Source organism: Neobacillus niacini, from assembly GCF_031456445.1.
In the GTDB taxonomy this organism is placed as follows: domain Bacteria; phylum Bacillota; class Bacilli; order Bacillales; family Cytobacillaceae; genus Neobacillus; species Neobacillus niacini_I.
In genome coordinates this window covers 115,344-173,014 of the sequence record NZ_JAVDUQ010000001.1, presented here as the reverse complement: position 1 = coordinate 173,014, position 57,671 = coordinate 115,344, and the positions used below count along the sequence as shown (strand labels likewise).

General features: G+C 37.2%; 51 protein-coding genes, 1 tRNA gene, 3 pseudogenes and 1 riboswitch (1 of these 56 only partly in view). Of the genes and pseudogenes, 39 read left to right on the top strand and 16 right to left on the bottom strand.

Going from position 1 to position 57,671, the window contains the following annotated elements; translation table 11 throughout:
- The first annotated feature begins 43 nt into the window (after positions 1-43).
- The gene (locus J2Y67_RS00865; protein ID WP_310169620.1) at positions 44-403 is read left to right on the top strand and encodes a response regulator; all 360 of its coding nucleotides are present in this window, start codon (positions 44-46) and stop codon (positions 401-403) included.
- Positions 404-583: 180 nt separating this feature from the next.
- Entirely contained in the window at positions 584-1,060 is a 477-nt protein-coding gene (locus J2Y67_RS00860; protein WP_310169619.1) for a CcdC family protein, read from the top strand.
- 152 nt (positions 1,061-1,212) lie between these two features.
- Here the strand turns inward: J2Y67_RS00860 and J2Y67_RS00855 are convergent, their stop codons facing one another.
- Positions 1,213-1,638, bottom strand: coding sequence for a DUF2621 domain-containing protein (locus J2Y67_RS00855; protein ID WP_310169618.1), 426 nt, complete (start codon positions 1,636-1,638; stop codon positions 1,213-1,215).
- A 147-nt stretch (positions 1,639-1,785) separates the two neighbouring features.
- Here J2Y67_RS00855 and J2Y67_RS00850 point away from each other — a divergent pair.
- Positions 1,786-1,882 (top strand) — tRNA-Sec (locus J2Y67_RS00850).
- A 130-nt stretch (positions 1,883-2,012) separates the two neighbouring features.
- Here the strand turns inward: J2Y67_RS00850 and J2Y67_RS00845 are convergent.
- From J2Y67_RS00845 to J2Y67_RS00830, 4 genes and pseudogenes are all read right to left on the bottom strand, one after another.
- The gene (locus J2Y67_RS00845; RefSeq protein WP_310170236.1) at positions 2,013-2,342 is read right to left on the bottom strand and encodes a tyrosine-type recombinase/integrase; all 330 of its coding nucleotides are present in this window, start codon (positions 2,340-2,342) and stop codon (positions 2,013-2,015) included.
- 22 nt (positions 2,343-2,364) lie between these two features.
- Positions 2,365-3,911: pseudogene (locus J2Y67_RS00840) on the bottom strand (stage V sporulation protein D); the annotation flags it as partial.
- Between the two features lie 132 nt (positions 3,912-4,043).
- Entirely contained in the window at positions 4,044-4,967 is a 924-nt protein-coding gene (locus J2Y67_RS00835; RefSeq protein WP_310169617.1) for a TIGR03943 family putative permease subunit, read from the bottom strand.
- 9 nt (positions 4,968-4,976) lie between these two features.
- Positions 4,977-5,984, bottom strand: a complete 1,008-nt coding sequence (locus tag J2Y67_RS00830) for a permease (protein WP_310169616.1) — start codon at positions 5,982-5,984, stop codon at positions 4,977-4,979.
- A gap of 233 nt (positions 5,985-6,217) precedes the next feature.
- Here J2Y67_RS00830 and J2Y67_RS00825 point away from each other — a divergent pair, with 233 nt between their 5' ends.
- On the top strand, positions 6,218-7,156 hold the full coding sequence (locus J2Y67_RS00825) for a metal ABC transporter substrate-binding protein (RefSeq protein WP_310169615.1): 939 nt from the start codon (positions 6,218-6,220) through the stop codon (positions 7,154-7,156).
- Between the two features lie 418 nt (positions 7,157-7,574).
- Positions 7,575-8,204 (top strand): L,D-transpeptidase, encoded by a 630-nt coding sequence (locus J2Y67_RS00820; protein ID WP_310169614.1) that lies wholly within the window; start codon positions 7,575-7,577, stop codon positions 8,202-8,204.
- 306 nt (positions 8,205-8,510) lie between these two features.
- Here J2Y67_RS00820 and J2Y67_RS00815 read toward each other — a convergent pair whose 3' ends face one another.
- The 4 genes from J2Y67_RS00815 to J2Y67_RS00800 are packed head-to-tail and all read right to left on the bottom strand — an operon-like array spanning position 8,511 to position 11,583.
- Complete coding sequence (locus J2Y67_RS00815) at positions 8,511-8,921, bottom strand: Fur family transcriptional regulator (protein WP_310169612.1); 411 nt, start codon at positions 8,919-8,921, stop codon at positions 8,511-8,513.
- Positions 8,922-8,939: 18 nt separating this feature from the next.
- The gene (locus J2Y67_RS00810; protein WP_310169610.1) at positions 8,940-9,872 is read right to left on the bottom strand and encodes a metal ABC transporter solute-binding protein, Zn/Mn family; all 933 of its coding nucleotides are present in this window, start codon (positions 9,870-9,872) and stop codon (positions 8,940-8,942) included.
- 48 nt (positions 9,873-9,920) lie between these two features.
- Positions 9,921-10,766: a metal ABC transporter permease gene (locus J2Y67_RS00805; RefSeq protein ID WP_310169609.1), complete on the bottom strand. Its 846-nt coding sequence runs from the start codon at positions 10,764-10,766 to the stop codon at positions 9,921-9,923.
- A 10-nt stretch (positions 10,767-10,776) separates the two neighbouring features.
- Complete coding sequence (locus tag J2Y67_RS00800) at positions 10,777-11,583, bottom strand: metal ABC transporter ATP-binding protein (protein ID WP_310169607.1); 807 nt, start codon at positions 11,581-11,583, stop codon at positions 10,777-10,779.
- A 232-nt stretch (positions 11,584-11,815) separates the two neighbouring features.
- On the opposite strand from J2Y67_RS00800, the gene J2Y67_RS00795 reads away from it, so the two are divergent.
- The 5 genes from J2Y67_RS00795 (at position 11,816) to J2Y67_RS00775 (ending at position 15,355) form a co-directional block, all read left to right on the top strand.
- On the top strand, positions 11,816-12,832 hold the full coding sequence (locus tag J2Y67_RS00795) for a permease (RefSeq protein WP_310169605.1): 1,017 nt from the start codon (positions 11,816-11,818) through the stop codon (positions 12,830-12,832).
- Positions 12,833-12,835: 3 nt separating this feature from the next.
- The gene (locus tag J2Y67_RS00790; protein ID WP_310169603.1) at positions 12,836-13,189 is read left to right on the top strand and encodes a DUF1980 domain-containing protein; all 354 of its coding nucleotides are present in this window, start codon (positions 12,836-12,838) and stop codon (positions 13,187-13,189) included.
- A 270-nt stretch (positions 13,190-13,459) separates the two neighbouring features.
- Positions 13,460-13,729 (top strand): 30S ribosomal protein S14, encoded by a 270-nt coding sequence (gene rpsN, locus J2Y67_RS00785; RefSeq protein WP_308914553.1) that lies wholly within the window; start codon positions 13,460-13,462, stop codon positions 13,727-13,729.
- 74 nt (positions 13,730-13,803) lie between these two features.
- Positions 13,804-14,157 (top strand): hypothetical protein, encoded by a 354-nt coding sequence (locus J2Y67_RS00780; protein ID WP_310169601.1) that lies wholly within the window; start codon positions 13,804-13,806, stop codon positions 14,155-14,157.
- Positions 14,158-14,179: 22 nt separating this feature from the next.
- Complete coding sequence (locus tag J2Y67_RS00775) at positions 14,180-15,355, top strand: FAD-dependent oxidoreductase (protein ID WP_310169599.1); 1,176 nt, start codon at positions 14,180-14,182, stop codon at positions 15,353-15,355.
- Positions 15,356-15,542: 187 nt separating this feature from the next.
- Here the strand turns inward: J2Y67_RS00775 and sufU are convergent, their stop codons facing one another.
- From sufU to J2Y67_RS00760, 3 genes are all read right to left on the bottom strand, one after another.
- Complete coding sequence (gene sufU, locus J2Y67_RS00770) at positions 15,543-15,917, bottom strand: Fe-S cluster assembly sulfur transfer protein SufU (RefSeq protein WP_310170233.1); 375 nt, start codon at positions 15,915-15,917, stop codon at positions 15,543-15,545.
- 129 nt (positions 15,918-16,046) lie between these two features.
- Entirely contained in the window at positions 16,047-17,033 is a 987-nt protein-coding gene (locus tag J2Y67_RS00765) for a CobW family GTP-binding protein (RefSeq protein ID WP_310169598.1), read from the bottom strand.
- 15 nt (positions 17,034-17,048) lie between these two features.
- A complete protein-coding gene (locus J2Y67_RS00760; protein WP_308914558.1) occupies positions 17,049-17,441 on the bottom strand; it encodes a (2Fe-2S) ferredoxin domain-containing protein in 393 nt (130 codons plus the stop codon).
- Between the two features lie 516 nt (positions 17,442-17,957).
- On the opposite strand from J2Y67_RS00760, the gene J2Y67_RS00755 reads away from it, so the two are divergent.
- The 7 genes and pseudogenes from J2Y67_RS00755 (at position 17,958) to J2Y67_RS00725 (ending at position 23,855) form a co-directional block, all read left to right on the top strand.
- Complete coding sequence (locus tag J2Y67_RS00755; protein WP_310169596.1) at positions 17,958-18,959, top strand: CobW family GTP-binding protein; 1,002 nt, start codon at positions 17,958-17,960, stop codon at positions 18,957-18,959.
- Between the two features lie 89 nt (positions 18,960-19,048).
- Positions 19,049-20,230, top strand: coding sequence for a GTP-binding protein (locus J2Y67_RS00750; protein WP_310169595.1), 1,182 nt, complete (start codon positions 19,049-19,051; stop codon positions 20,228-20,230).
- 23 nt (positions 20,231-20,253) lie between these two features.
- Positions 20,254-20,403 (top strand): 50S ribosomal protein L33, encoded by a 150-nt coding sequence (gene rpmG / locus J2Y67_RS00745; protein ID WP_144548409.1) that lies wholly within the window; start codon positions 20,254-20,256, stop codon positions 20,401-20,403.
- A gap of 167 nt (positions 20,404-20,570) precedes the next feature.
- Positions 20,571-21,146: a dCTP deaminase gene (gene dcd / locus J2Y67_RS00740; RefSeq protein ID WP_310169593.1), complete on the top strand. Its 576-nt coding sequence runs from the start codon at positions 20,571-20,573 to the stop codon at positions 21,144-21,146.
- Positions 21,147-21,229: 83 nt separating this feature from the next.
- Positions 21,230-21,759, top strand: a pseudogene (locus J2Y67_RS00735) (MogA/MoaB family molybdenum cofactor biosynthesis protein).
- 54 nt (positions 21,760-21,813) lie between these two features.
- On the top strand, positions 21,814-22,719 hold the full coding sequence (gene folE2, locus J2Y67_RS00730; RefSeq protein ID WP_310169592.1) for a GTP cyclohydrolase FolE2: 906 nt from the start codon (positions 21,814-21,816) through the stop codon (positions 22,717-22,719).
- Between the two features lie 170 nt (positions 22,720-22,889).
- The gene (locus J2Y67_RS00725) at positions 22,890-23,855 is read left to right on the top strand and encodes a CobW family GTP-binding protein (RefSeq protein WP_310169591.1); all 966 of its coding nucleotides are present in this window, start codon (positions 22,890-22,892) and stop codon (positions 23,853-23,855) included.
- Between the two features lie 150 nt (positions 23,856-24,005).
- On the opposite strand, the gene J2Y67_RS00720 is transcribed toward J2Y67_RS00725, so the two are convergent.
- Positions 24,006-25,064 (bottom strand): N-acetylmuramoyl-L-alanine amidase, encoded by a 1,059-nt coding sequence (locus tag J2Y67_RS00720; protein WP_310169590.1) that lies wholly within the window; start codon positions 25,062-25,064, stop codon positions 24,006-24,008.
- 324 nt (positions 25,065-25,388) lie between these two features.
- On the opposite strand from J2Y67_RS00720, the pseudogene J2Y67_RS00715 reads away from it, so the two are divergent.
- The 7 genes and pseudogenes from J2Y67_RS00715 to J2Y67_RS00685 all read left to right on the top strand — a co-directional run bounded on the left by J2Y67_RS00715 (position 25,389) and on the right by J2Y67_RS00685 (position 35,010).
- Positions 25,389-26,010 (top strand): annotated as a pseudogene (locus tag J2Y67_RS00715) (recombinase family protein).
- A gap of 757 nt (positions 26,011-26,767) precedes the next feature.
- Positions 26,768-28,156, top strand: a complete 1,389-nt coding sequence (locus tag J2Y67_RS00710) for an aminotransferase-like domain-containing protein (protein WP_310169589.1) — start codon at positions 26,768-26,770, stop codon at positions 28,154-28,156.
- A gap of 117 nt (positions 28,157-28,273) precedes the next feature.
- The gene (locus J2Y67_RS00705) at positions 28,274-29,569 is read left to right on the top strand and encodes an MFS transporter (protein ID WP_310169588.1); all 1,296 of its coding nucleotides are present in this window, start codon (positions 28,274-28,276) and stop codon (positions 29,567-29,569) included.
- Between the two features lie 411 nt (positions 29,570-29,980).
- Positions 29,981-30,202, top strand: coding sequence for a heavy-metal-associated domain-containing protein (locus J2Y67_RS00700; protein ID WP_310169586.1), 222 nt, complete (start codon positions 29,981-29,983; stop codon positions 30,200-30,202).
- A gap of 68 nt (positions 30,203-30,270) precedes the next feature.
- Positions 30,271-32,145: a heavy metal translocating P-type ATPase gene (locus tag J2Y67_RS00695; RefSeq protein WP_310169583.1), complete on the top strand. Its 1,875-nt coding sequence runs from the start codon at positions 30,271-30,273 to the stop codon at positions 32,143-32,145.
- Positions 32,146-32,197: 52 nt separating this feature from the next.
- The gene (locus J2Y67_RS00690; protein WP_310169582.1) at positions 32,198-32,899 is read left to right on the top strand and encodes a Crp/Fnr family transcriptional regulator; all 702 of its coding nucleotides are present in this window, start codon (positions 32,198-32,200) and stop codon (positions 32,897-32,899) included.
- A 596-nt stretch (positions 32,900-33,495) separates the two neighbouring features.
- Positions 33,496-35,010, top strand: coding sequence for a malate:quinone oxidoreductase (locus tag J2Y67_RS00685; protein ID WP_310169581.1), 1,515 nt, complete (start codon positions 33,496-33,498; stop codon positions 35,008-35,010).
- A 177-nt stretch (positions 35,011-35,187) separates the two neighbouring features.
- Here J2Y67_RS00685 and J2Y67_RS00680 read toward each other — a convergent pair whose 3' ends face one another.
- Entirely contained in the window at positions 35,188-35,439 is a 252-nt protein-coding gene (locus tag J2Y67_RS00680) for a hypothetical protein (protein WP_310169580.1), read from the bottom strand.
- Between the two features lie 278 nt (positions 35,440-35,717).
- Here J2Y67_RS00680 and J2Y67_RS00675 point away from each other — a divergent pair, with 278 nt between their 5' ends.
- The 9 genes from J2Y67_RS00675 (at position 35,718) to J2Y67_RS00635 (ending at position 45,016) form a co-directional block, all read left to right on the top strand.
- Entirely contained in the window at positions 35,718-36,506 is a 789-nt protein-coding gene (locus tag J2Y67_RS00675) for a hypothetical protein (RefSeq protein ID WP_310169579.1), read from the top strand.
- Positions 36,507-36,735: 229 nt separating this feature from the next.
- On the top strand, positions 36,736-38,139 hold the full coding sequence (gene thrC / locus J2Y67_RS00670) for a threonine synthase (protein ID WP_310169578.1): 1,404 nt from the start codon (positions 36,736-36,738) through the stop codon (positions 38,137-38,139).
- Positions 38,140-38,480: 341 nt separating this feature from the next.
- Complete coding sequence (locus tag J2Y67_RS00665; RefSeq protein WP_310169577.1) at positions 38,481-39,260, top strand: transporter substrate-binding domain-containing protein; 780 nt, start codon at positions 38,481-38,483, stop codon at positions 39,258-39,260.
- Between the two features lie 100 nt (positions 39,261-39,360).
- Positions 39,361-40,014 (top strand): amino acid ABC transporter permease, encoded by a 654-nt coding sequence (locus J2Y67_RS00660; protein WP_310169576.1) that lies wholly within the window; start codon positions 39,361-39,363, stop codon positions 40,012-40,014.
- The gene (locus J2Y67_RS00655) at positions 40,014-40,736 is read left to right on the top strand and encodes an amino acid ABC transporter ATP-binding protein (protein WP_310169574.1); all 723 of its coding nucleotides are present in this window, start codon (positions 40,014-40,016) and stop codon (positions 40,734-40,736) included. The genes J2Y67_RS00660 and J2Y67_RS00655 overlap by 1 nt, the downstream gene beginning before the upstream one ends.
- Positions 40,737-40,795: 59 nt before the next feature.
- Positions 40,796-41,545: a gamma-glutamyl-gamma-aminobutyrate hydrolase family protein gene (locus J2Y67_RS00650; protein ID WP_310169573.1), complete on the top strand. Its 750-nt coding sequence runs from the start codon at positions 40,796-40,798 to the stop codon at positions 41,543-41,545.
- 87 nt (positions 41,546-41,632) lie between these two features.
- Positions 41,633-41,983: a hypothetical protein gene (locus J2Y67_RS00645; RefSeq protein WP_310169571.1), complete on the top strand. Its 351-nt coding sequence runs from the start codon at positions 41,633-41,635 to the stop codon at positions 41,981-41,983.
- Positions 41,984-42,142: 159 nt separating this feature from the next.
- Positions 42,143-42,598: an Rrf2 family transcriptional regulator gene (locus J2Y67_RS00640; protein ID WP_310169569.1), complete on the top strand. Its 456-nt coding sequence runs from the start codon at positions 42,143-42,145 to the stop codon at positions 42,596-42,598.
- Between the two features lie 219 nt (positions 42,599-42,817).
- Positions 42,818-42,957, top strand: a riboswitch (cyclic di-AMP (ydaO/yuaA leader).
- Positions 42,958-43,069: 112 nt separating this feature from the next.
- Positions 43,070-45,016, top strand: coding sequence for an APC family permease (locus J2Y67_RS00635; RefSeq protein WP_396954018.1), 1,947 nt, complete (start codon positions 43,070-43,072; stop codon positions 45,014-45,016).
- A gap of 74 nt (positions 45,017-45,090) precedes the next feature.
- Here J2Y67_RS00635 and J2Y67_RS00630 read toward each other — a convergent pair whose 3' ends face one another.
- Entirely contained in the window at positions 45,091-46,338 is a 1,248-nt protein-coding gene (locus tag J2Y67_RS00630) for a cation:proton antiporter (protein ID WP_310169567.1), read from the bottom strand.
- A gap of 95 nt (positions 46,339-46,433) precedes the next feature.
- Here J2Y67_RS00630 and J2Y67_RS00625 point away from each other — a divergent pair, with 95 nt between their 5' ends.
- From J2Y67_RS00625 to J2Y67_RS00610, 4 genes are all read left to right on the top strand, one after another.
- A complete protein-coding gene (locus J2Y67_RS00625; RefSeq protein WP_310169566.1) occupies positions 46,434-48,461 on the top strand; it encodes a YhgE/Pip domain-containing protein in 2,028 nt (675 codons plus the stop codon).
- Between the two features lie 217 nt (positions 48,462-48,678).
- Complete coding sequence (locus tag J2Y67_RS00620) at positions 48,679-49,803, top strand: endospore germination permease (protein ID WP_310169565.1); 1,125 nt, start codon at positions 48,679-48,681, stop codon at positions 49,801-49,803.
- The gene (locus J2Y67_RS00615; RefSeq protein ID WP_310169564.1) at positions 49,775-51,289 is read left to right on the top strand and encodes a spore germination protein; all 1,515 of its coding nucleotides are present in this window, start codon (positions 49,775-49,777) and stop codon (positions 51,287-51,289) included. The genes J2Y67_RS00620 and J2Y67_RS00615 overlap by 29 nt, the downstream gene beginning before the upstream one ends.
- The gene (locus tag J2Y67_RS00610) at positions 51,286-52,446 is read left to right on the top strand and encodes a Ger(x)C family spore germination protein (RefSeq protein WP_310169562.1); all 1,161 of its coding nucleotides are present in this window, start codon (positions 51,286-51,288) and stop codon (positions 52,444-52,446) included. The genes J2Y67_RS00615 and J2Y67_RS00610 overlap by 4 nt, the downstream gene beginning before the upstream one ends.
- Positions 52,447-52,537: 91 nt before the next feature.
- Here J2Y67_RS00610 and J2Y67_RS00605 read toward each other — a convergent pair whose 3' ends face one another.
- Positions 52,538-54,352 carry a helix-turn-helix domain-containing protein gene (locus J2Y67_RS00605; protein WP_310169560.1) on the bottom strand — a complete coding sequence of 605 codons (1,815 nt, stop codon included), beginning with the start codon at positions 54,350-54,352 and terminating at the stop codon, positions 52,538-52,540.
- 310 nt (positions 54,353-54,662) lie between these two features.
- On the opposite strand from J2Y67_RS00605, the gene J2Y67_RS00600 reads away from it, so the two are divergent.
- Positions 54,663-55,802, top strand: a complete 1,140-nt coding sequence (locus J2Y67_RS00600) for an acyl-CoA dehydrogenase (protein WP_310169559.1) — start codon at positions 54,663-54,665, stop codon at positions 55,800-55,802.
- Positions 55,803-55,848: 46 nt separating this feature from the next.
- On the top strand, positions 55,849-57,671 hold the 5' portion of the coding sequence (locus J2Y67_RS00595) for an acetate--CoA ligase (protein WP_310169557.1). 145 nt of this gene lie beyond the right edge of the window; only the first 1,823 of its 1,968 coding nucleotides appear in the window; the start codon lies at positions 55,849-55,851; its stop codon lies off the right edge, out of view.

Sequence of the window (57,671 nt, the reverse complement as noted above, 5' to 3'; positions counted from 1 at the left end):
ATTCGAGGTTGCGAGGTTTCGCATCTATTGTGGGGGAAGTGAATTGGCAAGAATATTGATCGTGGATGATAAATGTTTTATGAGAAATACATTAAAGTCGATTTTAAATAAAACAGACCATGTTGTTGTCGGGGAAGCGGAAAACGGAATGGAAGCTGTCCAGCTTTATAAAGAATTAAATCCTGATTTGGTCACAATGGATATTACCATGCCGAAAATGAGCGGACTAGAGGCGATTAGAGTCATCCGCCGGGATTTTCCTGAGGCAAAGGTGATTATGTGCTCAGCAATGGGCCAGCAAAAAATTATTATGGAGGCCATTGAGTCGGGAGCCAAAGATTTTATTGTTAAACCATTCGACGATTGCCGAGTGATGGAAGCACTCAATCGGGCTTTAAAATAAACAGCCATTTCAGGGAATTTCCCGAAATGGTTTTTCATTTTCCGTTTTATGGATGGATTGCTTTGATTTTTTCAAATTGGGAATAAAAAAATGGTTAACAAGATGCAAATATCTTTTACTAGCATAAAATTTTTGATATATAATGAGTAAGAAAATATGTAGATAAGGAATGAATATCCTATGAACACGGTTGTCATCTCTTCAATCGGTGCTGCATTAATGGCCATTATGGTCATGTTCGTACGTCTAAAAGCAGCAAATAAACCGACAAATGCAAAAAAAATTATTTTACCTCCATTTTTTATGGCGACAGGCGCATTTATGTACCTTATTCCAAAATTTCGATTAACAGGATGGGAAATTGTTGAGGCAGTTGTGGTAGGGGCTCTGTTTTCCATTTTTCTGATTAAAACTTCGAAGTTCGAAATTCGCGATAATGATATTTATTTAAAACGGTCGAAGGCTTTTATTTTTATCTTAGTGGGTCTGTTGATCATCAGGATTGCCTTAAAATCAGTTTTAAGCTCCGCTATTGACCCGTTCCAATTAAGCGGAATGTTCTTCCTTCTAGCGTTTAGCATGCTCTTACCGTGGCGAATTGCAATGTATGTTGACTATAAGAAGCTTTATAAGGAGCTTCATTTAAAGAAAAAGTAGTACGGTGAACACTGGTCCTTTTGGGGGGGCGGTGTTTTTTTGTTTAATAACGCGGGGTGCTTTGCCCGAAGAGGAGTTAAAAGAGTTTTGCAGTAAATAAAATAGCCAAAAAAGAAATGCATAAAACAAAAACCGTCCACAATCAGGACGGTTTAGAATAAATGCTCGTATGGAGCCACATCAATTCTATTTTCAAAAAGCTTTTTACGTAAAAATTTTTGATCCCTTTTTGGAGTAGCCTGGATATAACCGCGAATCACTAATTCCTCGGTAATTCTTATAGCATTTTCTTTTAACGCGATTTCACCAATTTTTCCAGCAATTTTATGTCTGGCAACGTCACGGAAAAGCTCTGGGACCGGACTGACTAAATCTTCAAGAAGGGCTTTCTCTTCATCTCCCCAAAGGTGACGGGATTCGTTCACATAGTATTCTTCCCAGTCCATTACAGACTTACCGTCTTCCTTTGGCATCTTCTTCAAAAATTTACGGAACATAAAGAATCCGCCAATGGCAAAAGAAGAAATCAGAAACACAACCCAAAATAAAATAAACCACAAAAACCAACCATGAAGCATTTTCTTCACCTACAAAAAAACATTTTTTCATCTTATTATAGTCTGTTTGAAGGAAAGAAGACAAGTAAACCGGTAAAACTTTACGATTTAGTGAAAGGTATTGTAAGTAGCTTGGTTTTATTAGTATAATAAAAATTATCTACATACGGGGCTGAATGGGGTACTGGTGTCCTCCACAGTCTTCAAAACTGCTTGAGACCTGCGTGCCAGGTCTGGTGGGTTCGATTCCCACGCAGTCCCGCCAACCTTTATACATAAGGGTTTTTGAGGAATTTTCATGAAGTAAGTAAAGGGAATTTTAGTATAGTTAAATGTAAAAAAATTGTCAGTGGTCACAACTTGGTCACAAGGATTTTTTATTAATTGATCTTACTTTAAAAGCTGCTCAAATTTGTGAGCGGCTTCTTTTTGCATATTTGGTAAAACATGAGTGTATGTGTCCTTGTAATTTCAATAGTTGAGTGACCCAATCTTTTAGAAACTACTTTAGGATGTACACCCTGTTTTAATAATAAAGTAGCGTGGGTATGTCTTAAATCATGAAACCTTATATAGGGTAAGCCACTGATGTCTACAAACTTTCGATAATTTCTGGCCATTTCGATTGGTTGAATTGGTTTACCATTTTTTTGAGCAAATACTAAATCCAAATATTGGTATCCTTTTCCTAAAAAAAGCTTGTTTTCTAATTGTTGTTTATAAATTTTTTTAAATTCTTTTGTTAGAGAAGAGGTAATAGTAATTATTTTCTAAATATTTTCCGTCTTTAGCTTTTTGTGCTGTCCCAGTTTTTCCGCCAACTCGGTAGCCATCAACAAATGCTTTACCCCCAGTTCCTTGTGCTACGACACTCTCAAGAGCGTAACGGATCTCTTTGGAAGTTTTTTCTGAAATGACTCTTCTTTTTTCAACAGGTGACTTCCTCATTACCACTTCTTTTGTTACAGGATCAATTAACTCCTTTGCAATATATGGCTGATAAAGGATTCCGCCATTAATTGCGGCAGAGACAGCTGTTACCTGTTGAATCGGGGTAACTGAAACCCCTTGTCCAAATGCGGTAGTTGCTAGTTCGACAGAACCTACTCGATTTAAGTTAAATAAAATCCCAGTTCCTTCACCTTGTAAATCAATCCCTGTTTTTTGTCCAAACCCAAAATCTTTAATGTATTTAAACAATGTATCCTTTCCTAATCTTTCTCCTAATTCCACGAAACCAGGGTTACAGGAATTTTGCACAACTTGTAAAAATGTTTCATCCCCATGTCCGCCTCTCTTCCAGCATTTTAAACGGGCACCGCCCACTACAACATATCCAGGGTCGTGGAAATGTTCTTTTTCAAGATTAACTTTTCCTTCTTCCAATGCAGCGGCAAGTGTAATAATCTTAAACGTGGAACCAGGTTCATACGTGGACCATACTGGGAGATTTCGGTTATAAACCTCTTGTGGTACATTTCTAAAATTATTCGGATCAAAAGTGGGGCGGCTTGACATTGCTAAAATTTCTCCATTATTTGGATTCATGGCGATGGCAATAATTCCATCGGGATTTTATTTTGTCTCCGCAATATCCAACTCTCTTTCAACAATCGATTGAATTTTTGTATCTATGGTTAACTCTAAATCAAGACCGTTTGTTGGCTTTTCATAATCATCAGCTATATCATTCATCGGTTCGCCTTTTGCATTAGCATAAAACTTTACAGAACCTCGCTTGCCGCTCAGCTCTTTATCGTAATATTTTTCTAATCCCATCAGCCCCTGGTTGTCCACTCCTGTAAAGCCCAGCACTTGAGATAAATAACTGCCGTAAGGATAATATCGCTTGGAATCCTCGCCAATGTAAACTCCTTTAAGATCCAAAGCCTTTATTTCTTTTGCCTTTTCATGTGAAATTTTACGCCCTTCTTTAGCCTGATGATGGATTGTCCTTGAGTAATTTCTCTATATGCAGCTTCTTTAGTAACAGGCAATACAGAAGCCAATTTTTCAGAAGTTTCTGCGGGGTTTTTAATTTGCTTAGGAACTACCCAAACAGTCGGGGCACTTATATTTGTTGCTAATGGTACACCATTGCGGTCGACAATTTCTCCCCGATTTGGCTCAAATGGGATATTCCGACTCAAAGAACCTTTTGCAGTATCTGTAAGAAATTTACCAAGTACAATTTGCACATATCCTAATCGGACATCAATGATAAGAAAGACAAGAAGTCCAACAAAAAGTCCAATAATCAAACGTTTACGGACAGTGATATTTGAAACACGCATAAAGGTACGATTCTCCTTTCTTTGCTCGTTCAAATTATATGTTTGTACTTTTTTTACTAGACCTTAAGAAAAACTCACCAGTTAAAAGGTATAACAATCCTTGACCTTTATTTAGCTAATACTTTATAAGAATCACTCAATCCTCACACCTACATCAAAAACATAAGGCTGCTTTGGAGCTGCAATTTTTGAAATCTGTTTTATTTTAATCATTGGAATTACCCCTCCATCATATCTGGTTTGCTCAATCGTACCTGTCGCTTGTACCCATTGATCTTTTGGTAAGTTCACTACATTCCCTTTTGACATGATTCCATATACCGATGCATCTGCAACACAACAGGTAATACTAAATCGTCCTATGATAATTTGATTTTGCATAAAATTATTTTCTCGATACACAAACCCTTTTGTGGTGATCGTTTTACCAATCATCCCTTTAAGATTATCTTGAATGATATTCATCATGTTGACATACTGTTGATCTTCAATGTTTATTATTTTTGCCTTTAACAATTTCTTCTTTAAAGCGTTGTATTCCGATTCTGTTATCGGCTCAGGTTGATAGTCTAGGACACTTTTAGCAGTCGATGAGAAATTGTTTTTACTCGTATTAGACGAAGAGTTTGCTTTTGAATTTTTTTTAACAGATTGTTTTGTATCATGTGAACTGGCTCCAAGTTTAATGGTTCTGTTCAATGCCACAGAGCTATCAAGTACATTGTTCGAAAAAAGAAATCCCGTGGTGATAGGAATAATAAACAGAAGGTAAAGACAAAGACTTTTTCCAAAGGAAGTAGGGTAGGAGTGTTCGCCGTCACAATCACAATGATAGGTATGTTTCTGACTCGAAGTCCCTCTTACGATCAAAAGAACACCTAATAAAAATAATACAATGAAAGTAAAGTAAATAAAACGAACCATTTTCGGTGCAATGAGAAGAGTAATATTTTGGGTTAATAATAATTTAAATAAAAGCAACGTAAAACCAATTAGAATGATACCCCTGATAAGGTGATGGAAGGAAAAATCTTGAACATCATTTTTTTTCTTCATAGTACCCTCCTAGAGAAAAAATAGTTGAAAGAGATAGACAGAGAAATAGACGACAAGAGGGGTCACCACCAGCAAAAATAAAACAAACTTTTTCTTAAAATAGCCGAACAACATTAAGGTATTTTTTATATCAATCATGGGGCCAAAGACTAGAAAAGCCAGGATAGAACCTTCTGTAAAGGTAGAACCAAATGATGAAGCTACAAAGGCATCTGCTGAAGAACATACTGAAAGGAGGTAGGCTAGTCCCATCATAACTCCTGGGGCGAATGTTGTGCTTGTCCCAATGGATAACAAAACATTACGGTCTAAAAAAGCTTGAAACAGGCTCGCTAGGAATGCGCCTATAAATAAATATTTTCCAGTATCAAATAATTCATCACTGGCATGATAGAGCGTTTCTAAAAGTTTATTTCTATTTGTGTGGTGGTGATGGTGGTGTTCGTGATGACCCGCCTGGGTGGATTTAAGAATATTTTCACCTTTGAATCTTCGGTAAACGATCAATCCAATGATGATGGAACTAATAAAACCAATAAACATCCTGGCATTTGCAATATAGGGAGTACTTTTAAAAGCAAAATAGGTGGAAGCATAGACGACAGGGTTCAGGATCGGAGCACTAAGCATAAACACAACCCCTACATGTGATGGCATTCCTTTTTTTATTAATCTGCGAACCACTGGAACAATGGCACATTCACAAATGGGAAAGATAATTCCAAGCAATGCAGCTGGGATAAGAGCTAAATAGGCATTTCGAGGCAATACCTTTCGAATCATATTTTCGGATACAAATGATTGAATAATGGCTGAAACAAATACACCCAGTAAAATAAATGGAATAGCTTCTAAAATAATACTAAGGAAAATGGTATTAATATTAAAAAAAGAATTAGGAATTCTATTAAAGAAAGAGAAGTTTTTTAATACTTCAGCAAAGAGAAAAAGAAAAATAAAGAAACAAAATAATAGAAATCCTGTGGTATCTTTTAACAGTTTATTTATAAAGGTCACAACAAAAACTCCCTCCTTGAATCTATCATTTCAATCCTAATGTTATGCAAGATGGATGGTTTAATTTCATTAAAATAAATTTAATTTGACTTATTTACATTACCGTTATAAGATACAATTCGTAATAGTTACGATTTATTAAATTCTAAAAATCTGTGATATTACGAAAATATTTATGCGTTTTAAATCGTAATAATTCCTAATTAATACATTTTGGAGGGAGAAAAGCAAGAATGAAAAAATTTGTTTACCCATTTATGATTTTTGTTTTGTTGTTAAGTGGTTGCTCAAATGCAGTTAAGACGAATGGAGAAAAAGCAAGTGATGGCACTAAAAAACTACAAATTGTCACCACGTTTTATCCAATGTATTATTTTGCCCAGAAAGTTGCTGGCGACTCTGCAAATGTTGACCTTCTAATACCAAATGGAGTGGAACCCCATGATTGGGAGCCATCTACAAAGGATATGGAAAAAATTCAAAATGCAGATATTTTTATCTACAATAGCCGTTACTTTGAGACCTGGGTCGATAAAGTCTTAAGTAGTATTGACCAATCTAACTTGAAAATTGTCGAGGCTTCTAAAGGAATTAAACTGATCAATGGAATTTCTGAGGAAGAGGGGAACCAAAAAGCGAGTTCTTCTTCCAAAGACCCACATGTTTGGCTTTCTCCTGTTTTAGCAGAACAAGAGGTTGACAATATTACGCAGGTATTGGAGCAGAAAGACCCAAAAAATAAAGAGCAGTATGAAAAAAATGCTTCAGCTTTTAAATCACAACTTGTTGATTTAGATCATTTATACAAAGATACAATTGATAAAGCGAAGAAAAAAGAATTTGTGACACAACATGCTGCATTTGGATATTTAGCAAAACAATACGGTTTAACTCAAATTCCAATTGCAGGGTTATCCCCTGATGTGGAACCAAGTCTTGGAAAATTACAGGAATTGGCTGATTTAACTAAAAAGAAAAATATAAAGATTATTTATTTTGAGGGATTAACTTCTTCAAAAGTTGCTCAAACGTTAGCTAATGAAATTGGTGCTAAAACAGAAGTATTAAACCCATTAGAAGGATTAACGAAAGACGAGCAAGAAAAAGGGCTTGACTATATTGGAGTTATGAAAAACAACCTAGAGGCATTAAAACTATCCATATTAGATTGATTCACATAGGATTGGCTTATTCAATAAACTTTAATTCAACGACTTTTTGAATAGCCACTTTTTATAAGAGTTGCAAGTTTGTGAAGTATATTACTTAAACGGGTGTATGAGTTGCATATCAAGCTGTCATTTTGGCAGCTTTTCTTAATGCACAAAAAGGGCAGTGAAAGCAAAATTATCTTTTAGCTCCCTATTTTAAAATGCCATTACGAAATCTACCTCCTTAATCTAGTAGCTCTATCATATTGTTATACGTCATTCTGAAGTTCATTCATTAAAAATTGATTTACGTGTTAATAATGTTTAAATACTAAAAAAGATATTTTTTATTAAAAACCATTAAAAATACTCTTTTTTATACTGATGAATTATTTTAATATTTAAATGTAATGACTACTCTAAGAAAGAAGAGATAAAGATGGATAAACTTCGTCGATCATTAGGAATAGGCTTTGGCTTTTTATTATGCAGTATGATTTTTCTATCTGGATGTGGGAATTCTAACACACATGTAAATGAGAAATCAGCAGGAATGGATAAAAAAGTAAATTCAAAACCGCTTGTAAAAAAAAGTTTATCTAGCAAAAACCAAAAAGTTAAAGAAGTTAACTGGTTATTACCTACCGGAGGAGCCTATCCAAAATTAGGATCAAATGATCCAATATGGATAAAAGTTTCAAAAGCAAAGCAACGGGTATACATAATGAAGGGTAGCGCACTTATATATACTATGGTTGTATCTACAGGGATAGATTCTAATCCTGAAACCTCCACACCTGAAGGAACATTTTATATACAAAGAGAGCGAGGAACATGGTTTTACTCTCCAAGAGTAAAAGAGGGTGCTAAATATTGGGTTTCGTGGAAGAATCATGGAGAATATTTATTTCATTCAGTTGCAATGGATGAAAATGGTAATGTGATTACAAGTGAGGCAAAGAAGTTAGGGCATGAGGCTTCCCATGGTTGTGTAAGACTTGCAATTCCTGATGCAAAATGGATTTATAATAATATAAAATACAATACCAAAGTAGTAATTGGAAGCTAAAGAAAAATCGTATTAAAGCCAAGAAAGAATGTATAAAAATCTTCTTATCTTGGCTTTTGTTTTATCGGCAAAAACTCTGGAGAATACGCGGGATTAAAGTTATTTTTAATAGTAAAAGAAATATAGAATCGTCTATAGCTCAATCCAAAAAACCCTCGATAACTCATTCTTGAGTCAAGGAGGGCTGAAAGTCTTTAAGTTATGAAATTCTAACTTAATTTAATAGCATTGCCGATTAAGAACGTGCAGTGGTGTGTGACGTCGAGGGGGGCATACACGCCTATTTTACCCAAAAGGTTTTATCTACTAATCACAATCCTTACAATAACCATAAATTTCAAATTTATGTCCAGTAATCTCAAACCCATCTGGTACATTAGATATGTTATTCATAGGACATCCCTCAAAAGGTATCGTTTTCCGGCATTTGATGCAAATTATATGATGCTGATGGTGATCATTTGAACCAGCAAAACGAAAAAGCCTTTCTCCTTCAAATTCTGTCGATTCTAATATACTAAGCTCCTCAAACAAGGACAGATTTCGGTAAATGGTGTCAATGCTTAGGTTTGGATAATCTTTTTGCATAAATCCAAACACTTCCTTTGCAGACAAATATCGATTTTCATTATAAATACGATGCATTATTAATTCTCTTTTACCAGTGTATTTATAACCCTTTACTTTTAACAACTGTAAAGCGCTATTCGCATTCATCTAATTAACATCTCCAAGTTACTTGCTTTCTATTGCTTTAGCAACATCGTCCAGTTGATCTACCATCCATTGGAGATAATTTTTCCCTTTTGGCTTAGTCTCGGTTACCTTTACAATTGGTATACTGTTGGAATTTGCTAGTTTAACGATATTATCTACCACCGGAGTTGAATTTTGAGTATTATGGACAAGTAATTTAACTTTCTTTCCATTTAAATCATTTTGCAAAGCTGCAATATCTGATGGTGCAGGATCAGTACCCTCGTCTATTGCCCTAGCAAACTTTGAATTATTAACCTTTAGGTTTAAAGCCTTAGCCATATAATCAAATACCGGTTCAGAAACATCAATATTAGTTGCAGATTGTTGCTTTAGTTCTTGAACTTTCTCTTTTAATGGTTCAAGCGACTTTATATAAGATTGTGCTCTTTGATTGAAATCTTCCTTATGAGTTGGATCCAGTTTGGATAAATCATCTGCTATTTTGATGGCTAATTTAGGCATGGTTGTGGGGTCATACCAAACATGTTCATTATCTCCTTCTTTTTTCCCCATAAGGTCCTCAGCTACTTTGATTACTGATTTTGAATTAGAAGAGGATGAAGCTTTGATCACCTTATCCATCCATTCATCATATCCAGCTCCATTAAACATGATAACTTTGGCATCATTAACTAACTTAGAGGTTTCAGCAGTAGGTTCATAATCATGTGGATCAACGTTAGGATTATCTAAAATCGACGTAACCTCTACACGATTTCCTCCTACAGCTTTTGCTACTTCACCGTAAAAATTCTCAGCAGCAACGATTTTAATTTTAGAATCAGACCCAGCTGGTGCTGAAGTTGTTGTTTTTGATGAATCAGCACAACCTGACAGAAGTATAAGGGAAGCAGAACACCCTACAGCTAAAAGTGAATACCATTTTTTTCGCATGATTTTGTTTTCCATTTTAAGATTACTCCTCTATTTTAAATATTTATTCCATAATTAAATTGATTAAGATGCAAAAGACTTTGTACTGGTTTTATCTAAAGACCCTTTTGTCCGAATTCGCTCACGATAGTTCCTCCAACTTAGTGCAGCAAAATAAAAAATTGCTTGTATAGCGGTAATAAAGAAACTAACTGGTAGATTCGTATAATATCCAATTACTAGTCCCAACCATAAACCGATAATAGCAAGGAGAACCGAATAAAGAATCATTCGAGACACCTTTTGACTTAAGTGACGAGCTGTTGCAGCAGGCGTAGTCATCAGGGTAAATACAAGAAGGGCTCCTACAATTTGTACCGCGCCAACCACTGCAATAGAGAGAATGAGTAAAAAGGCAATGGAGATTCCACGAACGGGCAAACCTGCAGCCTCAGCACCCACAGGATCATAGGAGTCAAAGGTTAACATTTTAAACCCTATTAATAGCAAGACTAATACTCCTATAGATAAACTAAAAACCTCCCAAACTTGCTGGCTGCTGATACTTAACACACTACCAAAGAGGATAGAAAATGCCGCAGAAGCATTCTTAGTCGATAAAGATAAGAAAAGCAGCCCAAGTCCAAGAAAAATACTTACGATAACATTGGTGGATAGATCTCTTCGGAACACTTTAGTCCCCAATTGACCAATTGCCAATGCGCTTGTAGTGGTAAAAAGCAGTAAGCCGTTTAATGAGTTCCAGCCCATATAAATTGCGAACGATGCTCCCGCGAATCCAATTTCGGAGAACATGTGGGTTATGAAGGATACACCTCTTGCAATGACATAGACCCCAATTACACCGCACATGACCGCAACCAACGTACCCGCTACAAAAGCATGTTGCATAAAATCATATTGAAACATCAGTTACCTCCTATGAAACTTCCGAATGTGAATGAACGCAGATTGGTGAAACAGGTTCCATTATATTTGGAGATGACATCAGAAACTTTGTCCCTGACCTAGTCACTTCAACCGGTACACCATATAACTTCGTTAATACATCAGGTTGCATCACATCTTCAACTGTTCCTTTTACATATTGTTCCCGTGTTAAATACAAGATCTGATGCGCATATTTAGAGATTAAATTCACATCATGACTTACAAATACTACACTGATTCCACGTTCCCGGTTGACTCGTTCAACTACAGCTGCAAGGTTTTCTTGTGCACCAGGGTCAAGGTTAGAGGTCGGTTCATCTAGTAATAACACCTCGGGGTCTCGAAGTAGTGCTTGTGCTAAAAACAGTCGTTGTCTCTCGCCACCTGAAAGTTTACCAAGTGGTTTATCAGCATATTTTTCTGAATCCGTCAAATGTAAAGCTTCTTCTACCAGTATACGATCTTGCTTTGTAAGCCAAGGCCTATATTTATGCGGCAATCCAAAGCTTACAAAATCTCTCCCCTGAATAGGGGTTTCCGGATCAATCTGACGCGATTGAGGAACGTACCCAATCAAAGAACCCGCAGATTTAATATTTTTCCCACCTACTTTCACCGTTCCATCCTGTGGTTGAATCATTCCTAATAACACCCGCAGTAAGGTTGTCTTACCTGCTCCATTTGGACCGATAATTCCCATAAATTCTCCAGGGGCCACGTTGAATGACAAATTTCGAAGAATCCATTCTCCTCCAAGGTAGACATTCACGTTATTAAGCGTAATGGCATCGTTCACTTAGTCCATTCCTTTCAAACACTAGATTCAAAGATTACAATAAAAGTTATTCGTAACGATTACGATTTATACTTTAATAATAGTAATCATTACGAATTATAATGTCAACATTTTCTGAAAAAATCCAACTCGGATGATATCCTTTTTGTTGGTTTACAAAAAACAGGAATGTCTTAAAGTAGACAAGCGTAATAATAAATCGTAATTATTTCGTTTTAAAAGGGGCTATATTATGACAATTTCATCTTCTTTAAAGGACATATTCCTATTTGGTTTATTTTTGTTTATTGTGTATCTTTTTTTCTTTGGAAATGATGAAATCCCCCAAATCATAGAAGTTATTTTTCAAGATGAATGGAAGACTGTATTTGTTGTTTTTCTTGGGATTTTACTCGAAGCACTTCCTTTTATCGTCATTGGTGCATTTATGGCATCGGTGATTCAAATATTTGTATCCGAAGATATCATACAGAGATTGATCCCCAAAAGGCCAATCCCTGCAATGATTACAGCATTAATTGCATCTGCCATCATTCCTGTTTGTGAATGTGCAATTATCCCGGTAGTCAGAAGATTGATTCAAAAGGGGATGCCAGTGCATGCCGGGACCATACTTCTGATTGGAGCACCAATATTGAATTTTGTTGTATTTGGTTCTACCTATTATGCCTTTCAACATCAGCCTGAAATTTTATACGGACGATTTATTTTGTGTATATTTATAGCTGTTATTGCTGGAACAGTAATATATGTTAGTTTTAACAAAGTGAACATTCTGAAGAATAATATGGAAGATTTGACTCTTTACTGGTCATTAAATCAAAACCGAGGATCTTCAAAGTTAAAGGGGGTATTGCACCATACTTGCCAGGAATTTTTTGCTGTAGGAAAGGTGTTTATGATCGGAGCATTTCTTGCAAGCATTGCTCAAGTATATGTTCAGCAATCTACGCTAATTGAACCGGCAAAAGACCCTGTAAACTCAACAATCATGATGATGGCGTTTGCTTTTATTCTTTCACTTTGTTCAGAAGCGGATGCATTTGTTGCGGCTTCTCTAGGACATGTATTTCATCCAGGTGCTATATTAGCTTTTTTAGTTTATGGTCCAATTTTAGATTTAAAGAATGTATTTGTGATGTTATCTTCATTCAAAAGTAAATTTGTCCTTTTTTATTTTCTTGTTGTTACGATAACAGTACTTCTTCTGTCTTTGCTGGCAGGACACCTAATAAATGGAGGTTTTTAAAGAATGAAGGAAAAGCAAGTTCCTATTTGGCAATTTAACAATGAATTACAAGGAATCCTTTTAATTGGTTTTAGTTTAGTAATTTTTAAGCTTTATGTATCAAACAAAATCTTGATCATACTGGAACCCAAGATGATTCCTTTTTTGTTGTTTACAATGATAAGCCTTTTTATCATCGGTTGTTTCCGTCTTTTGAACAGCGATTTAAATGGGGCAGATTGCGATTGTGAAGTTTGTGATCCATCTTCTTCAATGTTCAGTATCTTTATGAAATCTTCTTTTTTCATCTTTGTGATTATATTGTCTTTGGTTTTAAATGATTTAATTGATACCGTTCATATCCCTTTCAAAGAGTAATGTTTTTCAAATTGAGAAAGATGTGAACAACATGATTGGATCAATTTCCGTCTACTTAGTCAAAGTAATATCGGGTTTCCTGAAGAAAAACTTGAAAATAGTAATGATTACGATTTATAATATTATGCAATTATCAAAACAAAGGAAAGGAGAATGATAAACCTGTTTTTAATCAAAAAATACTTCAAAATTGATCTATTTTTTTAATGTGTAAATCGTAATTATTACGGTTTAAATAAGGATGGATGACAATAATAGGAGGTACTAGTAATGGCAAAAAAATCGAAAATAGTAAAGGAAAAGAAACGTCAGGAAATGGTGAAGAAGTACGCGGAACTTCGTATGGAGCTAAAAGAAAAAGGGGACTTTGAGGCACTAAGGAAACTTCCTAGAGATTCATCACCGACACGTTTAAAGAATAGATGTGAGGTAACAGGAAGACCAAGAGGGTATTTAAGAAAGTTTAAAATGTCTCGGATTGCTTTTAGGGAGTACGCTCATAAAGGGCAAATTCCGGGAGTAAAGAAATCAAGTTGGTAGATGTTATACTCGTTCAGCCGTCATATTGAGAAAATTGATGGCTGAACTTATCTGGAAATATGGAGGTGTACAGAATGAATCCAATTTTATGGGGATTTTTACATCGTAGTGCTGTTTTAAAATTACCGGATCTGAAGCGAGAAATCTATCAGTTTATAGAGAGTAAAGAAAATCAATTGGAGGAAATCTCAATAAATGAGGAGCAGTTTATTCAGCTACTTTGCGAAAAGCCACCATTTAAAGCAGCAGCAGATCATTTTTCACTCCATATTTCATACATAAAGGATTTAATGGATGAGGCACAGGCAGAAATGGATCAGGTGATAGAGGAAAGGTGTAATCGCATGAAGTGGATTGATTGTACGGAGATGATGAGATATGTGAAAGGAAGAAAGGATAACCAGTGGGCTTTTATATTTGTTTCTTAGTCAGTTATAGGCGGTGTTTTTTATGTATGAGTGGGTAATTATTGGCGGTGGAATTCAAGGAGTAACGCTAGCAGTTTTTATGCTGAAAACGGGAAAAACAAAGGTGGATAAACTTGCGATCATCGACCGTAATAACGAACCATTAGCAAATTGGAAGCGAAATACGAAGGTGATCTCGATGCCATATTTGCGTTCCCCATCCGTTCATCATTTGGACGTTGATCCGTTTAGTCTTCAATCATTTGTAAAGAAGGGCTCCTATCATCAAAGTACTGCCTTTTATGGTCAATATAAGCGTCCATCACTGGAAATGTTTAACGATCACTGTGATCATCTTGTAAATGACCTAATGATAAGAGAGACATGGGTTCAAGGAGAGGTACTGGAGGCATTTAAAACAAGTGAAGGCTGGCAGGTACAGTTGAAAAACGGACGTGAAATAAAGGGGAAAAAGCTTGTATTGGCCATTGGAATAAGCGAACAGCTCAATATGCCGGATTGGGCAATGGATCTTGATAAACAATCTCCTGGAAGTGTTTATCATATTTTCGATGAAACGATACCTGAATTCGAAAGGATGAAGCTTCCCATTACAATTGTAGGGGGAGGAATTACGTCTATTCATTTGGCACTGAAGTTAAGTGAACTGTACCCAAATCAAGTCACGTTGTTGAAACGGCATTCATTCAGGATCCATGATTTTGATAGCGATCCAGGCTGGTTAGGTCCAAAACTGCAGAATGCTTTTCGAAATGAAAAAAATTATGTAAAAAGGAGGGAGGAGATTTTAAGTGCCAGACATAGGGGTTCCATTCCCCGTGATTTATATATAAAGCTATTAAATCGTATCAAAAATGAATCCCTTGTTGTTGAAGAAGGGGAGATCGTTCAAGGTCATATTAAGAATGCTTGCATTCATCTTTTCGACAAGGATGGAAAATTTATTAAAAAAACAGGGACTGTACTGCTTGCAACTGGATATTTACCATGCCTACCTGGAAGTGAATGGATATTGCCAATCGTGGAGACTTTGGATTTACCTTGTGCGGAATGTGGGTATCCTATCGTAACGAAAACCTTACAATGGGGTCAGGATTTATATGTTACCGGTGCATTAGCAGAGCTTGAAATGGGCCCGATTGCTCGTAACATTTCTGGAGCCAGACAAGCAGCCGAACGGATCGTAAAGCATTTATAAATGAATATAAGTCTATTACCGGTTATTAATTTAAAAGTACTTGAAATAAGATAGAAATGGCATAATAAAAGAACAAAAAACTAATCCGTTGGAATTAGTTTTTTTGTTCTTTTTTGCAATAGTAATCAGTTTCCAGTACTAATAACTCCTTAAAGTAGTGCAATATTCCTTTTCATTTTTTAAAATCTTATCTAAAGCTTGCCAGGTCATTTAATGCACAATTGTGTCTAGCTTTTAACTGATGTACCCATCGAAGCGATAGGCAGTCACCAAGGTCGATCCCATCAGTTATATCTCCATGTCGGATTAACTGTTCAAAAGCAATTCGTAAACATGAAAGTTCTTTAACTGATTTATGTTTAATGAGTTCCGTCATCATTGAGGCAGATGCCATACTAATGCTGCAGCCTTCCCCTGTAAACGCTGCGTTTCGTACCTGATTTTGGTCAAGTTCAATAAATAAAGTCATTACATCCCCACAAGTAGGGTTTTTATAATACACTTTTCTGATTGTACTACCGAAAAGGTCCTTAAAATTTCTTTTGTAGTTATAATGGTCCATGATAACTTGTCGGTACAGGTTATCAAGCATGGTATAGATGTTTCCCCCTTTTATCGTAACTTTACATAACTTTTCTTCCTAATATTCCGATAGTTGATGGTTAGTATCATAAAGAGATTTGTCAATTTGCTATGCAATGCAATTTTTAAATTGCTGTTCTAATTCTTCTTTATTTAAATCCTTACCAATAAAAACGAGTTCACTGATTCTTTTTTCATTCTCTTTCCATTGCCTGTCAGGTCGTCCTGAAAACAGCATATGAAGTCCCTGAAAAACAATCCGTTCTTGTATACCTTTAACATAAAGTATACCTTTATAGCGTAATAAGTCTTCCCCTTTCTCTTGAATAAGGGAACTCATCCATTTATCTACCATGTCAAGATCAAGGGGCTTTTCTTCTTGAAAAGCAACTGATGACACCTTATCATCATGGTCGTGATGATGATGATCCTCTAAGAAATGGGGATCAATTTCAAGCTTTCGGTTCACATCAAATGTGTGAATACCTAAAATATTTTCTAGTTTTATATTGCAATTTTCTGCATGCAATCTTTTTGCTGTTGGATTCATTTGACTAATCCTTCGTTCCAACTTAGTTAAAGCATCTTCCGAAACTAAATCTGTTTTATTTAAAATAAGCACATCTGCAAAAGCAATTTGTTCCTGCGCTTCATCATAGCTATCCAAATGTTTTGTAATATGCTTGCTATCGACTACGGTTATAATGCTGTCCACTTCAAATTTTTCGGAAAGTAATTCATCCATAAAGAAGGTTTGGGCAACTGGAGCAGGATCCGCTAATCCCGTAGTTTCAATCAAAACTCGATTAAAGCTCGTTTTTCCTTGTTCCATTGAAAAAACGAGTGTGCGTAAAATGCGAATTAAATCCCCACGTACTGTACAACAGATGCAGCCATTGTTCATTTCTAAAATTTCTTCATCTGCACTAACCACTAGCTGATTGTCAATTCCAACTTCTCCATATTCATTGACAATAACCGCAATCTTTTGGTTATGCTTTTCCGTTAATATTCGATTTAAAAGTGTTGTTTTTCCTGCACCTAAATATCCAGTCAGAATGGTGACTGGGATTTTCTTTGATCCTACAAAAGTCATTATTTTCTACTCCTTTTAAAGTATTTTCGAAACTTTGCTTACTTTTTCTTTGTCTTTCTGTATCCCGGTGACTACTCCGTTTACTCGTTCAAAACCTTCACCGTTAAATAAATGGCTTATCTTTTCTTTATAATCCTTACCTGCAAGAAGGGAATCAATGAAGATGGAGGCATCCTCAGGTTTTAAATCTTTATACCAAGTCCCATTAGGATAGGAGATGACAACACATTTATCTTGGCATCTTCCATTGCAACGAGTTCGGGTTGTATGGATTGCTTCGTCCGCATTTCGGTCAGAGATTTCTTTACGAATTGCTTGTGTTAGTTCCTCTGCACCCACCCTGCTGCAGCTGCTCCCATTACATATAAGAACATGATTTTTAGACTTACTTAAATCCCATGTAGCCATATTTTTCATTCCTTTCTTTTAATCGAAATCATTACGATTTAAAATTGATAGCTGTCTTTACTTGATTTTTTTACTACACCTATTACACCCTTTCCTTGTATTTACAACTTATTAAAGATAAAACGAAATCATTACGATTTAGGTGATATTATTTTAACCTATGTTTAATCCATATGCAACATAAATTGGATAAACATGGGTTCAATCCGTAAGTAGGGGACGTGCTGTCTTATTCAGGTTTAAGTAGTACATACCATACGGAGCCAATTCCTACAGAACTTACGTTATTACACAAAAGGAAAATAATTATAATATTTTTAACAAAGACTTGCTCAAAAAATAAAAAAGTGGTAAATTAACAATTGCTATCATATAAATCGTAATGGTTACGATTTCAATTTCGTTGGGAGAATGGGGTGTTTATCAATTATTTATGGGTGATGTTGGTCATATAAGTTGGAATATAAGACTAAATTTTAGGTTTTATTATCCCATTGATATTCGAGGAGGATTATTTTGAAAAAAATACCGACTTATATTATTTCAGGATTTTTGGGAAGCGGAAAAACAACATTACTGCTACATTTATTAAAATATTGTAAATCACAAAAAAAGAAGGCTGCCATTCTTTTAAATGAGCTAGGAAGTGTGAATGTTGAAAATCACTTGTTTGAAGACGAAAATGTATTTGAGTTATTGGATGGATGTATCTGTTGTTCCATTCAAGAAGATTTAAAAGCTACCTTAACAACTCTGGTAGAGTCACACATGGAAAAACCGATAGATGTATTATTTGTTGAAGGAACAGGTGTTGCCAATCCGTTAGAGATCGTAGAAGTAATCGCCAGTCCCCCTTTTGTGAATTCGTTTGACATACAATCCGTCATTAGTATGATTGATGCAAATGCATACTTAGATAATCAAGATATATTTACTTCGAAAACCATACGTGATTTGCTTAAAAACCAAATTAAGGGGGCAACAGTGGTTGTTCTCAATAAAGTTGATCTTGTGAAAGAAAAACAATTACAAAAAATTGAAGTGAAAATAAGTAAGTTGCTAGATACCAATACACCGGTAATAAAAACTTCATATGGAAATGTTGATCTAAGACAATTATTACAAAAACGATCGAACACGACTGTCTTTTCCCATCAACATCAAACAAATTGTTGTGGGGATTCCCTGCATTCTTCTTGTAATCACCATAAACACCATCATGATCATGTACAGCACACCAGCATTAAAACCATAACATTTCAAGATGTGCCTTCTGTAACAAAAAGACAACTAAAGAAATGGTTAAAATCATTGCCAGAAGGGATTATGCGTGGAAAAGGATACATATACTTGCAAGATAAACCGGGATTGTATCCATTTCAATACAGTTCGAATCAAGTTCACATAGGGGATTTTCCGCTAAAAATTACATTAGATCCTTGTATGGTGTTAATTGGGAAAGATATAGACATTATGACTATTCAAGACTCCTATGCTTCCCAATTTTCGTTATCTTAATTTCGTATGGAAAGAAAAAATCAAATGATTAGGTGTAAAGATATATCATCTAAATCGTAATCATTCAGGTTTAAAGAGGAGAAATAAAAGTGAAGAAAATACCAGTAACCGTATTAAGTGGATATTTAGGAGCAGGAAAAACGACATTATTAAATCACATTTTAGCTAATCGGGAAAATAAAAAGGTTGCTGTGATTGTTAATGATATGAGTGAAGTTAATATTGATGCGTCTTTAGTAAAGCAGGGAGGCTTTTCGCGTACAGAAGAGAAACTGGTGGAAATGCAGAATGGATGTATTTGCTGCACGCTGAGGGAAGATTTAATCAAAGAAGTGGAGAAGCTTGCTTCTCTAGGAGACATTGATTACATTGTGATTGAATCAACCGGCATTAGTGAGCCAATCCCCGTTGCCCAGACGTTTACCTACGTTGATGAAAATTTAGGAATTGATTTATCGGCTTTTTGCAGACTGGATACGATGGTGACTGTGGTTGACGCGAATCGTTTCTGGCATGATTTTTCCTCTGGTGAAAGCTTGCTTGATCGGAAACAAGGGACTGATGAAAGTGATACAAGGGAAGTAGTTGATTTGTTAATTGACCAAATCGAGTTTGCCAACGTTATTTTATTAAATAAGGTGGACTTGATAGAAAAAGAAGATAGACGTGAATTAAAGTCAGTCCTTCAAAAACTAAATCCGGATGCTTGCATTATTGAAACAGATCATTCCAGAGTTCCACTGGAACAAGTGTTAAATACAGAACGATTTGATTTTGAAAAAGCAAGCCAAGGTGCCGGCTGGATAAAAGAATTAAATAATGAACATATACCAGAAACAGAGGAGTATGGAATCACATCTTTCGTTTATCGCAGACGCCTTCCTTTTCATCCGGAAAGATTAATGAACTGGTTAGAAGAGTGGCCAGTGGAAGTTGTTCGGGCAAAAGGCTTCATATGGCTGGCATCCCGTAATAATACAGTAGCATTGTTGTCACAAGCTGGCCCGTCCATCACATTTCAAGGGGCTGGAGAGTGGATTGCAGCTTATCCTAAAGAGGAACAACAAGAGATTTTTCAGGAAGACCCTGAATTATTGGATAGATGGGATGAAGTTTATGGTGATCGATTAACAGAGCTTGTTATGATTGGAATCGACATGAAACAGGAAGAGATTGAAAAAACTCTTGATGACTGTTTGTTAACCGAAGAGGAACTAACGATAGAGTGGTCTACTTTTAAAGATCCACTACCGCCATTTGTGGAAGCATAAAACAAAATTAGGAGGAATTTATGATGAGAGTAAAAATAACTTTAGCATGTACAGAAACAGGGGATCGAAATTACATTACAACCAAAAATAAACGAACACATCCAGATCGATTGGAATTAAAGAAGTATTGCCCTCGTTTAAAAAGACATACATTACATCGCGAAACAAAATAAAAAAGATTTACGTAATTAGGAACGTTTTATCCCTTGTGCGCCTTTATTTGACAAAGGCGCATACTTTTTAGAATCACTTTAAAGGGAACAATACACTAATAGTACTTCTTCATACTAACCTAAGCATTTTGGGCAAAAGCAAATAGAATATGATAGGAGGTTAGAGTGTGATTCTTTCTGATAAGACCATTTTGAAGAAGTTAAAAGAAAAGGAGCTAATGATAGAGCCTTTATCACAGTTGCAACTACAGGCTGCTTCTGTTGATTTAAGGTTATCCAATCATTTTTTAACAGTGGATGAAAAGGTTGTTCCACTTATTAAAATTGACAAACCCGCCGACTATAAAGAATTTTGTAGAGATACGATTATTATACCACCTCAATCCTTCGTATTAGGATCTGCCCTTGAGTGGATCCGCTTACCTAATAATATGACTGCTTTTGTAGAAGGAAGAAGCTCCATTGGAAGATTAGGTCTATTTATTCAAAATGCCGGATGGGTGGACCCAGGTTTTGAAGGGCATATCACTTTAGAACTTTATAATGCTAACCGTGTTCCAATCGAATTAAAAGCAGGAATGCGTATCTGTCAGTTGGTCCTAGCTACTTTAGATCAAGAAACGGCTCCCTATATGGGAAAATATTGTTGTCAAAACAGGACCACTGAAAGCAGAGTCTATTTAGATGAAGAATCTGTGGAATTAAATTCGAGGTACAACTATAAGTTTAAAGAATTTGATTAACTTCTTCTCTCTATTTTTGGAATTAATGCGAGATTAGTTCTCTAATAGATGAAGATAAAAGTTATCAAGAGGAGGGAAAGAAAATGGGTGTTGAGCAGCATAAGAAAGAATCGCCTAAAAAAGTAAATTGCAAAGTCATCACAGTAAGTGACACACACGGACGAACGAAACAGATAAAAGTGGAAACTTAATTATCAAGTTGTTAGAAGAAAATTCCCATAAAATACATGATTATGAAATTGTTACAAATGATTTTGAGGTAATTGAAGAAGCTATTAAAAAGGGATGTCATGATAAAGAGATTGATGTTGTTTTAATAAATGGTGGAACAGGTATTGCAAGTCGTGATGTTACAGTGGAGGTTGTTCAAAGTTTATTAGAAAAGGAACTGACTGGATTTGGGGAGATATTCCGAATGCTTAGTTATATAGAGGATATTGGTTCTGCAGCAATTTTAAGCAGAGCCGTTGCCGGTGTAGCTTATAATACTGCTATTTTTTCCATGCCAGGATCTAGTGGGGCAGTCAAACTAGCTATGGAAAAACTCATTATACCAGAGATATCCCATGTAGTCAGAGAAATACGTAAAGACTCCAAAATGGAGAGTTATTAAAATGGTAATAATTTAATAGTTATGTATTGCTTATTGAATTATAAAGGAGTATGTATGAAAGATTTTAAACTTCCCCCGAAGAGTGAGCGATTAAAGCTGTTTGGCTCCATAGAACCAGGATTAAAAACGAAGCCAAGTGAAAAAGAAAAGATGTCAGATTTACAAAATATGAAGAAAAATTTCTTGTTTGGACTAGATGCCGTTGGTATTACAAACGTTAAAACTCCTGTTACTGTTATCTCAACGATAGAGCCACTAACGCAAACTACTATTGCTACCTTTACGCTGACATCCACTATTCCTCATAATGTAAAGGGAACAAATATGAGTCGTTTTACAGAACAATTGGAGCTGTATCGAAGACAAGGATTTACCTTAACCTTTTCGCAACTATCCGATTTTATTAAAGATTTATCAGAACGTTTGGGCCAAAAGGATGCAAAACTAGAAGTAAGTTTCCCTTGGTTTTATGAACAAACAGCCCCTTCATCTCTTCTTACAGGATTGAACTGTGCTGATGCAAGAATCTTGTTTTCGTATCGAAATGGAAAGATTGTAGAAAGAAAGGTTGAATTAACCTGTACGGTAACCACCTTATGCCCTTGTTCCAAGGAAATTAGTGAGTACAGTGCACATAATCAACGCGGGTTCATTAAAATGAATGTTTTGTTAACGGATGATTATGATGAATCGATTGACTGGAAAGTTACTCTGTTAAACGCTGCTCAATCCAACGCCAGTGCTGTAATTCACCCGATTTTAAAACGTCCCGATGAAAAAATAGTGACTGAAAAAGCTTATGAAAATCCTCGCTTTGTCGAGGACATGGTTCGCCTTGTGGCTGCAGATCTATATGAAATGCCATTTATCCAATCATTTAAAGTAGAATGTCGTAATGAAGAATCCATCCATCTTCACGATGCGTATGCTTCTGTATCATTCGATAAAACAACTAATTAATACTTTCAACCTTATTTATTAGAGAGAGGGAATAGCGATTTTGTAAATCTAATGAAGTTGAAACACCGATAAAGATCAAACTTTACATATCAAATAATATCGATACATTTAACGTTAGGTAAGCTAGTCTAGTACTAATTTAAGGAATTAGAGAGGAAGATGAAAAGAAAGTGATACCTGTATATGTCCTTTCGGGATTTTTAGGTAGTGGAAAAACGACTTTACTGTCGAATATGTTGAAGTATCTTCAACTGAACGGGAAACGACCAGCCGTAATCATGAACGAGATAGGAGATGTCAATTTGGATGGCCTACTCATCAATGATGAGGTGCCGGTTGCAGAAATGTTAAATGGGTGTATCTGTTGTACAATGCGAGAAGATTTAAGTTCAACTCTGTTAAATCTTTACCGCCGAGTTAAACCAGACATAATTATCATTGAGTCAACAGGGATCGCTAATCCTCTTGAGCTTATTGAAGGGATTACAAATGCTACTTTAGAGGCAGACATTGAGTTAAGACTAGTGACAACAGTTGTCTCTGCTCCACACTTTCTTGCACTTGCGCATCGTGAAAGAGGCAAGAGCCTTCGCCTTATAAAGGAACAAATTCGTTGTGCCGATTTGATTCTGTTAAATAAAACTGACCAACTCACAACTGAATATATCAACGAAGTCAAGAACATGCTTGAAAAATTAAATCAGCATGTAAAGATTATAGAAACAGTGCGTTGTGAAATTGATATGGGCCTAATGTTTAATTCTATCCATAGAGAATCTGAACATTACGACCAGAATGAACAGCAACATCCCTCTATTGAAAAAACGAACGAGCATTCTCAACATCACACTCATAATCACGTTATGACCTATACTCATCGATTCAATGGGGTAGTTGATCGTGAGAAATTCGAGAAGCTGTTTAGTAAAATACCTACTGAAGTGTATCGCGCTAAAGGAGTTGTTAAATTCGCACAGGATCAAGAGTATTATTTGTTTCAATTTGCATACAGAGAAATTGAAATTGTTAAAATAAACCCACAGCAGTCAGTAGAACCAGTAGCTGTATTCATTGGTGAGCATTTTGATAAGAATCAAATTCAACGTTCCATTCAGGAACTTACAAATATAAATTGATTTGAAAGCAGGATACAGCTGTTTTTATGAACGTTTTCTGTTTTTAACAAACTTTTACGAAATATTGCGTTAGTCAAACGTTAATAAATATCTAAAAAAACAAATAGGATCAAAGACATCATATTCTATTGTCTGTGTCTTTGATCTTTTTTAAGTTACTTGTCCTTTGATGGAAAAATAATCGAGTAACCCTAGATAAATCCCTTGGGCTACCCTATCACGGTAAGCAGAGCTTTCCACAACCGCATCATCTTGTTTATTAGAAAGGAAGCCAAGTTCAATTAGTGTACTTGGTCGTGAATTGTTTCGTAAAACATCCAAGTCATCGAATCTTGTTCCATTGTTTTTTAATCCCGTTGTTTTGATGACCTCCTCTAAAATATCCGATGCCAGAATGTTATCTCTTGATTTTCGATAGTAAAAATCAGTCAATCCATTTATCGATGGATCTTCTATCCAATTGTAATGAAAGCTTATAAAAGCATCCGCATGGTTTTTGTTTGAGAGGTCTGCCCGTTGTTCTAAGGGAATATAAGTATCGTTTGTTCGAGTCATAATAACATTAGCCCCTGCATCTTCCAGCTTATGTTTAACAACTTTAGCTGTTACTAAGGTCAATGTTTTTTCATGTGTTCCAATAATGCTGGTCGTTCCATCATCACTCCCTCCATGACCTGGATCAAGAACAATGGTTTTTCCTTTAAGGGGCTCCTGACTATTTTGAGTACGGTCTGCTGATGTTGTGGATCCACTAACAGGTTGTGTTTCATTGTTGCTAGCTGTGTCTTTATCGATGTAATTTGTGTATACCCACCCCTGAACGCCAGAAGAGGATTCAATTTTTGCCCATCCAGGTTGTTCATCTTTGACGGTTATTTTTGTTCCCAAATTTAATTTTCCTATTACCGAACTAGATAAATTTGGTTGGTCTCGAACGTTTAAACCATTGACTCCTACGGTTGCTTCTATATTTTCAGTTGGGGTAACTCGTTTGGGAGTTTTAGTTTTAGATTTTACCTGTGCCTGAACTCGTTTGGGAGTTTTAGTTCTAGATTTCACCTGTGCTTGTTTATTGTTAACATAGATAACCCATCCAGCTTGATTCCTTGATATGTTAATTTGATACTTCTTTTGAGAAAGAACAACGAGGAAGGATAATAAAAGAACACTAAGAATTACCAATACCTTAATTAGTCTTAAGTTCTTCATTTTGATTTCTATTTAACCTCCATGATTTTATAAACTTAAAACTAATATGGTCAAATTTTCATCTAAATATAATAGTTTTTTGAAATAAACGAAAATTCTATAAATAACACGTGATAAAAGGAGGCTTTTTAATGCCTAACTCTTATTGTATCCCCAGTTCGAAAAAGTACACTTTTACGAACGGTTTGTTTTTGCTCAAAAAGTGCCGTTTTTCTCGTTCGTTTAAGTCTTAAAATCATTTACGAACGTTCGTGATTTTTTAACCACTTTTACGGACGTTTTTGGAAGAATAAGAGATAAAATGATCCAGAAAGGGAGTAAAAAATGGACGTTCGAAAATTTGGGTACATACGAGTCAGCAGCAAAGATCAAAATGAAGGTCGACAACTTGAAGTTATGAAAAAAATGGGAGTCGACCAACGTGATATTTTTATGGATAAACAAAGTGGAAAAGATTTCGACCGTGTCCAGTATCAATTGTTGAAACGCATCATTCGTAAAGGGGATATTCTTTATATCCATTCACTTGATCGTTTTGGACGGAACAAAGAAGAGATTCTTCATAAGTGGAATGATATTACGAAAAATATTCAGGCGGACATCGTCGTTTTAGACATGCCTTTATTGGACACGACACAGTATAAGGATAGCTTGGGGACTTTCATAGCTGATTTAGTTTTACAGATCCTTTCCTGGATGGCACAAGAAGAACGAGATCGAATTCTAAAAATGGCAGCGTGAAGGAATTGATGAGGCCTTGCAAAAGGGTGTTGCATTTGGTCGACCAAAATCTACCATTACTGAAGAGTTTAAGCAAGCCTATAATCGATGGAAATCGGGAGAGATGACAGCTGTGCGGGCAATGCAAGAAATAGGGGCTAAAAAGACCACTTTTAATAAGTTAGTTAAGGAGTATGAAAGAGAATCGAAAAGTACCAATATATAATAGAAGAAACTCGTCAAAATAATCTTTTTTACTAAAGCGAAGGCTTTTTCAAATCAGGGACTTATTTTCATATTCAACAAACAGGCCAGATTGTAGAGGAAACAGTACGAGTAAGAATACTGTTCCTAGACTATTTTGTGAAGTGTTTCACTTAAACTATCCTGAAAAATAGTAATGGTGAAAGGACATTTTGGCAATACGAAACTAAACCTTATATGATCCATTTTTTTTAAAAGATCTAGGCCTCGAATTTTAGCTATATTTTTTTGTATTCAAATTAGAGAAATTTCGGTGCCGAGTTTGGTGCCCATTTTAAAAAATTTAATAGCACTACACAATACTCTTAATCACAGAAATCTTATTCTATAGCACTTTATGGGACTTAGTGATACTAGAAAATACATACTGTATAGAACTTCAAAACTGCTTGAGACCTGCGTGCCAGGTCTGGTGGGTTCGATTCCCACGCAGTCCCGCCAACTAAACCCAGTGATATCAAGGGTTTTGACTGTTTGTAAGCACTGTAATTCCGGCTGTTTGTTGTGTGTCAAATCCACCAATTTCCCAATGAAAGGTGGATTTTTTTATGCAAACAGTTAGGAAAATCCAACGAAAAGGTTCAATGGTTGTATTAAAGGACTAGTCTTTCTCAAAGAATTGCTACTCGGATATTCACTAAAGGGCATAATATAAAGGAAATTTATAATTGTTTTGTAAACGGCACAATCATATAATTGTGTGAAAAAGGATGCGTATCATGCCAATTAATTCTTTTGAAAACTATCCGTTGAGCTGGAAGCCATCGATTGATAAAACTGAAAAGCCTATTTATCAAGCACTTGCAGCGCAATTGGAACAAGATATATTAAACGGAGTTTTATTACCTGGAACAAAACTTCCTCCACAGCGAGAACTAGCTGATTATTTGGATTTAAATTTAAGTACCATTTCAAAAGCTTTTAAAGTTTGTGAGTTAAAGGGCTTGCTAAGTGCATCTGTGGGAAGTGGCACATTTGTATCGTATGATGCGTTATCCAATGCGTATTTACTTGAAGATACAAAGCCGAAGCATTTAATTGAAATGGGAGCAACATTACCAGATAATGCATCTTACGAGCCACTGCTACTCCAACTAAAGGGTATGCTGCAAGAGACAGAATATGAAAAATGGTTTGGTTATGGTCGAGCAGGCGAAAGCCTTTGGCAAAAGGATGCTGCTATAAAGCTAATCCGAAGAGGTGGGTTTGAAACTACAGTTGATCACATTTTATTTGCAAATGGGGGTCAAAATGCGATTGCTGCTACATTGGCAAGTCTTTGTAAGCCTGGAGATCGCATTGGTGTTGACCATCATACTTACCCTGGCTTAAAAACTGTTGCAGCCATGCTTAGTGTGCAAATAGTTCCGATAAAATCAGAGAACTATGAAATGAGTCCAACGTCTTTTGAATATGCCTGTAAAAATGAAAATATTAAAGGTATTTACTTGATTCCAGATTATCATAATCCGACAACTTCCTTTATGTCGGTCGAGAATCGAAAAATGATTGCATTAATTGCCAAAAAGTATAAACAGTTCGTTATTGAAGATGCATCGTACCATCTTCTCTACAAAAAACTACTGCCAGCAGTCGCATCATTTGCCCCAGAACAGGTCATTTATATTGCAAGTTTATCTAAATCATTAGCACCAGGGTTACGACTTGCCTATGTAGCAGTGCCGAGTCAATTCAAGGAGCCAATTTCAAAGGCACTTTATAATTTAAATATAACGGTTTCCCCGTTATTAGCAGAATTGACAGCACGTACGATTGTATCGAATCAATTTGAAGTCTTAATTGAGGGTCATCGGGAACAAACAATTCGCAGAAACCAAGTCGTAAACAGATATTTGGCAGACTTTACGTGCCTTGGTGATGAGACAGGCATTTTTCGTTGGCTACTATTACCAGGCAAGATTACTGGTGCTGAATTTGAAAAGTTAGCTGCACATCAAGGGGTACAAGTGTATGCGGCTGAACGTTTTGTAGTTGGAAATAGTTGTCCAGAAAGGGCTGTAAGGGTTTCTGTCTGTGCACCAAAAACGATCGAAGAGCTCGAGCAAGGGTTGATGATCCTTAAACGTTTGTTAAACGATCTTACCTAATATTGTTCGCCATACAATTATAATATTGTATGGCTTTTTTGTGTGTGTTATGATGATTCAAATCCAGTTGGAGGTTTATCGGAAATAGAATTAATTTTCTAGAAAGGTAGGTTAGATATGTTACACAAAGATAGTGTAAAAGCGTTAGACGTTCAATCAGTTCGGTTACAAAGCTACATTAATTCTTCGGAACAACAAAAATCGTTATACAAGCGTACATTACTTGTTGTAAGTATTTCACAAATTTTAGGTGGTGCAGGGTTAGCAGCAGGAGTTACTGTAGGTGCACTTCTTGCGCAACAAATGCTCGGTACTGATGCGTTTGCTGGACTTCCTTCCGGTTTACTTACTCTAGGGTCGGCAGGAGCAGCTTTATTTGTTGGGAGACTTTCGCAAGCGTATGGTCGTCGTACAGGTCTATCAGCTGGTTTTATGATTGGTGGACTTGGAGCGATAGGAGTCATAATTGCAGCAATAATAAATAGTGTTTTCCTGTTATTTACTTCCCTACTTGTTTATGGTTCAGGGTCAGCAACAAATTTACAAGCTCGTTATGCGGGTACGGACTTAGCGAATAGTAAACAGCGAGCGACTGCTATTAGTATTACGCTGGTTTTTACAACATTTGGTGCAGTTGCAGGTCCAAATTTAGTAAATGTGATGGGTGATTTCGCTCTTTCTATTGGTGTTCCATCACTTGCTGGTCCTTTCATTTTAGCAGCAGCAGCATATATCTTAGCAGGTGTTGTCCTTTTCATAATGCTTCGTCCAGACCCATTAGTTATAGCAAGAACAATAGAAGCAACTAACCAAGAACCTGGTGATAAAGGACATTTGGCAATAACTGAACATACAGAAAACAAAAGAGGCATAATCGTTGGTGCAACGATTATGGTTCTTACCCAAATTGTAATGGTAGCTATTATGACAATGACACCAGTTCATATGATTCATCATGGACATAGCTTGGGTGCAGTAGGTCTTGTTATTGGATTTCATATTGGTGCCATGTATCTTCCTTCACTGGTTACTGGTGTTCTTGTTGATAAGTTGGGGCGTACTGCGATGGCTATTGCTTCTGGAACTACGTTACTTCTGGCAGGTTTAATAGCAGCATTTGCACCAGGTGATTCTATGGTTTATATGGTAATTGCTCTTTCTTTACTTGGATTAGGATGGAATTTTGGTTTGATAAGTGGGACAGCACTTATTGTTGATTCAACTGAAACTGCCACACGGGCTAAAACTCAAGGTACAGTGGATGTTTTAATTGCGTTGTCAGGAGCTGCTGGCGGAGCCTTGTCGGGAATGATTGTGGCAGGTTCAAGTTATCCAACATTATCATTTGTTGGAGGGATTTTGTCCTTATTACTAATCCCAGTGGTGATATGGTCTCGTGGAGGTAAAAAATAAGACAGATTGTTTTACGAAAATAGTATTTTTCGGGGATTTATGCGTGAAACAAATAGGTGCGATTGTTCAATATGAGCAGTCGCTTTTTTCTATAGGGCAGGTTAAGGATAAAAATTAAGCTTATCTAAGAGAGTAGGTTCTTTACATGTTAAACGGTGAAGCAGCAATTGAATAGAGAAGTATCAGTTGATAAAAACATTGCTCCTGCGCAAGTACCCGCTTACTATTCTTCTTTAATTGGACGGGTAAAATATCAAAAATCTTACGGTCTTTCCGTTCATCATCACCGCTTTTCGTTCGTATACTTGCTAAAAAGTCTTATAAAAAAAATCACTTATTGATTTTAAACAAGTTTTTCTACAAAACTTCGGCTTACAATAAAGAGGAAAAAGGAATAGGGAGGAAAATAAAATGAAAAAAGCAGTTTTTCAATTAGAGCCGCTCACATGTCCATCATGTATAAAAAAAATAGAAACCGCATTACGTAAAAAAGCCGGTGTGGATTCTGTAAAGGTATTATTTAATTTTGGCAAGGTAAAAACAGAGTTTGACGAAGTGCAGGTGGAAGTGGCTCAGCTTGAAGAAACAATTAAAAAATTAGGTTATTTGGTTTTATCGACCAAGGTCTCTTAAAAAAGTGAAAAAAAGACTTATAGCCTTTAAAGGAAGGTTTCAGGTCTTTTTGGGGGAAGTGAAACAGAATGAACATTATTCATAAGCATAAAAGTCACATTACTTTAATGTCAGGAATATTGATTGCTATTGGTTTTACAGCGGGCCGAATAAACTATGACACTATGCAAACCTGGGCGTTCATATTGGCTACTTTAGTGGCAAGTTTCCCTATCGTGTTAAAAGCTTGGCAATCCTTGCGAATGAAGGTTTTCAGCATTGAATTCTTGGTAAGTATGGCGGTAGTTGGTGCCCTATATATTCACGAATTTACAGAATCCTCAGTTGTAACCTTCTTGTTCTTATTTGGAGATTACCTAGAAGCACGAACACTTGAAAAGACCCGTTCCTCCTTGAAAGGTTTAGTAGAGATGGCACCTAAAGATGCGATGGTAATCCGTGATGGCTGCGAATTTCGGGTTCCAATTGAAGAGGTAAACGTAGGAGACATCGTTATGATCCGTTCCGGTGGTAAGGTGCCTGTTGATGGTACCATTATCTCTGGTCAAGGATGGCTGAATGAAGCGTCCATTACGGGTGAATCAGTGCAAGCAATGAAAAAGAAGGATGATCCGGTATTCAGTGGAACCATCTTAGACCATGGTTATTTAGAAGTACTAACTGAAAAGGCGGGCCCCGACACTACTTTTGCAAAAATGATTGAATTGGTCGAAGAAGCCCAGGAGGCAAAAACCAAGACAGAAAAGTTCCTTGATAAGTTTTCCAGTTTGTATACCACTTTCATTGTGCTCCTTTCCATTATCTTTTATGTCCTGACAAAAGATCTTCATACAGCTATTACCTTTTTAGTGATTGCTTGTCCAGGTGCCTTGGTCATTGGGGCACCTGTCTCCAATGTTACAGGGATAGGGAACGGGGCAAAACATGGTGTTCTTGTTAAGGGCGGTGAAGTACTAGAGAGGTTTTCTAAAGTGGATACCTTTATCTTTGATAAAACAGGTACGTTGACAAAAGGGAAACCAGAAGTGACTGAAATTAAGCTCTATCAAGACCTGGATCCAAATGAATTTTTAAGGTGGATCGCTCAAGTTGAGGCAATTTCTGAACATCATTTAGGACAAGCTATTGTAAACCAAGCGAAAGTACGGAACATAAATATTACTGGTTCACCTGTAGAGGGAGAAATCCTTAAAGGGAAGGGAATCCGTGCAAAAATGGAGGGGAAAAACTTCATTGTTGGAAATCGAAAATTAATGGAAATGGAGAACATCCGTATAGAGCTAGATGCATTGGATGATGCGGTTGAACATGAAAAAGCAGGAAATACGGCTATTTTTGCCGCTGTTAATGGGGAACTTGCCGGTACCATCTACATTATTGACCAAATCCGTGAAGATGCTTTGCCGGCATTTGAAAAGTTGCGGGAAAAGGGAATTCGAAAAATAATCATGCTGACCGGTGACAATAAACATACGGCACAATTAGTAGCCAAGCAGCTAAGATTGGAAGAATATCATGCAGAATTGCTACCACAAAATAAACTGGAATATGTAAAGAAGTTGAAAGAAAAAGGACATGTAGTCGCGATGGTGGGAGATGGAATTAATGATGCACCCTCGATCGCTGCCGCAGATATCGGAGTAGCAATGGGAAAAAGCGGAACGGATATCTCGATCGAAACGGCCGATGTTGTCTTAATGGGGGATAAATTACTGTCGCTTGCCCATGCATACACTCTCTCCAAAACAACGATGTTAAATATGAAACAAAACGTCTTTTTTGCTGTATTCACTGTTTTGGTATTACTAATTGGTGTTCTTTTTGGCTCCGTTCATTTAGCATCAGGTATGTTTATCCATGAATTGAGCGTATTGCTTGTCATTTTAAATGCAATGCGATTAATGAACTTTCATCATAAAAGAAGAAAAAAAAGGTTAAAATGAAGAGTTTATCACACAAAATAATATTTAAATAGGAAAATGAGGAGTGAAGAAAATGGGAAAGAACGATAGCCATCAATGCCATCATCATGCAGGGGCACCTAAAGCATGCGTTTCACTAGTTCCTATTTTTAACCATTTAGAAGTGGAGCAATTGGAGGAAATAATGGCAGTGGCTCAATCGGTTTCATTTGAAAAAGGTGAAATCATCTTCCATGCCGGTGACCGTTCTGATTCATTGTATATTGTGAATAAAGGGAAAGTGAAAATTTTTCGTCTATCGGAAACAGGAAAAGAACAATTGGTCCGGATATTAAAACCGGGTGATTTTACAGGAGAGTTAGCATTATTTCGAAACGACATGCATGAATCTTTTGCAGAAGTGATGACAGATACTCAAGTTTGCACCATTCATCAAGCTGACCTGCAGGAGTTACTTTTAAAATATCCGTCGATATCTTTAAAAATTCTGGCGGAATTTTCTAATCGGTTAGACCAGTCGGAAAAACAAACTACACGTTTTGCAACGGAGAAAGTGGAAACAAGGATTGCACTTTTTCTTACAGAATGTCTAGAGGATTCTCAGTCGAAAGAATTTCTTTTACCTATGAGTAAAAAAAATCTGGCTTCATATTTGGGAACGACTCCAGAAACCATTAGCCGCAAACTGTCTGAATTTGAAGACCATGGATTCATTAAGCAGAAAGCACACAAAAAAATTGAAATTATAGACTTAGATGGATTGCTTCTTATTTGATAGAACACTGAACACGTAAGAAAAAGTTTGACCACTTTACCTTGAATTATCAAATTAATAATGGACTAACCTTAACAGAAAGAAGCTGAGCATTTTAGTGTGCTTGGATTCTTTCTGTTTCTCTTTATTTTCAATATCATTTTCGGAAGTATATGGATGGGTTTGTGAAGAATTTCATAACTGGAGATATTTTAGTAGAGCAGAAATTGTCGAATCATGCTAAAATGTATTTATAAGATTAAAAAATTTGAAAAAGTAATATCGAAATAGTAATACTTGTACTTTCCGATGGTTTAATTGTTTATGTTATAGGGTGAATTCCGGTGTCACAAGCAATCAAATAAGAATAAAAAAACAAACAATTAAACGCAAGTAAATGGAACCATCCGTTTAGGATGTTATGTGGGAAAATAGCTTATAATTATCATATAATGGTAGATATTTTAATCTATTAACAAAAGTGATATACTATTAACTATTAAAAGGATATAAATGATGCAGAAATGGTGTGTAACTGGATCTTGCCCTGGTTTATTGTGACGCCTAAGCTGGAGCGCATACATCCTTCTGCAAACTTAGGGATAGGGATGGGAAAAATGAGCAACGGACAAACTAAATCAGACGTTATCTTAATTGGTGCCGGAATTATGAGTGCCACTTTGGGGACACTGTTGAAAGAATTAGTACCGGACTGGAAAGTCACAGTGTTTGAGAAGCTCGGAAATGCAGGAGAGGAAAGCTCTAACGAATGGAATAATGCGGGAACAGGGCATTCAGCACTGTGCGAGCTTAACTACACCGTCGAAAAACCGGACGGATCCATAGATATTAGCAAAGCTATAAAAATCAATGAACAGTTTCAGGATTCAACGCAGTTTTGGTCTTATCTTGTAAACAGCAATTTGTTACGTAATCCGGAGAACTTTATCAGACAATTGCCTCATATGAGTTTAGTACAAGGGGAAAAAAATGTAACGTTTTTAAAAAATCGTTTAGAAGCGCTTTCAAACAATCCTCTGTTTCAAGGGATGGAATTTTCCGATGACCCGAAAAAACTGATGGAATGGATTCCGCTAATTATGGAAGGCCGCACATCAAAGGAACCTATTGCGGCAACAAAAATCGACACGGGAACAGACGTTAACTTTGGTGCTTTAACGCGTATGTTGTTTGACCACTTAAAGAAACATAATGTTGAAATCAAATACAAACATCAAGTTGATGATATTAAACGTACGAGCGACGGCTCATGGGAATTGAAAGTACGTAACACTAGCGGTAATGTCGAACGCCATACTGCAAAATTCGTCTTTATCGGCGGCGGTGGCGGTTCCTTGCCTTTACTTCAAAAAACTGGTATTCCTGAAAGTAAACATATTGGAGGTTTCCCGGTAAGCGGACTATTCCTGGTATGTAACAAACCGGAGGTTGTAAACCAGCATCATGCAAAAGTATACGGCAAAGCTGCAGTTGGTGCTCCTCCAATGTCTGTGCCGCATCTTGACACACGATTTATCGAAAACAAAAAATCATTACTATTTGGACCGTTTGCCGGCTTTTCACCAAAATTCTTAAAAACGGGTTCAAATATGGATTTATTAGGTTCTGTAAAACCGAATAATGTCTTCACTATGTTAGCGGCAGGTGCCAAAAACATTCCATTAACAAAATACTTGATCCAGCAAGTTATGTTATCAAAAGAAAACCGAATGGAAGAGTTGCGAGAATTTGTTCCGAACGCTAAAAGCGAAGATTGGGATATCGTGGTAGCGGGTCAACGTGTACAAGTTATTAAAGATACTGTTGCCGGCGGCAAAGGAACGCTTCAATTTGGTACAGAAGTTGTGAGTGCTACTGATGGCTCGATCGCAGCATTGCTCGGCGCTTCTCCTGGTGCTTCTACCGCTGTTTCTGTCATGCTTGATTTAATCAAAAAATGTTTCCCGCAACATCTAAAAGCGTGGGAACCGAAAATAAAAGAAATGATTCCGTCTTATGGTAGGTCACTTGTGGAAAACCCAGAGCTTATTCAAGAAATTCATACTTCAACAGCGCGAACGCTTGGTCTAAGCAAAAACTTGAAGGTAAAGAAAGCAGGTCAAAGCGCATAAATAGGTGCGAATTTTTGAACATGAATGTAACGACTTAAAGTTTAAGCATATTTTTTTCATAGAATGCGCGTTCTGCTATTCTAGTAAAAAGGGCTTCTCACTCATTGTGGGAAGTCCTCTTTCTATTTGAGGGAGGAGAAAAACGATGCGAATTATAAGACCCTTGATTCTACCCTATCACTTTTTGATTGGTATAACTGTAATGGAAAATATCCTTTTGAATAACGGAAAAAGTGTTCCTAAAATAATGGCAGGGATATCAATCACAGACCATATGATGTGATACAGCTTGATTTCCTTGCTTTTACCGATCGTTGCTTGTCTTAAACCACTGTCAAAAATCCAAAACGCCCTGATCACTGTGTAAAAAGAATAAATTCCCAATAAAGCAATTTGCCACCAAGTTAATTGTATAAATAGTGTGTTCATACTCTTCATCTCCTTGACAAGTGAAGGTGTTTGCCTATATTATAGTCGCCTTTTGCCTGTTTTTGTGGTGATTTCCCAAAAGTCCTTATATTGTTCAATAATTTTTGTCATTGTGGCTTATTAGATCTATGTTTTACATTACTTTCCAAGATTGGCATCATAGAAAGGCTTCTTTAGTCATTTTTATCCATTCACAATCACGAATTCCTCCTATAATATTAGGGATAAATAGAATTGGCCCCTTTTGGTGGCAGTTTAGATAGGAGAGGAGGGGGATTGTGAATACAGATCAAGCTTATGCCCTCTTAATGGATGCAGGCGTCACAGAGGAAAACGGTATCCAAACCATTAGACGCTGGCTACGTGAAAGAAAGATTTATTACGAGGGAAATAGACAGCAGAAAAATGAATACATACTCGATAATGCGGATCAGGCTTTTATTATGTTAAAGGATGCGGGTGTTTCCGAAAGCTTGATGGCTCAAATTGTCGGTCGCTGGCTGAGTGAAGGAAAAATTCGAAACGTGGGGAATGGGAATCGGACTCGGACTGCCCAAGCCGAACCAAATAAATCTGTGATCAATCCATTTTTAAATAATCAACAAGATCAGATGAAGATCATTCATCAATTAAAAGAAAAAATAAAATCTCAAGATGAACATATAAAAGGGATGGAGCAACTTCATAAAACTTCCATTCATTCTTTAATTCAACAAAGGGATAAATATAAAAAGGAAAATGCCATCCTCCAAAATGAGAAAAGTGAACTACAGGGGGAAATCAAGAATTTGTTAAAAGAGAATAGGGAATTGCGCAGTAAATTATTAAAATTAAAAGAAGAAGGTTCTTTTGGAGCCAATAAAAACCCAGACAAGATACTGGGCAAACCTCAGCCTAAAACGAATCATTATCATCAAAAACTAGGACTTTCTAGAACGGCAAGCCATAAAGATATCTTAGCAGGGTATAAAAAATTATTAAAAATAACCCATCCAGACCATGGCGGAAACGAAGCTGCCTTTCATTATATTAAAACAGACTATGATCAATTTAGAAATAGGGAATGATGCAAACAGGCTGAGTTAAAAAATATTGTTCTAAATAGTAAAATCCACACATTCTACAAGAACTGTGTGGATTTTATTGTTTTTAAAGGAAAAGATAATTTTTATAATCGATTATATAATTAGCTGCTCAAATTAATGGGCAGCTTGTATTGTTTTTTTGACATATTGATTTAAAATAGATTTAAGTCAGAAAGTTTTAAATATATTTTTTTTACAGATGGAGGATCCTATGAACTTTGTTAGTACACGCGGCAATGTAAGTAAAATTGGTTTTATTGATACAGTCCTGATGGGGCTGGCAAATGATGGAGGGCTGTTAATCCCGGAAAAAGTTCCACAAATTCCTGCTGAAAGGCTGCAGGCGATGTCCGAGCTTTCTTATCAGGAATTAGCATACGAAATCTTTTCCTATTATGTTGATGGTGAAATTCCGGACAATGAGTTAAAGGAATTAATCGAAAAAAGCTATGCAACGTTTCGTCACCCAGAGGTAACTCCCGTTCAAAAGGTGAAAGACAACTTGTATTTGTTAGAATTATTCCATGGTCCAACGTTTGCTTTTAAAGATATTGCTCTGCAATTTTTGGGGAATTTATATTCCTACGTTTCAAAGAAGACAGGTGAAACGATTCATATCCTTGGCGCTACTTCAGGGGATACGGGTGCATCCGCGATTGAGGGAGTTAGAGGAAAAGAAGGCATTCGCATTTGTATTTTGCATCCACACGGAAAAGTGAGTAAGGTACAAGAACTGCAAATGACGACGATTCATGACCCGAATGTTTTGAATCTTGCAATAAAGGGAACATTTGATGATGGTCAAAGAATCATCAAGGAACTGTTTGCAGATGTTGAATTTAAAAATAAATATCATCTTCGTGCCATTAATTCAATTAACTTTGTTCGTATTTTAGCCCAAACCGTTTATTACTTCTATGCCTATTTCCAAGTTGCAAAAGAGACAAATACTAAGACCGTTAACTTTAGTGTGCCAACAGGGAATTTTGGAGATATCTTTGCCGGCTATCTTGCGAAGAAAATGGGCCTTCCTGTTGGAAAATTGATTGTGGCAACGAATGAGAATAATATTTTAGAAGATTTTATCAAGGATGGAGTTTATAAACCTGGTGAGTTTAAGAGCACGTACAGTCCTTCGATGGATATTCAAGTAGCCAGCAATTTCGAACGTTATCTGTACTACTTACTTGGTGAGAATTCAGAGGCAGTAACAGACTTGATGAATCAATTTAAGTCAGAAGGAAAAATTGTCGTGAACGAGGAGCAGCTTCTGCAAGTCAAAAAGGATTTTGCGGCACATGGGGTGTTAGGAGAAGAATGCTTGCAAACGATTAAAAAGTACTATTCCGAAACCACTTATTTATTAGATCCACATACGGCTTGCGGGGTTGCTGCATACGAGGAATGTAATGAAGCAAACGATTTTTGTATCACACTAGCAACAGCGCACCCAGCAAAATTTAATGAATCCATTGAACGTTGCGATATTAATCAGACCTATCCTATAGAAATAAGTCAATTATTTGATAAACCGCAATATTTAGAAGTTGTCGAAGCGGACAATGATGAAATCGTTCGTAAATTAGAGAAACTTTTTAGTTTTTCTACTCGATAAAATGAATAAATAGCAAAATAAAAAGGGGTTACCCCTTTTTTATTTTGCGTTTTAATAAGAAGAAAAGTAACCTTCTTTTCGAACCTCTCCATCCGCCACATCCGGATTACTTCAAAATTAATAGAGCCCTACTCATAAATTCAGGTCTAAAAATTTTATATTTGAATATAAATTTTATCAGCTAATCTCGTAGGTGATTTTACCAATCTTCAATAGAATTGGACAACCTTTACAAGAAATGGAAAGGAGATAATAAATATAGCTTCGGAGTGATTAAACTCCTTTTAGATAGATTAAAGAGAATAATTAAGTGCTAGGAACACTTATTGGGAGGGAAATCAATGAAAAAAGTGTTAAAAACGATTGCCATTTGTGGAGTGATAACGCTTGCACTTGCAGGATGTGGGAAAGCATCAACAACGACCAATAAAGCTAACGGTGACTCAAAAGAAAGAACATTGGTTTTCGCAACGAGTGCGGACGGAGGGGCTTTTGCACACAAAGAAAATGGAAAGTATGCTGGCTTTGACATCGAGGTGGTAGAAGCGATTGCAAAAAAAGAAGGTTATAAAATCCAGTGGAAAGATATGAAATTTGATGGGATCATCCCATCCTTAAAGACGAACCAAGTCGACGGGGCTGCTGCGGCCATTACGATTAAAGAGGAACGCAAAGCGGTAACAAACTTCACCGATCCTTATTTTGATAGTGGTCTGGTGCTTGTCGTAAAAGAAGGAAGCAATATCAATGGTCCTGCGGACTTAAAAGAAAAAACGATTGTTGCCAAAAACGGAACCTCCGGATTGGAAAAAGCAAAAGAATTATCCAAGCAATACGGGGCAAAGGTGAAGATTTTAGAAGATGAGCCAACTCTCTATTTAGATGTTCAAAATGGACAATCCGATGCGTTAGTGAACGATTACCCATTTGTCACCGACAAAATGAAATCCGGCACGGCGAAAGGATTGAAAATTGTAGGTGAACGTTTGACAGGGGAACAATACGGGATTGCCATCGCCAAGGATGAGGAGAAGGTTCTTGAGGACTTTAATAAAGGGTTGAAAGAAATAAAAGATGACGGCGAGTACGAGGCGTTGCATAAAAAGTACTTCGGCGAATAAGCGTTTAGTGCTGCAGGAAAAACAACTTGGAAATGAGAAGAACAAAAGGCGCATGTGTTGAATGCGCCTTTTTTCAAACCTTGAAGAAAGAGGGGTTAGGATGAGAGGAATTGAAATGGTCTGGCAGGACTTCCCCAACCTTTTAATCGGAGCAGGGAAAACTCTTGAAATTGTCTGTATTTCATTGCTTTTTGCGACAATCATTGGATTAATATTTGGGATGTTTCGAATAAGTTCCAATCGTACTTTACAAAACATCACCCGTGTGTATGTAAGTATCATTCGTGGTACACCATTATATGTTCAAATTATTTTCGTCTATTTCGCGATCATGCCCATGATTGTCCCTGGAGGCTTATCCCCGATGGTTGTGGGAGCGATGACGATTTCCATCAATGCAGGTGCCTACCTGGCAGAGGTATTCCGTGCGGGAATTACATCGATTGATAAGGGACAAGAGGAAGCGAGCAGTGCTCTTGGATTCACGAAACGACAAACCTTTTATTATGTCATTTTACCTCAAGCTGTGAAACGAATGACACCAGCCTTCATGAATCAATTTAGTATAAGTTTAAAAGATACCTCGCTTTTAGCCGTCATCGGAGTGGTTGAACTAACGTACAGTGCCCAAATTGGTTATGCGCAAAACTATGAAATATTCGCCTATCTTTTCACCATTGGTGTAATGTACTGGGTCTTATACACATCAATTAACTGGTTAACCGAGCTTGTGGAAAGGAAGGTGTCGAATTAATGTTAGAAATGAAAAAGATACATAAAACATTCGGCTCCAATGACGTCTTAAAAGGAATTGATTTATACATTCCAAAAGGGCAAGTGGTTTGTCTAATCGGTGCTTCGGGTTCGGGAAAATCAACGCTGTTACGTTGTATCAATCAGCTTGAAGTACCTACCAGCGGGGAGGTTTATTTTGAAGGAACCTGCGTAACGGAAAAAGTACATGACATTACCGTCACAAGGCAGAAAATGGGGATGGTTTTCCAGCAGTTTAATTTATTCCCTCATAAAACAGTTTTAGAAAATATCACGCTTGCACTAATTAAAATTAAAAAAATAACGAAAAATGAAGCCGAAAAAATTGCCATGAATTATCTCAAAAAGGTTGATTTAACAGAAAAAGCCGGTGAATATCCGCGAAGCTTATCAGGGGGCCAACAACAGCGTGTTGCGATTGCAAGAGCTCTTGCCATGAATCCAAAGGTGATGTTGTTTGATGAGCCAACCAGTGCCCTTGATCCAGAAACGGTCGGAGAAGTATTACAGGTTATGCGCGCACTGGCAAATGAGGGGATGACGATGATTATTGTCACGCATGAAATGGGATTCGCAAGAGAAGTCGCAGATCGAATTTTATTTTTAGATCAGGGTGTGATTGTCGAAGATGGACATCCCAAAGAAATATTTAGTGGAGCAAAAAGTGAGCGTCTTCGTTCATTTTTAGAAAGGGTCCTTTGAGGAGCTTTTGGTTTCTTCGTTCTACTTGCACGAAATAAAGAAAAGAAAGAGTGAAAAAAATGGAAAAACCAATCATAGGCATTACGACATCCTATGTTAAGTATAATGACAACATGGAAGGCGTGTATATTCATCATGATTACCACCGCGCAGTGGAACGAGCCGGCGGAATCCCTTTTCTTTTGCCTGTCGTCAAAGATGAAGAAGCGGTTAAACAATATGCTGCGCTCTGTGATGGGATTATTTTTAGCGGCGGGGAAGATATCGACCCACATTTTTACGGCAAGCCGCCACATGTGAAAATAGGTTTTTTTCGAACGGAGCGGGATGAGTTTGAGATAAAGTTATTTGACTATTATTTGAAGACAAAAAAGCCGATATTTGGGATATGCCGGGGATTACAAATTATCAATGTCGCCTGTGGCGGAACACTTATACAAGACATTCCTTCATTAAAAGAAAAAGAAGTCCATCTCCATGAGCAAACCATCCCGCGTCATCTTCCCTTCCACCGTGTAAAACTGAAGAAAAATAGCTGGATGGAAGGGATATGGGGCAAAGAAGATATGCAAGTTAATTCCCTTCATCATCAAGCGATAGAAGAGTTGGGAGAAGGTCTGGCCATCACTGCTCTTGCAGATGACGGAATTATTGAGGCTGTCGAAGGGATGGGTCATCCCTATTTGATTGCTGTTCAGTGGCATCCGGAATCGATGTCAGAAAAACACCCGGAGATGCAGGAATTATTTAATCAATTAGTAGAAGCGAGCAAAAACCCTTTTAATAATGGTTTAGAGACGGTTAGCTAACAGGATTGGCAGGATTAAATGATCATTTCAAAACATACATTCTTCTTAATAAACGATTATATTTTTTGATATTGAGGAGATGAAGAAATGAATTTCGAGATGCAAAAAGCGATGATGCTGGCGGAAAATATTGAGGGTTTTATAAAATTCGTTCAAAAAAATTATGAAAATAAATATAAAAATCGTTTGGAGAAAGATAAAATTTATCAAATTAAATTATTGATGGAGGATTTTAAGTTTCAAATTCTTGCGGATGAGCTTATGAGAATCAATCAGTTTTCTTGGGATGAAAAATATACGCTTTATCTGGTTGAGGAATTTATTAAAGGAATCAGCATTATTGAAGAATACGTAAAAAATAACTATAATGACTTATACATTTTTACAGCGAGACTATTTACATTAAAGAATCTCAGCCAGCCATTTAGTAAACATTGAAGGGGAGGGGTCATGGGCTCATCCCCTTTATAATTGACTTTTAAAACCGACTTCTATAATTTGTTCTTCATTATAAGGTATAATATATTTGTAATTAAACGAATTACATGTTACAACGTGAAGGTATTTTGTTATGAAGATAAGGTAGGTGGCTGAAGATTGTCTATAAGTAGTCGGTTTTCCGTTGGGATTCATATATTAACACTTATTGAAATAAATAAAGAGGGAATCAGTTCCTCAGAATTTTTAGCTGGCAGTGTAAACACGAATCCTGTCGTGATAAGAAAAATAATGGGGATGCTTAAAAAAGCTGGGTTAGTCGAGGTACATCCCGGTATTGCGGGAGCTAAACTGGCCAGGGATTTATCTGATATTACCTTGCTTGACGTATATAAGGCAGTGAATGTTGTCCAAGAGAATGAATTGTTTAGTGTCCATGAAGAACCCAATCCCGCTTGTCCGGTGGGAAGGAATATCCAAGATACAATAGGTCCTCTATTTACTGCTGCTCAAGCTGCTTTAGAAAAAACTTTGGAAAATGTGACCATTGAAGATGTTGTAAAGGATATTGTTAATAAAGAAAAATTAATAGGAAAGAATGAAGCCTTTCATTAGGATACGTTTTTTAGGGGATGAGCAAAAGGCTTATCCCCTTATGATTTATTCATATTCAAGAATAGTCATATTGACATATCAGACAATATACTTAGAGAAAATAAGGAAATTACAGATAAATTAAGAAATCGTTTAAGAAATAATTAAATTTGCTATGATTTTGCGTTAAATTGGTTGTTTACAATTACCAGTTGACCCAATAGAATTACAACATATCAATTGAATAAACAGTCTAGTCCTGGTGCACCAGGAGCGGAGGAACCAATTATTTGGGGTTAATTCTGTTAAACAGAAGGGATGAGTAACTCTTTCGCCATCCTACCCGTCAGCTAACTTCGTCGGCTAAAAGCGAAGGAGGTCATAAGACCACCTATTTCAGGGGGCTTTTTTGCATTTTTAGCAGAAAAGACGCCGAAACTAAAGTAGGTCTTTTTATTATGCCTACTTTTAGGTACAAAGTAGCGGCTCTTATTGTTTTTCCAATTAGTAAAGGAAGGGATTATTACTGTGACTCATCCATCACAAATTTTAGAACTAATACTTGCCATAGTTGCCATAGTTGCAATCTGGTATTCCATTTCGAATTTTAGCAATGTTAAACGTATTTTGATTGGTAGACCGATGCGAACGGCAGAATTACACGCTCAGCATAATAAATTAATTTGGTATATTGCACTGCCGATACTATCTGCCGATCTTTATTCATCCGTTTCATACGGACCTGAATCGGGGATTACGGAGCTTATCAACCTGGGACCCGGGGCTAAGTGGTACATCATCCCAATCACCATCTCTACAATAGTCCTTTTAGCCATACTTATCCTTTCTTACATAATGGGAATACTTGCATACCCAAATGGCGGCGGGGCGTATGCGATTGCAAAGGATAACTTTAAACAGCGGTGGATATCGTTAGTGGCGTCCAGTTCATTGCTTGTTGATTACATATTAACCGTTGCAGTTTCCGTTTCAGCAGCCTTAGAGGCAGTTTCATCTGCCTATCCAGTTGTATTACCATATGAAACGGTTCTTGCTATTTTATGTGTTTTTATTTTGTTAGTTGTTAACCTTCGTGGGGTGGCAGAATCAGCTAAAATATTTGCTTGGCCCACTTTAGGATTTATGGGTTGTATGTTGCTTTTAATTTTCTTTGGTTTTTTCGATGAGTTTAGACATGGTTTTGTTCAACCGGAAACTCCGAAGTTTGGTTCTGCACCTCAAGGATTAACCGTATTACTTTTATTGAAAGCATTTAGTTCTGCTTGTTCGGCCTTGACAGGAATCGAGACCATTTCGAATGCTGTCCCAATTTTTAGAGAACCACAACAAAAAAATGCCATTAAGACGTATATTGCTTTAGGTACGATTACATCGGTAACTCTTTTAGGATTTGCGTATCATTTGTATGTTAGAGGGATTTCTCCAGATCCTCATAATACGATGCTGTCCCAATTAACCCAATATTATTTTGGCCATGGGATTCTCTATCAAATCATTATCTGGTTTACTTTTATTGTGTTAATCCTTGCTGCCAATTCGACCTTTACTGGCTTTTCACAATTAGCTGCTATCGTAGCTGCGGATGGGTTTTTACCTCGAGGACTTTCAAATAGGGGAGATCGATTAGGATATTCAAACGGAATTATCGCTTTAGCAGCAACTGCCAGCTTACTGATTATTGCATTCCATGCGCATACAAATGCTTTAATTCCTTTATACGCTATCGGGGTGTTCTTATCTTTTACCATTGCACAATATGGTTTAGTAAGAAGGTGGAAACGTGTAAAGGGGCCGCACTGGAAAGCTAAATTAGCTATCAATACAGTTGGAGCTATTATCACGACGATAGTTGCGGTCATATTTGCTGTTACAAAGTTTACGAGTGGAGCTTGGGTTGTTTTAGTTGTTATACCTGTATTGATAATGTGTTCTATTTTTGTGCATCGACATTATCACGCAATTGCGAATGAGTTAAGAATCGACCTTAAAACGGTACATCCTGAAACCAATAGAGTAGTCACCATTGTCCTCGTTTCAGGAATTCATCGTGTGGTCCAAAACACATTGTCCTTTGCAAAAGGTATTAGTCAAGATAATTTGTTGGCGGTATATGTGGGCTTTGATGATGAATCCATAAAAAGGATGGAAGCCAAGTGGGAGGAATGGGGGACGCCTTGCCGCTTACTAACTTTAAAGAGCAAATACAGATCCGTGTTAGAACCTCTTACAAGATTAATAAATATAATTGAAGAAAAAGACCAATATAAAGCTCAAGTTCATATTGTGATCCCACAATTTATTCCGAAAAAATGGTGGCATAATTTACTACACAATCAAACAGCCCTTTTACTTCGGGTATGGTTAATAAGACATAAAGACGTAGTGATTTCAACTGTTCCTTATCATTTAAAGAAATAACCTTTTAAATACTTTTTTCAAAACGAAAAGGCAGGAATCACCGTTGTGTGACCCTGCCTTTTTTACATGAAATTTTAACTACCCTTTACAGGTTCTAAAGTAATTCTTAACTTTTTAGCTACATATCCAGTAGTACTTGCTTGGATTAGAATCGTCATTAATATTGCAATAAAGGTTACAGAAGCAATTTGGTTTGCATAATCAACTTTTGATGCCACAATCATTCCCGACAGTGCAGCGGGAATAACACCAGTTTCACGGACCCAGAACATAAACAAAATTTCATTCCATTTCCATTTTGCCCTTCGGTCCGGAAACGTACAGAGCAGGACGGCAAGAGGTCTCGCAATAAACATGAAGACGAGAACAACTAGAATTCCTTGCAGCCAATACTGGCCTAAGATCGTAAAATCTACTTGTGTCCCTAAAAGCATAAATATGAGTGTTCTCATAATTAAGGTTAAGGTACCGGAAAATTCAAAAACGGGTGATTTCGTTTCTTCGGAAACATGAAAGCGAAATAATTGGTGGTTTCCAGTGATAAGCCCCGCAGTGAAGGTAGCCATAAAGCCGCTTGCATTCATGTACCCAGCAGCTAAATAAGAACTAATCGCCACAACCAAGCTGACGACTGTGCTATATTTTCTAAAAATTCCCCATCGGTGTTCCGAGGTTAACAGAATACCAATAAAACCAATGATTGTCCCCGCTAATATTCCGCCTCCTGCTTCCCGAAAAAAGCTCCAAAGGCTTGAAGTAACAGATAATTTTGTATGTCCTATTAGAACGCCTAGTATTGTAAATGTTAAGATGGAACCTGTTGCATCGTTAAAGGCAGATTCACTTTCAACCGTTCTTCTAACCTTCTCTTGAATCGTTATTTGTTTAAATACAGGCATTAGTGTGGCCGGATCCGTCGATGCAATAACGGAGGCAAGCAGTAAGGCGTACAGAATCGGCATATCTAATAAATAGAAGGCCGTAACCGCCACGACGAAGGCTGTAATCACAACCCCTAATATGGATAGGAGAGAAATCGTAATCCATACCTTCTTAAGGACGGAGAAATGGATTGCGAGCCCGCCTTCAAACAAGATTAAAATGGATCCTAAAACGATAATAAATTGATAGGCTACTGAATCATTTGGAACGGTTATCAACTTGAAGGCAGAAGGTCCGAGCAAAATTCCTACGATCATAAACAAGGCCACATCAGGAATTTTTATTCGCTCGGCTAGTTTAATGGTCATTAATCCAAAAAGAAAGACCATCGTAATCATGTATAATTCACGTTGAACGATATGCATAACGTTGGCTTCCATTATATTTCTCCTTTTTACCCATTTTTCGATAGTATAGGTTGCTCATTATTTATGGAGTATATGAATAGGATGCTACGACATGGGGTGTTTTTTGAATGGGAAAAATTTGGCGCATTTATCGATCGGATTGGAAAAACATATTCAGTGTTCCTTCTGTTGCTTTACTAGTTGTTGGACTAATGATCCTGCCGTCTATGTATGCTTGGTTCAATATCAAGTCGATGTGGAACCCATACGGAAATACTTCGGGGATTCAAGTTGCCGTGGCGAATGAGGATGATGGTGCTGTTCTTCGGGGAAAGCATATTAATGTAGGAAATGAAACGGTAAAAAATTTAAAAAAGAATCATAAACTTGGCTGGCTATTCGTGAACTCTAGTGAAGCCAGAAGGGGCGTGGAGGAAGGAGACTACTATGCCTATCTTATCATTCCAAAGGAATTTTCTAAAAAAATTACAAGCATCATAACCGCAAATCCTCAAAAACCGGAAATCGTTTTTGGCGTTAATGAAAAAATCAATGCAGTAGCACCTAAAATCGCAAGCTCAGGTGCATCAAGTGTGACAGCCCAAATTAGTCAAGCCTTTATAAAAACCGTCGGGGATGCCATTTTTTTAGGATTTTATAAGGCTGGTGTTGAGCTTGAAAAAGATTTGCCATCGATTCTCGATGTGGAAAAACAAATTTTTGCACTGGAAAAAGCACTGCCGATGATTGACGCAATGGGGAAAAAAGCAATTGAACTTGAGGGGAAACTTTCTGAGATTCACAGGAAAGGGCAACAGATTATCGAGCTTGAACAAAGAATACCGGAGCTAGACAGGGCAGGTGCAAGTATTTTAAAAGTTGAGGCAAACCTCCCGCTTGTAAAGGATGCAGGTGACAAGGTGCTCGCCCTCCAAGGTAAGATTTCCGATATACAGAGAACATCCGCGATTGTATCGGATGTTGTAGCACAACTTACCGAGATTGAAACAAAAATAAAGGATGCGATGGATCAGGCTAAGGCTGCAAATGAGGCGGATACCTCAGCCAATCAAGCACAGTTGAATCAAGTGTATGATGAACTCGTAAAAATCCATCATGATGTCCAAGCTACCAGAGCTGAGCTCGAACAAAAAGTAGACAAAATAGTGGGTGGAATTAACACGGCTGCCGATTTTGTGAAAAAGGAGTTGCCGACAGTTGAACAAAAAATCCATAAAGCTGCCAATTTTGTGCGAAATGATTTGCCTGGACTAGAGGCAGACATTCGAAAAGCCGCAGACCTTGTTCGCACCAAGCTTCCAGAAGTTGAAAAGGTGATTCATAAAGCAGCGGATTTGGCTAGAAATGATTTACCGGGTTTTGAAGAAAAAGTGAGGACTTCAGCCGATAAAATCAGAAAATTTAAAAGCAGTGTTAATATTTATGATTTGATTCAATTTTTAAAGCATGATCCAACAAAGGAGAGTAATTTTTTATCCAATCCGGTTCTATTAAAAACAAAACGAATATTTCCAATTCCTAATTACGGTTCGGCAATGTCGCCATTTTATACGATGCTGGCCCTGTGGGTCGGGGCAACGCTCCTTGTCGCCTCACTCCGAGTTGACGTGGAAAATCCGGACAATCGATATAGGGACTATCAACTGTATCTGGGAAGATTATTCACTTTTTTAACCATCGGGATGATTCAAGCAGCGATTGTTTCTTTAGGAGATTTGTTTATTATTCATACTTATGTGGTGGACAAAGGCTGGTTTGTTTTGCTCAGTATTTTCATGAGTATGGTGTTTATCGTTATCACCTACACTTTATGTTCCGTGTTTGGTAATATCGGGAAGGGATTAGCCATTATTCTTTTGGTCCTGCAGATTTCCAGTTCGGGCGCCACATTTCCAGTAAGCGTTACTTCAGCCTTTTTTCAAAAACTGAATCCTTTCATGCCGTTCACTTATGGTGTAAGTATGCTTAGAGAAACGGTGGGAGGAATGATTAATAAGATTGTGATCAAGGACTTTTTAGCTCTTTTAGTATTTGTTGGCATCAGCTTTCTTGTCGCACTTGTTTTAAAGAAACCATTAGGCAATCGCATCCGGCAAACAGCTGAAAGGGCAAAATCAACTAAGTTGGTTCCTTAGTTTGGAATTCGCTTCCTATAAATATTTAGAGGCAATACCAGCTTTGCGTTTTCAGCCTCAAGGTTTGTTTTTTTAAATTCCGTAAATTTTTTTTTGCTTGTTCCTTCTTACATAATTTTCAATGTTATTTGGAAAAATATATAAAATGAGAATAGATATGTAATTTCTAACTGCACAAGAGGTAAAAGTTAAGAATTTCTCACTAAGTGCGAAAGGGGTGGGGGCAATAAATAAATCGGATTCCATTACAATCTTTCAGTTAATTCTGTTGTTTATGACGGCAATTGGATTAAAGAATCATGTCATTATTATCCCTGCATTAATTCAAACAGCGGGAAGGGATGCATGGATGTGTTGCGTTATCACATTTTTGCTGACATTTGGCTGGATTCCCTTACTGCTTTATATACAGAAAAAAACGAACCAGGAGAAACTATTTGAGTGGATTCGAAAACATAAATGGTCAGGAACTGGCTCGTTCATTAGTATAACTGTTATTTTTTATCTTTCACTTGCAGTAGTTGTTACCTTAAAAGAAACCATTATATGGGTAAAGATTGCGTTTTTGCCGGAGACACCGGTTTTTTTTATGATACTGCTTTTCATGCTGGTCTGTTTGTCTTTGGCAGCAACAAGTCTTAGAACGATTAGCATTGTAAATGTTTTTCTTTTATTTTTTATCTTTATTCTTGGTTTTTTTGTCGCTATCACTAATTTCCAAGTAAAACAATATTCATTGCTCCTGCCATTTCTTGAACATGGACCTATTCCGGTTTTCAAAAGTATGATTTTTCAGGCCTCCGGTATGGTTGAAATGCTGATCTATATTTTTCTTCAGCACAAAATCACCATGCCAATACGTTTTCGCCATTTTTTTGTAGCCTCCGTTATATTGACAGGATTAACTATTGGTCCGCTTCTAGGAGCCATTGCTGAATTTGGTCCTGTCGAAGCGGCAAATCAAAGGTTTCCTGCCTACGAGGAATGGGGACTTGTATCACTCGGACACTTTATAGAGCATATGGACTTTTTATCCATCTATCAATGGCTATCTGGCACATTTATCCGCGTTTCTTTAATTTTCTTTATTATTAGAGAAATTTGTCCATTTGAGAAAAAGACTAGAAAATGGATTTGGAGTATTCTATTTGTTTTCATAATGGCTCTGACGTTATGGCCGTTAAGTGATTTTGTTTATTCTAAATTATTATTGCAACATCTTTTGCCGCTTACCTTTTGGGTGTTTATGGCTTTGTCGATTTTTCTAGGATTATTCGTCATGTTGCTTTCAAAAAGATCAGGGGGGGCAAAAAATGCGCTTCAGGAAAGGAAAATCCATTAACGATGATGAATTGATAAATGGTTCATTTTCAGAGAAACAAACCAATCCACCTGATATCAATAGACTGCGGGAATTGTTTGAAAAATCCCGAGATGTTCAGTTTGTCTCTTATCAATTTAACCATTTTCCAGTTATGCTGATTTACTGCAGTGGATTAATTAGCAATGACATGATGTACAATTCCATTCCGCAGCGTTTGGAAGCATTTTTTTCCCGGTTGCACAGTAAACCGACAAAAAAAGATATTATGGAACGTCTTTACTTACCATCTATCGGTATGATTGAAACGGATGAGCAAGCTATTTCAGATATTTTTGCCGGAAAACTATTCTTAGATTTTGGTGTAGAAGGAACGATTTTTTCTGTTGATATTTCCGAACGCCCACAGCGAAAACCTGAAGAGACAAAAACGGAAGTGGATGTTTTAGGTCCACGTGATAATTTTATTGAAGATATTTCGATTAATATCGCTTTAATTCGAAAGAGGTTGAGAACAGCCTCCCTTGTGATAGATCCATTTGAAATTGGCAGGAGGACAAAAACAAAAGTTTCCGTATTATTTATAGAAGATATTGCGGATAAAGAGATTTTTCAGCAAATTAAAAAAAAACTGGATGGTATTGATATCGACGGTCTTTTTAGTGGTACGCAATTGGAGGAACTAATCAATGAAAGCCCCTGGGCTATGTTTCCGCGTTACTCATATACGGGACGGCCCGATTTTGCTGTGCAATCATTATTAAAAGGAAGGTTTATTATCCTTATCGATGGAGTCACCTATGCCTATGTAACCCCAATTAATTTATTTTTTCTTTTAAAAGGCGGCGAGGATAAAGAAGTATTCTATGCATTTAATTCTTTCCAGCGACTGATACGAATTACAGCAGTGGTCATTGCAACATTACTTCCAGGTTTCTGGGTGGCACTGACTGCATTTCATCAGAATCAAATTCCCTTTACCTTTTTAGCAACAATTGTGGAATCAAGAAGAGGTGTCCCTCTTTCAACATCCGTTGAGGTACTGTTGATGCTTTTAATATTTGAAGTTTTTCGAGAGGCCGGAATGCGCCTTCCTATGGCAATCGGACAAACATTAAGTGTGATTGGAGGTTTAATTATCGGGGATGCTGCAATCAGGGCTGGTTTAACAAGTCCCGCGACACTTGTCGTGATTGCAGGCTCAACCATCGCCACTTTTACATTAACAAACCAATCGTTAGCAGGAACAGTTTCCCTACTTCGTTTTTTTATTGTCATTCTTGTTTCCTTCCTTGGTTTTTTTGGTTTTTTCGTAGGACTTTACTTTATTCTTGTTTACCTGGCCGATATTCGAACATTTGGGGTTCCATATATGGGGTTGGCCACCCGCATAGACGCAAGAAATATCTTAAAGTCAATCATCCGTTTGCCTGACGCTATCATAAAAAGAAGGCCAAGCACACTTAACCCTGAGGATTCTAGTAGAAAAGGGGAAGATTCCCCATGAAGCGGCGGTTCAAAAAATGGCTCCTTCTTTTGCTGGCCTTGATCATGCCCCTGCCTCTAGGAGGGTGCTGGGATACCTTTGAACCGGAGCGCATGGTGTATGCTTATGGGATGGGGGTTGATTATAAAAAAGGGCAATATATCGTTTATCTGCAAATTATAAACTTAGGGCTCTTGGCAAAAACAGAGGTTAGCGGCGGGAACTCTGAAGTAAATGTAGAAGTTGGGCGGGCCACAGGTAAAACAGTGGATCAGGCAATGTCTAATTTATACCATAGTGCTCAAAGGAGAATCTTTTGGGGACACCTTTCGTTTCTCGTCCTAACAGAAGAAGCGTTAAAACAGGATGGGGTTAAATCGGTTGTCGATTTGTTAGACCGTTATCGCGAGACACGCTACCGCATTTGGTTTTATGCGACAAAAGATTCTCTTCCAAAAATATTGCTGAATACTCCCATTCTTGGAATGTCATCGGCATTATCAAGGATTAGTGACCCGAAAGCCACTTTTCAACAAAACTCTTTTATTCAACCGATTAATATGAGAGAGGTGCTGATCTCGATTAATGAACCCGTACATGAGGCAAGTATTCCTGTCATCACGATTACGAAAGAAAATTGGATGACCGAAAAGAAGCCTCATGAATCTCTTGAAATTAAAGGAATTGCTGTGATTAAAAGGAATAAACTGAAAGGGGTTGTCATGGGGAATCAGGCTAATGGATTGAGATGGATGAATAAAAAGATGAAGCGGAGCGGCTTGACAGTTAAAGGCAAGCCTAAGGATATTGATGTACTTGTTGCAAATGTAAAGGCAAAGGTAAAGCCGATCATTAAAAAGGGAAACATACAATTTGATGTAAGGGTAAAAGGTGAAGCCGTTATTGACCACGTAGAACAGAATTTTAACCGTCTTGCATTAGAAGCGAAAATCGAAAATAAAATAAAAAATGAAATTATGAAAACCTATCTTTATGGACTTTCCATCGATACGGATATTTATCATTTAACAGAGGTTCTGTATAGAAAAAACGTTCGTGTATGGAAAAAGGTGGAGCAAAACGGAAAGGTCCCATTAAGTAAGGAGTCGCTTCGAAATATTCAGGTGAAAATAGAAGTGATTCATGGGGAAAAACAGCGGGACAAACCGACGATATAAAGGTTCTAACGTTTACCAAGTTAAGTAAATGAAAAAACGAGACTTCTTTCTTAAGCAGTCTCGTTTTTTATCGTAAATTTATCTTCCCTTCCTATGATTGGAATCGCTTAATTGCATATCGATATATATTTACAGCCAAATGAATGTTGAGTACTTGTTTACTATCCGTTAAATCAATAAATAGGATTTCTTCAATTCTTTTTAAGCGGTAGCTTAATGTATTAATATGGACATGCAAGGTATCTGCTGTCCTCTTTACATTTTGGTTCCCCTCCAGATACACATAAAGTGTTTTCAAAAGGTCACCTTTTCGGGAGTTTTCATAGTCAATAAGCGGACCTAACACTTCATTGACAAACTCCATCACTTCTTCCTCTGGATTTTGCAGGATAAATCTCTGAATTCCCAGATCCGTATAACTTAGAATTGAATGTTCCCATTGAAATTGCCGAATAAAATTTACACAATTCTCTGCTTCCTTAAGCGATTTGTGGACATTCTGAAGCCCTTGTTTCAACCTGCCGATACCAAACGCTGCCTCCAAGCCCCAATTCCTTGAGATAATTTCCTGCTCAATCCACTTTATTTTTTCCTTAATTCGTGAGACCATTAAAGAATTTGCTATATTAGAAGGTTCAGAAAGAAGAACGACGATTTGCTGATGATGAGTTACCGTCATTCCTTTTGTATAAGGGTCCAGAAAAGCCTGATTTGTAAGCAGGATCATTTTTCGAAGCAAGCCATCCTGAGAATCGTTCTTCCTGTTCGAACCCATCGAAAATTCAATAATAATGGCAATGTAATGATGGGCAGGATTTAAGTCCAGCGTTTTGGCTTTTTGAAGAAGAGCTTCATCTATCTGCTCAGAAAATAAACTTGTTACGAATTCACCTTTTAACCGTTGCTGGGTTTCAAAAACGGTCTGTTCTTTAAACAGTTGTAACGACAGAACCGTACAGGCATGCTCAAGTGCGGCTAAATCCATATCATCTAATTTTTTAGTAGATAGAATGACCAATAGACCAAGAAAATTCGGTTTAGATCCGAGAGGTAAGCTGACCAATTGATAATGGGTGCCAAAAATATTTATTTCTTTAACAGAAAGGGTATTTTCGGGTGATCTCAATAATAAACTGGACTGTTGTTTAACAAACGTTAGGATCTCGCTAGATAGATTGGAATCATAGGAAGAGGTAATGAGATCGCCTAACTCATCATAAAGAAACGTATTTTGTCCTATCCAGCAGTGTATGTACTCCAAAATGGAATGAAGATCTTCCCCCTGAAGAACAAGATTTGCCAAGGTTCTATGTGTTTCAATGGAATAAGACAGTTTTTTGACAGTCTGCTCTTTTTCCTTGTAGAGGCTTGAGCGCTCGATTGCAACCGCAGCCTGATGGCAAATGGCCTCTAATAGATGAAGATCTTCAGGCTTAAAATTTAATGACTGCTGGAAAGAATCCAAGGTAAACACGCCAATACATTCACCCTTCAAAAATATCGGGGCAGAAATAACCGTTGAAAAATGAAAATTTTCCGGAATCGACCTACTTAGTAATTTAGAATTTTTAAAGGATAAGGTAGCTAAGGCTTTTTTAATTTCTTTATCATTTTGATAAATAACGGAACTTTGTGTTTCAAATGTTTTTCCTGTCATGGATTCGCCGGGTTTGAGACGGATTTGCCTGAAAATCTTTGGATAAAAAACTCCTTGTGCGGATTGAGCGATGAGGCAATCTAGTTTTTTATTAAATAACCATAATGAGCCTCCTTCTGCTGCTTCGACAACTGAAATGGTTTCACGCATGATTAATTCGATAATGGTTTCAATATCAAAAGAAGTGTTTAGGACATTGGAAATATGGAATAAGGACTGAAGCTGGCGATGTGTAAATGTATCTTCCATTTGGGGCCTCCTAAAGCTGTTAGTATTTTTAGTCTTTCTCTAGTATTCAACGAAACTAAAAATCTTCTATTTAAAATTATAGAAGTAAAATGAAAGCGTTTCAATTATTTCATTTATGTTTTTGTATAAAACCTACAAATTTTCCTCCCTCTTTTTCGTGAACATTGACATAGAATTCTGAATTTTTATTGATATAATTATTAGAAGATTAGGAATTGTGTTAATGAAATTCATCAAGAAACCTTAACGATAGGTTACATCAAGAATGTATGACTCTATTAATTTTTTAAGTTGAGAGGAAGATGCAGGGATGAATTTTGAGTTAACAGAAGAACAAGGAATGATTCGAAAATTAATTCGTGATTTTGCAGAAGCAGAAGTAGCGCCGGGTGCAGACGAAAGAGACCGAACAGGGGAATTTCCAAAGGAAATTTTTGATAAGCTGGCGAAGTTAGGAATTATGGGGCTGCCTTTTCCTGAACAATATGGCGGCGGTGGAGCAGATACCATTAGTTTCGCTATTGCAGTAGAAGAATTAAGCCGTGTATGCGGGTCAACGGGAATTACATACTCTGCCCATATTTCCTTAGGAGGGGCACCTATTCATCTTTTTGGGACACATGAACAAAAGGAAAAATACTTAACACCGCTTTGCACGGGAGAATATTTGGGTGCTTTTGGACTGACAGAGCCGAATGCCGGGTCGGATGCTGGGGGAACCCAAACAACAGCAACGTTAGAAGGGGATCAGTGGACGATTAATGGTTCCAAGTGTTTTATTACGAATGCAAGCTTTGCAAAAAATCTTGCGATTACAGCCGTAACCGACCGCTCGAAAGGTACCAATGGCATCAGTGCCTTTATTGTATCGACGGAAGCTCCAGGATTTACGGTTATTGATAATTATGAAAAGATGGGCCTTCACGCATCGAATACGACGGAATTAATTCTTGAAAATGTAAGCGTATCCAAAGAAAATCTGTTAGGTGTGGAAGGAAATGGTTTTAAACAGTTTTTAGCGACACTTGATGGCGGAAGGATTGGTATTGGAGCAATGGCGGTTGGGATTGCACAAGGCGCCTATGAGAAAGCACTTCAATACGCGAAGGAAAGAAAGCAATTTGGCCAAAGCATCTCGAAGTTTCAAGCGATTCAATTCAAACTGGCTGATATGGCCATGAATATTGAATTGGCTCGAAACATGGTTTATAAAGCTGCCTGGCTAAAGGATCAAGGCAAGAAATTTAAAAAGGAAGCGGCAATGGCGAAATTATATGCTTCAGAAATCTGTATGCGAGTTTGTGATCAAGCGGTCCAAATCCATGGCGGTTATGGGTATATGAAGGAATATCAGGTGGAACGTTTTTTCCGTGACGCGAAACTTCTAGAGATTGGGGAAGGAACCTCCGAAGTACAAAGAATGGTTATTGCACGCGAAATTGGATGCTAATGAATTTTTATCATGATTAAATAAAAATTGTTAAAGGAGCCATTACATGGATATCAATGGAATTTTACAAGTAGTTTCAAATAGTAAACTCGTTTATCCAGATGTAGAAAAAGTGCGTTCAACCTCCATTGGGAGTAGTGTTGCCTTTCAAGAACTTCTTAAACAATCCCAAGAAGATCCTGCAACATTCTGGGATCGTACAGCCCGTGAACTTGTTTGGTATGAACCATGGAATGAAACCATTAGTGGACAACTCCCTGATTTTCGCTTTTTTGTCGGTGGTATTAGTAACCCGAGTGTAAATTTACTTGATAGGCATATTGAAAATGGGGCAGGAAACCGAACTGCTCTCATTTGGGAAGGTGAAAACGGGGACACCAAATTTTACACGTATAATATGCTTCTTGCTGAAGTAAATCGATTTGCTAATGTACTTAAATCATTTGGTGTAAAAAAAGGTGATTGCGTAGCTATTTATCTTCCCAATCTGGCCGAAGCCTTTATCGCCGTTTTAGCTTGTTTTCGAATTGGCGCTATCTACAATACGATTTTCTCCGGTTATTCCGAAAAATCATTGACAGACCGACTCATCAGTTTTGAGCCAAAGGTATTGGTCACTGCAGATGCAACCGAACGCCGGGGGAAGGTCATTCGTTTAAAAGAAAAAGTTGATAATGTTGTACCATCTATTCCATCTGTCGAAGCAGTCATTGTTGTAGACCGATTAGGTTCAGAGGTTCAAATGAAAGAAGGCCGGGATTACTGGTGGCATGAGGAGACAAAAGCTGCAAGTATCGTTTGTGAACCTGAGAGAATAGAAGCGAATGAGAGCGGTATTGTGTTTTATACAAGTGGTACGACGGGTAAACCAAAAGGTGTCGTGCATTCCGGGATGGCTTTTGTAACTCAAAATTACATATATGCCAAGTATCATATGGATCACCGCAATGATGATGTTTTCTGGTGTACTGCGGATATCGGCTGGTTAACAATGCATATATGGGGAATTACCGGTGCGTTAGCGAATGGTGTAACTACTGTTGTCTTTGAAGGAGCCGTTGATTATCCAACAAAGGATCGTTTTTATCAAATCATTGAAAAATACCGGGTGAATAAATTATTTACCGCCCCAACTGCATTAAGAATGTTAAAAAGTATGGGAGAAAAACCATTAGAGCAATTTGATTTATCTTGTCTTGATGTTATTTCTCTTGTGGGAGAACCTTTTGATCCGGACACATGGCAGTGGACATATGAAGTTTTAGGAAAGAAAAAGATTTATATCAATAATACTTGGGGGCAAACGGAAACAGCAGGATGTCCTATCGCAGGGGCAGCCTGGCTGACGCCAATGAAACCGGGCTCCTCAGGCACTCAATTTTTAGGTGCAGTTGTTGAGGTTGTGGATGAAGAAGGCAATCCAGTTAAACCTTGTCAGTTAGGGAATTTAGTGATTAGAAAGCCATTTCCGATGCTGTGCCGAACACTTTGGAAAGAACCAGAGCGATATTACGGATCTTATTTTAGCCAAGTAGAAGGCAGTTATTATGCCAGCGATCTCGCATTGATCGATGAGGATGGACATATATGGGTTGTTGGCCGTTCGGATGACGCGTTTAATGTAGCCGGACACCGCTTAAGTACAATGGAGATGGAAAGTGCCGTACTCGAATGTGAGGGTGTATCAGAAACTGCCATTATTGGAGTCCCTGATGAAATAAAAGGTGAAGTTCCGCTCGTATTTGTCCGTCTGGGTGATGGCTATGAAGGAACAGAAGAATTAAAACAGCAAATAAATAATCGGATCATCCAACAAATTGGTAAGATTGCAGTTCCAAAATCAATTATTTTTACTGATAGTTTACCAAA

Bases quoted from the DNA above. Each gene is read 5' to 3' on its own strand.
- J2Y67_RS00860 (WP_310169619.1), top strand. From the start codon at position 584: ATGAACACGGTTGTCATCTCTTCAATCGGTGCTGCATTAATGGCCATT.
- J2Y67_RS00855 (WP_310169618.1), bottom strand. From the start codon at position 1,638: ATGCTTCATGGTTGGTTTTTGTGGTTTATTTTATTTTGGGTTGTGTTT.
- J2Y67_RS00835 (WP_310169617.1), bottom strand. From the start codon at position 4,967: ATGAAGAAAAAAAATGATGTTCAAGATTTTTCCTTCCATCACCTTATC.
- J2Y67_RS00825 (WP_310169615.1), top strand. From the start codon at position 6,218: ATGAAAAAATTTGTTTACCCATTTATGATTTTTGTTTTGTTGTTAAGT.
- J2Y67_RS00820 (WP_310169614.1), top strand. From the start codon at position 7,575: ATGGATAAACTTCGTCGATCATTAGGAATAGGCTTTGGCTTTTTATTA.
- J2Y67_RS00815 (WP_310169612.1), bottom strand. From the start codon at position 8,921: ATGAATGCGAATAGCGCTTTACAGTTGTTAAAAGTAAAGGGTTATAAA.
- J2Y67_RS00810 (WP_310169610.1), bottom strand. From the start codon at position 9,872: ATGGAAAACAAAATCATGCGAAAAAAATGGTATTCACTTTTAGCTGTA.
- J2Y67_RS00805 (WP_310169609.1), bottom strand. From the start codon at position 10,766: ATGTTTCAATATGATTTTATGCAACATGCTTTTGTAGCGGGTACGTTG.
- J2Y67_RS00795 (WP_310169605.1), top strand. From the start codon at position 11,816: ATGACAATTTCATCTTCTTTAAAGGACATATTCCTATTTGGTTTATTT.
- J2Y67_RS00790 (WP_310169603.1), top strand. From the start codon at position 12,836: ATGAAGGAAAAGCAAGTTCCTATTTGGCAATTTAACAATGAATTACAA.
- rpsN (WP_308914553.1), top strand. From the start codon at position 13,460: ATGGCAAAAAAATCGAAAATAGTAAAGGAAAAGAAACGTCAGGAAATG.
- J2Y67_RS00780 (WP_310169601.1), top strand. From the start codon at position 13,804: ATGAATCCAATTTTATGGGGATTTTTACATCGTAGTGCTGTTTTAAAA.
- J2Y67_RS00775 (WP_310169599.1), top strand. From the start codon at position 14,180: ATGTATGAGTGGGTAATTATTGGCGGTGGAATTCAAGGAGTAACGCTA.
- sufU (WP_310170233.1), bottom strand. From the start codon at position 15,917: ATGGACCATTATAACTACAAAAGAAATTTTAAGGACCTTTTCGGTAGT.
- J2Y67_RS00765 (WP_310169598.1), bottom strand. From the start codon at position 17,033: ATGACTTTTGTAGGATCAAAGAAAATCCCAGTCACCATTCTGACTGGA.
- J2Y67_RS00760 (WP_308914558.1), bottom strand. From the start codon at position 17,441: ATGGCTACATGGGATTTAAGTAAGTCTAAAAATCATGTTCTTATATGT.
- rpmG (WP_144548409.1), top strand. From the start codon at position 20,254: ATGAGAGTAAAAATAACTTTAGCATGTACAGAAACAGGGGATCGAAAT.
- folE2 (WP_310169592.1), top strand. From the start codon at position 21,814: ATGAAAGATTTTAAACTTCCCCCGAAGAGTGAGCGATTAAAGCTGTTT.
- J2Y67_RS00720 (WP_310169590.1), bottom strand. From the start codon at position 25,064: ATGAAGAACTTAAGACTAATTAAGGTATTGGTAATTCTTAGTGTTCTT.
- J2Y67_RS00710 (WP_310169589.1), top strand. From the start codon at position 26,768: ATGCCAATTAATTCTTTTGAAAACTATCCGTTGAGCTGGAAGCCATCG.
- J2Y67_RS00705 (WP_310169588.1), top strand. From the start codon at position 28,274: ATGTTACACAAAGATAGTGTAAAAGCGTTAGACGTTCAATCAGTTCGG.
- J2Y67_RS00700 (WP_310169586.1), top strand. From the start codon at position 29,981: ATGAAAAAAGCAGTTTTTCAATTAGAGCCGCTCACATGTCCATCATGT.
- J2Y67_RS00695 (WP_310169583.1), top strand. From the start codon at position 30,271: ATGAACATTATTCATAAGCATAAAAGTCACATTACTTTAATGTCAGGA.
- J2Y67_RS00690 (WP_310169582.1), top strand. From the start codon at position 32,198: ATGGGAAAGAACGATAGCCATCAATGCCATCATCATGCAGGGGCACCT.
- J2Y67_RS00685 (WP_310169581.1), top strand. From the start codon at position 33,496: ATGAGCAACGGACAAACTAAATCAGACGTTATCTTAATTGGTGCCGGA.
- J2Y67_RS00680 (WP_310169580.1), bottom strand. From the start codon at position 35,439: ATGAACACACTATTTATACAATTAACTTGGTGGCAAATTGCTTTATTG.
- thrC (WP_310169578.1), top strand. From the start codon at position 36,736: ATGAACTTTGTTAGTACACGCGGCAATGTAAGTAAAATTGGTTTTATT.
- J2Y67_RS00665 (WP_310169577.1), top strand. From the start codon at position 38,481: ATGAAAAAAGTGTTAAAAACGATTGCCATTTGTGGAGTGATAACGCTT.
- J2Y67_RS00660 (WP_310169576.1), top strand. From the start codon at position 39,361: ATGAGAGGAATTGAAATGGTCTGGCAGGACTTCCCCAACCTTTTAATC.
- J2Y67_RS00655 (WP_310169574.1), top strand. From the start codon at position 40,014: ATGTTAGAAATGAAAAAGATACATAAAACATTCGGCTCCAATGACGTC.
- J2Y67_RS00650 (WP_310169573.1), top strand. From the start codon at position 40,796: ATGGAAAAACCAATCATAGGCATTACGACATCCTATGTTAAGTATAAT.
- J2Y67_RS00645 (WP_310169571.1), top strand. From the start codon at position 41,633: ATGAATTTCGAGATGCAAAAAGCGATGATGCTGGCGGAAAATATTGAG.
- J2Y67_RS00630 (WP_310169567.1), bottom strand. From the start codon at position 46,338: ATGGAAGCCAACGTTATGCATATCGTTCAACGTGAATTATACATGATT.
- J2Y67_RS00625 (WP_310169566.1), top strand. From the start codon at position 46,434: ATGGGAAAAATTTGGCGCATTTATCGATCGGATTGGAAAAACATATTC.
- J2Y67_RS00615 (WP_310169564.1), top strand. From the start codon at position 49,775: ATGCGCTTCAGGAAAGGAAAATCCATTAACGATGATGAATTGATAAAT.
- J2Y67_RS00610 (WP_310169562.1), top strand. From the start codon at position 51,286: ATGAAGCGGCGGTTCAAAAAATGGCTCCTTCTTTTGCTGGCCTTGATC.
- J2Y67_RS00605 (WP_310169560.1), bottom strand. From the start codon at position 54,352: ATGGAAGATACATTTACACATCGCCAGCTTCAGTCCTTATTCCATATT.
- J2Y67_RS00600 (WP_310169559.1), top strand. From the start codon at position 54,663: ATGAATTTTGAGTTAACAGAAGAACAAGGAATGATTCGAAAATTAATT.